At 35.6% G+C, this 56,089-nt stretch carries 62 protein-coding genes, 2 tRNA genes and 1 pseudogene; 36 read left to right on the top strand and 29 right to left on the bottom strand.

Annotated elements, in window-relative coordinates:
- The first annotated feature begins 50 nt into the window (after positions 1-50).
- From ACYQZV_RS00325 to ACYQZV_RS00300, 6 genes are all read left to right on the top strand, one after another.
- Positions 51-284: a 4Fe-4S dicluster domain-containing protein gene (locus tag ACYQZV_RS00325; protein ID WP_459892021.1), complete on the top strand. Its 234-nt coding sequence runs from the start codon at positions 51-53 to the stop codon at positions 282-284.
- Positions 285-288: 4 nt separating this feature from the next.
- Positions 289-609, top strand: coding sequence for a hypothetical protein (locus tag ACYQZV_RS00320; RefSeq protein ID WP_459892019.1), 321 nt, complete (start codon positions 289-291; stop codon positions 607-609).
- Positions 609-1,160, top strand: a complete 552-nt coding sequence (locus tag ACYQZV_RS00315) for a DJ-1 family glyoxalase III (RefSeq protein ID WP_459892017.1) — start codon at positions 609-611, stop codon at positions 1,158-1,160. Before ACYQZV_RS00320 ends, ACYQZV_RS00315 begins: the two co-directional genes overlap by 1 nt.
- A 1-nt stretch (position 1,161) precedes the next feature.
- Positions 1,162-2,955 carry a leucine--tRNA ligase gene (leuS, locus tag ACYQZV_RS00310; protein WP_459892324.1) on the top strand — a complete coding sequence of 598 codons (1,794 nt, stop codon included), beginning with the start codon at positions 1,162-1,164 and terminating at the stop codon, positions 2,953-2,955.
- Between the two features lie 129 nt (positions 2,956-3,084).
- The gene (locus tag ACYQZV_RS00305; RefSeq protein ID WP_459892015.1) at positions 3,085-4,494 is read left to right on the top strand and encodes a porin; all 1,410 of its coding nucleotides are present in this window, start codon (positions 3,085-3,087) and stop codon (positions 4,492-4,494) included.
- Positions 4,495-4,599: 105 nt separating this feature from the next.
- Positions 4,600-5,043: a methylated-DNA--[protein]-cysteine S-methyltransferase gene (locus tag ACYQZV_RS00300; protein WP_459892013.1), complete on the top strand. Its 444-nt coding sequence runs from the start codon at positions 4,600-4,602 to the stop codon at positions 5,041-5,043.
- Here ACYQZV_RS00300 and rsmA read toward each other — a convergent pair.
- The 6 genes from rsmA to ispH form a co-directional block, all read right to left on the bottom strand.
- Entirely contained in the window at positions 4,986-5,777 is a 792-nt protein-coding gene (rsmA, locus tag ACYQZV_RS00295) for a 16S rRNA (adenine(1518)-N(6)/adenine(1519)-N(6))-dimethyltransferase RsmA (protein ID WP_459892011.1), read from the bottom strand. The two genes, ACYQZV_RS00300 and rsmA, sit on opposite strands and share 58 nt — an antisense overlap.
- Complete coding sequence (locus tag ACYQZV_RS00290) at positions 5,728-6,180, bottom strand: hypothetical protein (RefSeq protein WP_459892009.1); 453 nt, start codon at positions 6,178-6,180, stop codon at positions 5,728-5,730. Before ACYQZV_RS00290 ends, rsmA begins: the two co-directional genes overlap by 50 nt.
- Positions 6,181-6,235: 55 nt before the next feature.
- Entirely contained in the window at positions 6,236-6,505 is a 270-nt protein-coding gene (locus ACYQZV_RS00285) for an HU family DNA-binding protein (RefSeq protein ID WP_012514093.1), read from the bottom strand.
- A gap of 102 nt (positions 6,506-6,607) precedes the next feature.
- Positions 6,608-7,441: a carboxylating nicotinate-nucleotide diphosphorylase gene (nadC, locus tag ACYQZV_RS00280; protein ID WP_459892007.1), complete on the bottom strand. Its 834-nt coding sequence runs from the start codon at positions 7,439-7,441 to the stop codon at positions 6,608-6,610.
- Between the two features lie 15 nt (positions 7,442-7,456).
- Positions 7,457-8,389: a c-type cytochrome biogenesis protein CcsB gene (gene ccsB / locus ACYQZV_RS00275; RefSeq protein ID WP_459892005.1), complete on the bottom strand. Its 933-nt coding sequence runs from the start codon at positions 8,387-8,389 to the stop codon at positions 7,457-7,459.
- A 33-nt stretch (positions 8,390-8,422) separates the two neighbouring features.
- Entirely contained in the window at positions 8,423-9,283 is an 861-nt protein-coding gene (gene ispH / locus ACYQZV_RS00270; protein WP_459892003.1) for a 4-hydroxy-3-methylbut-2-enyl diphosphate reductase, read from the bottom strand.
- Between the two features lie 154 nt (positions 9,284-9,437).
- Here ispH and ACYQZV_RS00265 point away from each other — a divergent pair, with 154 nt between their 5' ends.
- From ACYQZV_RS00265 to ACYQZV_RS00195, 15 genes are all read left to right on the top strand, one after another.
- Entirely contained in the window at positions 9,438-10,601 is a 1,164-nt protein-coding gene (locus ACYQZV_RS00265; RefSeq protein ID WP_459892001.1) for a TDT family transporter, read from the top strand.
- Between the two features lie 45 nt (positions 10,602-10,646).
- The gene (gene rplS / locus ACYQZV_RS00260) at positions 10,647-11,051 is read left to right on the top strand and encodes a 50S ribosomal protein L19 (RefSeq protein WP_459891999.1); all 405 of its coding nucleotides are present in this window, start codon (positions 10,647-10,649) and stop codon (positions 11,049-11,051) included.
- Complete coding sequence (locus ACYQZV_RS00255) at positions 10,994-11,638, top strand: ribonuclease HII (protein WP_459891997.1); 645 nt, start codon at positions 10,994-10,996, stop codon at positions 11,636-11,638. The genes rplS and ACYQZV_RS00255 overlap by 58 nt, the downstream gene beginning before the upstream one ends.
- 10 nt (positions 11,639-11,648) lie before the next feature.
- Positions 11,649-11,999 (top strand): 50S ribosomal protein L20, encoded by a 351-nt coding sequence (gene rplT / locus ACYQZV_RS00250; protein WP_015419630.1) that lies wholly within the window; start codon positions 11,649-11,651, stop codon positions 11,997-11,999.
- Entirely contained in the window at positions 11,989-13,011 is a 1,023-nt protein-coding gene (gene pheS / locus ACYQZV_RS00245) for a phenylalanine--tRNA ligase subunit alpha (RefSeq protein WP_459891994.1), read from the top strand. The genes rplT and pheS overlap by 11 nt, the downstream gene beginning before the upstream one ends.
- Positions 13,012-13,044: 33 nt before the next feature.
- The gene (locus tag ACYQZV_RS00240; RefSeq protein WP_459891992.1) at positions 13,045-13,671 is read left to right on the top strand and encodes an SPOR domain-containing protein; all 627 of its coding nucleotides are present in this window, start codon (positions 13,045-13,047) and stop codon (positions 13,669-13,671) included.
- A gap of 23 nt (positions 13,672-13,694) precedes the next feature.
- Positions 13,695-14,420 carry a sulfite exporter TauE/SafE family protein gene (locus ACYQZV_RS00235; RefSeq protein WP_459891990.1) on the top strand — a complete coding sequence of 242 codons (726 nt, stop codon included), beginning with the start codon at positions 13,695-13,697 and terminating at the stop codon, positions 14,418-14,420.
- A 70-nt stretch (positions 14,421-14,490) separates the two neighbouring features.
- Positions 14,491-14,829, top strand: a complete 339-nt coding sequence (locus tag ACYQZV_RS00230; protein ID WP_459891988.1) for a hypothetical protein — start codon at positions 14,491-14,493, stop codon at positions 14,827-14,829.
- Between the two features lie 30 nt (positions 14,830-14,859).
- Positions 14,860-15,348 (top strand): shikimate kinase, encoded by a 489-nt coding sequence (locus tag ACYQZV_RS00225; RefSeq protein WP_459891986.1) that lies wholly within the window; start codon positions 14,860-14,862, stop codon positions 15,346-15,348.
- A complete protein-coding gene (locus ACYQZV_RS00220) occupies positions 15,314-16,165 on the top strand; it encodes a UbiA-like polyprenyltransferase (RefSeq protein ID WP_459891985.1) in 852 nt (283 codons plus the stop codon). Before ACYQZV_RS00225 ends, ACYQZV_RS00220 begins: the two co-directional genes overlap by 35 nt.
- Positions 16,153-16,707: a class II aldolase/adducin family protein gene (locus tag ACYQZV_RS00215; RefSeq protein WP_459891983.1), complete on the top strand. Its 555-nt coding sequence runs from the start codon at positions 16,153-16,155 to the stop codon at positions 16,705-16,707. The genes ACYQZV_RS00220 and ACYQZV_RS00215 overlap by 13 nt, the downstream gene beginning before the upstream one ends.
- A gap of 7 nt (positions 16,708-16,714) precedes the next feature.
- Positions 16,715-17,524 carry an inositol monophosphatase family protein gene (locus ACYQZV_RS00210; protein WP_459891981.1) on the top strand — a complete coding sequence of 270 codons (810 nt, stop codon included), beginning with the start codon at positions 16,715-16,717 and terminating at the stop codon, positions 17,522-17,524.
- Complete coding sequence (locus ACYQZV_RS00205) at positions 17,502-18,383, top strand: universal stress protein (RefSeq protein WP_459891979.1); 882 nt, start codon at positions 17,502-17,504, stop codon at positions 18,381-18,383. The genes ACYQZV_RS00210 and ACYQZV_RS00205 overlap by 23 nt, the downstream gene beginning before the upstream one ends.
- Before the next feature lies 1 nt (position 18,384).
- On the top strand, positions 18,385-20,031 hold the full coding sequence (locus ACYQZV_RS00200) for a tetratricopeptide repeat protein (protein ID WP_459891977.1): 1,647 nt from the start codon (positions 18,385-18,387) through the stop codon (positions 20,029-20,031).
- 4 nt (positions 20,032-20,035) lie between these two features.
- On the top strand, positions 20,036-20,746 hold the full coding sequence (locus ACYQZV_RS00195; RefSeq protein WP_459891975.1) for a lytic transglycosylase domain-containing protein: 711 nt from the start codon (positions 20,036-20,038) through the stop codon (positions 20,744-20,746).
- A gap of 48 nt (positions 20,747-20,794) precedes the next feature.
- On the opposite strand, the gene ACYQZV_RS00190 is transcribed toward ACYQZV_RS00195, so the two are convergent.
- Both ACYQZV_RS00190 and ACYQZV_RS00185 read right to left on the bottom strand, forming a co-directional pair.
- Positions 20,795-21,238: a glycine zipper 2TM domain-containing protein gene (locus ACYQZV_RS00190; protein WP_459891973.1), complete on the bottom strand. Its 444-nt coding sequence runs from the start codon at positions 21,236-21,238 to the stop codon at positions 20,795-20,797.
- A 128-nt stretch (positions 21,239-21,366) separates the two neighbouring features.
- Positions 21,367-21,636, bottom strand: a complete 270-nt coding sequence (locus ACYQZV_RS00185; protein ID WP_459891971.1) for a hypothetical protein — start codon at positions 21,634-21,636, stop codon at positions 21,367-21,369.
- A 130-nt stretch (positions 21,637-21,766) separates the two neighbouring features.
- On the opposite strand from ACYQZV_RS00185, the gene ACYQZV_RS00180 reads away from it, so the two are divergent.
- From ACYQZV_RS00180 to ACYQZV_RS00160, 5 genes are read left to right on the top strand one after another with little or no spacing between them, the layout of a single operon-like run.
- Positions 21,767-23,095 carry a TldD/PmbA family protein gene (locus tag ACYQZV_RS00180; protein ID WP_459891969.1) on the top strand — a complete coding sequence of 443 codons (1,329 nt, stop codon included), beginning with the start codon at positions 21,767-21,769 and terminating at the stop codon, positions 23,093-23,095.
- Position 23,096: 1 nt separating this feature from the next.
- Positions 23,097-23,690 (top strand): hypothetical protein, encoded by a 594-nt coding sequence (locus ACYQZV_RS00175; protein WP_459891967.1) that lies wholly within the window; start codon positions 23,097-23,099, stop codon positions 23,688-23,690.
- On the top strand, positions 23,687-24,832 hold the full coding sequence (locus tag ACYQZV_RS00170; RefSeq protein ID WP_459891965.1) for a hypothetical protein: 1,146 nt from the start codon (positions 23,687-23,689) through the stop codon (positions 24,830-24,832). Before ACYQZV_RS00175 ends, ACYQZV_RS00170 begins: the two co-directional genes overlap by 4 nt.
- 2 nt (positions 24,833-24,834) lie before the next feature.
- Complete coding sequence (locus ACYQZV_RS00165; RefSeq protein ID WP_459891963.1) at positions 24,835-27,051, top strand: DNA topoisomerase; 2,217 nt, start codon at positions 24,835-24,837, stop codon at positions 27,049-27,051.
- Positions 27,048-27,989 carry an acetyl-CoA carboxylase carboxyltransferase subunit alpha gene (locus ACYQZV_RS00160; RefSeq protein ID WP_459891961.1) on the top strand — a complete coding sequence of 314 codons (942 nt, stop codon included), beginning with the start codon at positions 27,048-27,050 and terminating at the stop codon, positions 27,987-27,989. Before ACYQZV_RS00165 ends, ACYQZV_RS00160 begins: the two co-directional genes overlap by 4 nt.
- A 4-nt stretch (positions 27,990-27,993) precedes the next feature.
- Here ACYQZV_RS00160 and ACYQZV_RS00155 read toward each other — a convergent pair whose 3' ends face one another.
- The 4 genes from ACYQZV_RS00155 to ACYQZV_RS00140 form a co-directional block, all read right to left on the bottom strand.
- The gene (locus ACYQZV_RS00155; RefSeq protein WP_459891959.1) at positions 27,994-28,467 is read right to left on the bottom strand and encodes a BCAM0308 family protein; all 474 of its coding nucleotides are present in this window, start codon (positions 28,465-28,467) and stop codon (positions 27,994-27,996) included.
- 26 nt (positions 28,468-28,493) lie between these two features.
- Positions 28,494-29,267: an acyl-ACP--UDP-N-acetylglucosamine O-acyltransferase gene (lpxA, locus tag ACYQZV_RS00150; RefSeq protein ID WP_459891957.1), complete on the bottom strand. Its 774-nt coding sequence runs from the start codon at positions 29,265-29,267 to the stop codon at positions 28,494-28,496.
- Positions 29,268-29,279: 12 nt separating this feature from the next.
- Positions 29,280-30,386 carry a 5-(carboxyamino)imidazole ribonucleotide synthase gene (locus tag ACYQZV_RS00145; protein ID WP_459891955.1) on the bottom strand — a complete coding sequence of 369 codons (1,107 nt, stop codon included), beginning with the start codon at positions 30,384-30,386 and terminating at the stop codon, positions 29,280-29,282.
- Positions 30,387-30,487: 101 nt separating this feature from the next.
- Entirely contained in the window at positions 30,488-30,619 is a 132-nt protein-coding gene (locus tag ACYQZV_RS00140; RefSeq protein ID WP_459891953.1) for a hypothetical protein, read from the bottom strand.
- A gap of 100 nt (positions 30,620-30,719) precedes the next feature.
- On the opposite strand from ACYQZV_RS00140, the gene ACYQZV_RS00135 reads away from it, so the two are divergent.
- The 5 genes from ACYQZV_RS00135 (at position 30,720) to ACYQZV_RS00115 (ending at position 33,395) form a co-directional block, all read left to right on the top strand.
- Positions 30,720-31,493 (top strand): FlgO family outer membrane protein, encoded by a 774-nt coding sequence (locus ACYQZV_RS00135; RefSeq protein ID WP_459891951.1) that lies wholly within the window; start codon positions 30,720-30,722, stop codon positions 31,491-31,493.
- A 6-nt stretch (positions 31,494-31,499) separates the two neighbouring features.
- Positions 31,500-31,572, top strand: a tRNA-Thr gene (locus tag ACYQZV_RS00130).
- A gap of 60 nt (positions 31,573-31,632) precedes the next feature.
- A complete protein-coding gene (atpD, locus tag ACYQZV_RS00125) occupies positions 31,633-33,045 on the top strand; it encodes a F0F1 ATP synthase subunit beta (RefSeq protein ID WP_459891949.1) in 1,413 nt (470 codons plus the stop codon).
- Between the two features lie 12 nt (positions 33,046-33,057).
- Entirely contained in the window at positions 33,058-33,315 is a 258-nt protein-coding gene (locus tag ACYQZV_RS00120; RefSeq protein WP_459891947.1) for a c-type cytochrome, read from the top strand.
- A 7-nt stretch (positions 33,316-33,322) separates the two neighbouring features.
- A tRNA-Met gene (locus ACYQZV_RS00115) sits at positions 33,323-33,395 on the top strand.
- Between the two features lie 7 nt (positions 33,396-33,402).
- On the opposite strand, the gene rnr is transcribed toward ACYQZV_RS00115, so the two are convergent.
- Both rnr and smpB read right to left on the bottom strand, forming a co-directional pair.
- On the bottom strand, positions 33,403-35,484 hold the full coding sequence (gene rnr / locus ACYQZV_RS00110) for a ribonuclease R (protein ID WP_459891945.1): 2,082 nt from the start codon (positions 35,482-35,484) through the stop codon (positions 33,403-33,405).
- Positions 35,484-35,960, bottom strand: coding sequence for an SsrA-binding protein SmpB (gene smpB / locus ACYQZV_RS00105; protein WP_459891943.1), 477 nt, complete (start codon positions 35,958-35,960; stop codon positions 35,484-35,486). The genes rnr and smpB overlap by 1 nt, the downstream gene beginning before the upstream one ends.
- Positions 35,961-36,078: 118 nt before the next feature.
- Here smpB and ACYQZV_RS00100 point away from each other — a divergent pair, with 118 nt between their 5' ends.
- A complete protein-coding gene (locus ACYQZV_RS00100; protein ID WP_459891941.1) occupies positions 36,079-36,921 on the top strand; it encodes a CsgG/HfaB family protein in 843 nt (280 codons plus the stop codon).
- Between the two features lie 43 nt (positions 36,922-36,964).
- Complete coding sequence (gene leuA, locus ACYQZV_RS00095) at positions 36,965-38,512, top strand: 2-isopropylmalate synthase (RefSeq protein WP_459891939.1); 1,548 nt, start codon at positions 36,965-36,967, stop codon at positions 38,510-38,512.
- Here the strand turns inward: leuA and aroE are convergent.
- The 8 genes from aroE to ACYQZV_RS00055 are packed head-to-tail and all read right to left on the bottom strand — an operon-like array spanning position 38,509 to position 44,332.
- Positions 38,509-39,330, bottom strand: coding sequence for a shikimate dehydrogenase (aroE, locus tag ACYQZV_RS00090; protein ID WP_459891937.1), 822 nt, complete (start codon positions 39,328-39,330; stop codon positions 38,509-38,511). The two genes, leuA and aroE, sit on opposite strands and share 4 nt — an antisense overlap.
- Positions 39,327-40,406 (bottom strand): phospho-N-acetylmuramoyl-pentapeptide-transferase, encoded by a 1,080-nt coding sequence (gene mraY, locus ACYQZV_RS00085; protein WP_459891935.1) that lies wholly within the window; start codon positions 40,404-40,406, stop codon positions 39,327-39,329. The genes aroE and mraY overlap by 4 nt, the downstream gene beginning before the upstream one ends.
- The gene (locus ACYQZV_RS00080; RefSeq protein WP_459891933.1) at positions 40,407-40,970 is read right to left on the bottom strand and encodes an RNA methyltransferase; all 564 of its coding nucleotides are present in this window, start codon (positions 40,968-40,970) and stop codon (positions 40,407-40,409) included.
- Positions 40,967-41,557: a glycerol-3-phosphate 1-O-acyltransferase PlsY gene (gene plsY, locus ACYQZV_RS00075; protein WP_459891931.1), complete on the bottom strand. Its 591-nt coding sequence runs from the start codon at positions 41,555-41,557 to the stop codon at positions 40,967-40,969. Before plsY ends, ACYQZV_RS00080 begins: the two co-directional genes overlap by 4 nt.
- A gap of 1 nt (position 41,558) precedes the next feature.
- Positions 41,559-42,146, bottom strand: coding sequence for a phospholipase D family nuclease (locus ACYQZV_RS00070; protein WP_459891929.1), 588 nt, complete (start codon positions 42,144-42,146; stop codon positions 41,559-41,561).
- The gene (gene purD, locus ACYQZV_RS00065) at positions 42,143-43,396 is read right to left on the bottom strand and encodes a phosphoribosylamine--glycine ligase (RefSeq protein ID WP_459891928.1); all 1,254 of its coding nucleotides are present in this window, start codon (positions 43,394-43,396) and stop codon (positions 42,143-42,145) included. Before purD ends, ACYQZV_RS00070 begins: the two co-directional genes overlap by 4 nt.
- Entirely contained in the window at positions 43,393-43,653 is a 261-nt protein-coding gene (locus ACYQZV_RS00060) for a hypothetical protein (protein WP_459891926.1), read from the bottom strand. The genes purD and ACYQZV_RS00060 overlap by 4 nt, the downstream gene beginning before the upstream one ends.
- Before the next feature lie 52 nt (positions 43,654-43,705).
- On the bottom strand, positions 43,706-44,332 hold the full coding sequence (locus ACYQZV_RS00055; RefSeq protein ID WP_459891924.1) for an NAD(P)/FAD-dependent oxidoreductase: 627 nt from the start codon (positions 44,330-44,332) through the stop codon (positions 43,706-43,708).
- A 188-nt stretch (positions 44,333-44,520) separates the two neighbouring features.
- Between ACYQZV_RS00055 and ACYQZV_RS00050 the strand changes: the two genes are divergently transcribed.
- Genes ACYQZV_RS00050 through ACYQZV_RS00040 form a run of 3 tightly spaced genes read left to right on the top strand, consistent with a single transcriptional unit; the run spans position 44,521 to position 47,563 of the window.
- Positions 44,521-45,369, top strand: coding sequence for an NAD(P)-dependent oxidoreductase (locus tag ACYQZV_RS00050; RefSeq protein ID WP_459891922.1), 849 nt, complete (start codon positions 44,521-44,523; stop codon positions 45,367-45,369).
- Positions 45,369-47,066 carry a single-stranded-DNA-specific exonuclease RecJ gene (recJ, locus tag ACYQZV_RS00045; RefSeq protein WP_459891920.1) on the top strand — a complete coding sequence of 566 codons (1,698 nt, stop codon included), beginning with the start codon at positions 45,369-45,371 and terminating at the stop codon, positions 47,064-47,066. The genes ACYQZV_RS00050 and recJ overlap by 1 nt, the downstream gene beginning before the upstream one ends.
- Positions 47,066-47,563, top strand: a complete 498-nt coding sequence (locus tag ACYQZV_RS00040) for a metal-binding protein (RefSeq protein ID WP_459891918.1) — start codon at positions 47,066-47,068, stop codon at positions 47,561-47,563. The genes recJ and ACYQZV_RS00040 overlap by 1 nt, the downstream gene beginning before the upstream one ends.
- Before the next feature lie 723 nt (positions 47,564-48,286).
- On the opposite strand, the pseudogene ACYQZV_RS00035 reads toward ACYQZV_RS00040, so the two are convergent.
- The 7 genes and pseudogenes from ACYQZV_RS00035 to ACYQZV_RS00005 all read right to left on the bottom strand — a co-directional run.
- Positions 48,287-48,403 (bottom strand): annotated as a pseudogene (locus ACYQZV_RS00035) (phosphoribosylaminoimidazolesuccinocarboxamide synthase); the annotation flags it as partial.
- 76 nt (positions 48,404-48,479) lie between these two features.
- Positions 48,480-49,499 (bottom strand): hypothetical protein, encoded by a 1,020-nt coding sequence (locus ACYQZV_RS00030; RefSeq protein WP_459891916.1) that lies wholly within the window; start codon positions 49,497-49,499, stop codon positions 48,480-48,482.
- A 117-nt stretch (positions 49,500-49,616) separates the two neighbouring features.
- Entirely contained in the window at positions 49,617-49,988 is a 372-nt protein-coding gene (locus ACYQZV_RS00025) for a carboxymuconolactone decarboxylase family protein (RefSeq protein ID WP_459891914.1), read from the bottom strand.
- Positions 49,989-50,111: 123 nt separating this feature from the next.
- Complete coding sequence (locus tag ACYQZV_RS00020) at positions 50,112-51,332, bottom strand: Nramp family divalent metal transporter (RefSeq protein WP_459891912.1); 1,221 nt, start codon at positions 51,330-51,332, stop codon at positions 50,112-50,114.
- A gap of 4 nt (positions 51,333-51,336) precedes the next feature.
- Positions 51,337-53,997 (bottom strand): plasma-membrane proton-efflux P-type ATPase, encoded by a 2,661-nt coding sequence (locus ACYQZV_RS00015; RefSeq protein ID WP_459891910.1) that lies wholly within the window; start codon positions 53,995-53,997, stop codon positions 51,337-51,339.
- Positions 53,998-54,387: 390 nt separating this feature from the next.
- Positions 54,388-55,380 (bottom strand): chorismate-binding protein, encoded by a 993-nt coding sequence (locus tag ACYQZV_RS00010; RefSeq protein ID WP_459891908.1) that lies wholly within the window; start codon positions 55,378-55,380, stop codon positions 54,388-54,390.
- Positions 55,356-56,089 (bottom strand): aminotransferase class IV (locus ACYQZV_RS00005; RefSeq protein WP_459891906.1); only part of this gene is annotated, 734 nt, incomplete at its 5' end. The genes ACYQZV_RS00010 and ACYQZV_RS00005, both read right to left, overlap by 25 nt.

Below are 56,089 nucleotides of genomic sequence, written 5' to 3'. Positions count from 1 at the left end.
CAAATGTTATAATATATTAACTATCCCATTTTTTAAAGGAGGCATGACGTATGTATTATGTAGCTAAAGTTATAAATGACGAATGTAGCAAATACAACTGCAAACAGTGTACGCTTTTTTGCCCAGAGCCAAACACCCTTATGTACGATGACAACGAACATCACGCTTACGTAGTTACCAACCGATGCAAAGGTTGTGCTCTTTGTGTATATGTATGCTCTGATATGCTAAAAAGAAACGCTATAAAGATGGTGATGGCAGAAGCTCACGAAGAAGTGGCATAAGCTTATGGAATTTTCAAAAGGACAGCTTGAGTTTTTGTCAAACATTTTAGAGCAAGAGGTCACGAATGAAAATATAGAATCTATACTAAAAGCTAAAAACTATAAACTCTATGAATGCAAAAGCTGCGGGAAGCTAATACTTCACGATAATTACGAATTTTGGAATATCACAGAATGCTGCGATGACAACTCCAAGATAATGGACGATGGGACTTTGATGTGTGAGGTTTGCTACTCAAGGTCCTTTGACAATATGATGAGTTGGTTAAACAGAAGACCAGAGTGGACCAAAGAGGTAAAGTTTGATATAAAAAGGAGGGAATGATGGCTAAAGTAGCGGTTTTGCTAGCTCCTGGTTTTGAAGAAATAGAGGCCATAGCTCCTATAGATATACTAAGAAGGGGTGGGGTAGAAGTGGTGATAGTAGGTGTGAAAGACAAAGTCATACCAAGCGCTAGGAATGTAAAAGTCGAAACTGATATCACGATAGAGGAGTTAAAAGATATAGATAGTCTTGATATGGTGGTAATACCAGGGGGTATGACAGGTGTTGAAAATCTAAAAAAAAGCCAAGAGGTAAAAAATCTTATAGAACAGATAAACCACAAGAAAAAATATGTAAGCGCTATATGTGCAGGGCCTCTTGTATTAAAAGAAGCTGGTATAGTAAAAGACAAACAAATTACCTCTCATCCTTCTGTGAAACTTGAATTTAATGAATCTCTTTACAAAGAAGAACCTGTGGTAGAGGATGAAAATATAACAAGCAGTAGAGGACCAGCTACAGCTATGCTCTTTGGTTTTAGGCTTTTAGAAAAGTTAACTTCAAAAGAAAAGGCGAAAGAAGTGGCTAAAGCGATGCTTTTTGACTATTGATATGGATTTTAAAAGCATAGAAAAAAAGTGGCAAGAGCACTGGGAAAAAGCATCTAAAAAACAAGAGCCTGTAAACAAATTTTACGTGCTTGAGATGTTTCCATACCCCTCTGGCAAAATACACATGGGGCATGTGAGAAACTATACCATAGGAGATGCCATAGCCCGCTTAAAGCGCATGGAAGGATATAGTGTGCTTCACCCGATGGGATGGGATGCTTTCGGGCTTCCAGCAGAGAACGCCGCCATCAAAAACAACCTAAGACCAGATGTTTGGACTTACTCAAATATAGATTACATGAGAGCTCAATTAAAGTCTCTTGGATTTTCTTACGATTGGGATAGGGAGATAGCTACCTGCAATCCTGATTACTACAAATGGAATCAGTGGATTTTCTTGAAAATGTACGAGAAAGGGGTGGTCTATAGAAAAACTGCTACTGTAAACTGGTGTCCAGTGGATGAGACAGTCCTTGCCAACGAGCAGGTGATAGATGGTAAATGTTGGAGATGCGGGACCATCATAGTTCAAAAAGAAATCCCCTCTTGGTATATAAAAGTTACAGACTATGCAGAAAGGCTTTTAGAAGATTTGAAGCTTTTAGAAGGAAAATGGCCTCAGAAGGTTATAACCCAGCAAAGAAATTGGATAGGAAAAAGCGAAGGCGCTTTGGTAAAGTTTCCCCTTGAAAAAAAGATAAAGGATTTCGAATATTTAGAAATCTTTACCACTAGAATAGATACCATATTTGGTGTAAGCTTTATGGCGATAGCCCCAGAGCATCCTCTGGCAAAAGAGATAGCCAAAGAAAACGAAGAAGTTAGAGCTTTTTTAGAAAAAATGTCTCACATATCCACTAAGGAAAGAGGCACTGCTTCTTCCAAAGAAGGGGTTTTCACAGGGTTATACGCTATAAATCCAGTCAACGGCAAAAAAATACCTGTTTATGTGGCAAACTACATCCTGATGGAGTACGGGACTGGCACTATAATGGCGGTGCCTGCCCACGACCAAAGGGATTTTGATTTTGCAAAAGCTTACAACATTGACATAATCCCTGTGATAAAACCAGAGTATGAGCACGATTTCAATGAAAGAGCATATGAAGAAAAAGGCACGCTTATAAACTCTGGTGTTTTTGACGGACTTTCTTCAGATGAGGCCAAAGAAAAAATTTTAGAGTTTTTAAAAGCCAAAAACTTAGCTCAAAAAAAAGTTAGCTACAAGATAAAAGACTGGAACGTATCAAGACAGCGATACTGGGGTACTCCTATACCTATGATACACTGTGAAAACTGCGGTATCGTCCCAGTACCTTATGAAGATTTACCAGTGTTGCTTCCAAAAGATGTAACCTTTACAGGTCATGGAAACCCTTTAGAGCATTCTGAGAGCTTTGTAAATACCACGTGTCCAAAATGTGGCTCCAAAGCAAGAAGAGAAACGGACACGATGGATACGTTTTTTGACTCCTCTTGGTATTTTTTGAGATTTACAGACCCAAAAAACGACAAGCTTCCTTTTGATAAAGATATAGCCAACAAGTGGATGAACGTAGATATATATATAGGTGGTATAGAACACGCTGTGCTTCACCTTCTTTATTCAAGGTTTTTTGAAAAGTTTTTATACGATATAGGGCTTATAGACCATGTAGAGCCTTTTGACAAACTCATCACCCAAGGTATGGTCTTAAAAAAATGGGTAAGCGTAGGAAAGCTCTTAGAACATCTCGGACTTACCGAAGAAGACGATATAGAGCTTTTAATTGAAAGATTAGACCAAATAAGCTAACTATAAAATATATAAAAATATATAAACACATTATAATATTGATTATCTTATAAAGATAAAATGAAATCTTAATGAAAAATTAACAATTCACAAATATAATATCTCTATCAATTAACTAAGGAGGTTTGTATGAAAAAGAAGCTGCTATTAGCGCTTTCTGTTTTTGGTATTGCCATGATACCAACCCATAGCGCCAACGCTATACTTTTAAAAGCCAACGACAACGAGTTTGCCAATGTAGGCCTCAAGCTCGCCATATGGGCTCAGGATAACGGTAAGGTTACCACCAACGACCACAGCGGTGTAAACTTCTCTGTGGAAAACGCAAGGCTCTACTTCTCAGGTCAAATAAATCCAATAGTCCAATTTGGAGCAAACATTGATTTTGCGGATAACACGACTTTACCTGATGGTTCTGCAAGAAAACACGGGGGTATGCAATATACCCTTATAAAAGACGCTTTTATAAACTTTAAGTTTATGCCACAAGCCCAACTTATGGCTGGTCTTTTCTTAGACCCATGGTCAAGAGTAGCTCTTGGTGACCTATACTCTTTCATCGTACCCCTCGAAAACTACAACCCAGGTATATCTGAGATAAATACAGACGGTAAATCGCTTTTGAATAGCTCAAGTTTTAAAACTTTTATAAATCCTCTTGTGCCATTTACATTTGGTTCTGATGTGGGTAACTCTTACCGGGATTTAGGTATAGCCCTTTGGGGTGATATAGGCAAAGATGCCATGATAAAGTACTATCTCATGGCAGGTAACGGCAAATATGATTATGAAACACCTGTTCCTGGGACGACGAATACATTCAATGGTAAAAACAATCTAAAATATGGATTTAGGATAGAGTTTACACCTACAATGCTTGGATACAAGGGTACACCCAGTTATGTAGATGAAGATACATTTTTAGGCAAACAAAATACCCTTACATTCGCCTTTGCCTACCAACAACAAAAAATAGAGTGTGGCACAGATGCTTTAACAGGACAGACAGGGTATTGCCCTCAAGGTTTAGGAACACCAATGCCAGGTACCTCCACCACAGCAAAAGCCTACACATTTGACGTATTGTGGGAGCAGAAGTTTGGGGATTTTGTACCAAACTTCCAAGCGGCATGGCTTGATCAAAAAGATTTAGGTTATGCCTCTTATAAAAATTTTCAAGGTCAAACTGTATACGGTCAACCAGAAGCTCAAGGTTATTACCTTCAAACACAGCTTTTATACGATAGATATGTAGGTATAGGAAAACCAGCTCTAGTATTAAGATATGAAGAGGATGAAAATAAAAACTACTATGTAGGAATAAATCCTATGACTGGCCAACAGACTGGTTTTGTCACCGGCAAAATCTCTATGACGGACATATTCTTTAACTACTACATAGATGGTTTAAACGCCAACATGTCACTAGGTGCTCAAATCGTATCTCCAAACTCTGACCTTAAAAATGCTACAGCAAATGGAAACAACCAACTCAAATCTTTTACAGACTGGACACTTGCTTTAAGAACAGTATTTTAAGTTTTTAATAAAAATATGCTATGCTTGGGAGGAAAGAGAGGAAGGAGTTTTTCATAGCTTTGTCCTTGTGCGGGTGTTTTGCACCCGCTTTTTATCATTTTAGATATGTTTGTGTATAGATATCAAAATATTTGCATTTATATATATGCAAAAAAAGATAAGATTTTTTATCTAAAGCCTTCAATATCCCAAGAAAAAGAACATATACCAAAGGACATCAAAGATGCGTTTGATGAATATTTTTTAAGAAAAAAAGATATAGAAAACAACGATATATTTTACATGCCAAAAAGGTATGAAGATATATACATATATCTTAAAAATAAGATAAAGTTTGGTCAGGTGATAAGCTATAAGGAGCTTGGTAACGAGTTAGGGTTACATCAAAGGACTATAGCCACTGCTATGAAATCAAACCCTCTTCCTATATTTATACCTTGTCATAGAGTGGTGTTTAATGGATTTTATAAAGATAAAAATCATATAGGTGGTTATAACGCTGGGGTTGATGTGAAGGCGTTTTTGCTAAGACACGAAAATGTGCTATAAATATCTAAAATCTCTTCAATAGAAAGTTCATCTACTCTTTTTTTAGCGTATTTCTCATCAACATCAAGTTTTTGTTTTAGCATCTTTCTTTTGTTTGCAAATATCTTTTTTAAGAAAACTTTATAATCTTCTTTATCAAGCCTCGGAGTTTTGGGTTTTTTATCAAATACCACCACACCGGATACCACTTTTGGTACTGGATTAAAAAATCTACCTGGTACGCTAAAAGCGTAAGACACTTCAAAATACGTGTTTACATAAGCCCAAAGCCAAGATTTGTCTTTGGAGTTTGAGATAAGCCTCTCTCCTACTTCTTTTTGAAGCATAAAAACCATTTTTGATATATGCTCTTCTTGATTTACCATGTTTATGAGTATATTTGCATACATGTTGTAAGGCAGGTTTCCTATTACCTTTGCCTTTTCATAGATTGATAAATCAAGCTTTGAAGCGTCTATATTTAACAGTTTGGCATTTTTGTATGTTTCTTCTAAAAGCTTAAAAATATCTTTGTCAAGCTCTACTAAGATAAGCTCTTTTTTGGGCTTTTGGTATAAAAACTCTGTTAAAGCACCAAGCCCCGGTCCTATTTCTATAAGCGTATCATCTTCTTTTACATCTAAGAGCTCTACTATGGAGTTTGCTATATTTTTTGATTTTAAAAAATTTTGACCAAAGGATTTTTTAGGTTTTAACATCAAAAAGCTTGCAAAGATAGTTAAAAGGCTCTTCAAATAATTGATATTCTGTATGTTTTTGATATTTTAGAATAAGCTCAAGGGATTTTTTTATAAGTTCGTAGGGTTTAAAGTCTTTGGAAAGTAAATTTATTGATTGGAAGCCATTTATCGTATGTATTACGTCCTCTAAAATACCTTCCATCACCATATCAAATTTATTCTCTTGGTAAAACATACTTCTTTGCATATTGTTTTGGAGGCTTTTAGCTAAAGCTATTATTTTTAACCATGTTTTAACCGTTTTTTCCCAGTGGTCTTTGGGTATGTTTTGAAGCTCAATGGTTATATAGCTTATAAGATACTTTGCCACATAGTCTGAGGCTGTTCTTTCGCTTATAAAATCGTTAGACTGATAAGAATCTCCGCTTTTAATAAGCTCTGTTAGGTCTTTTTTCACCGCTTTTGCTCTTAAAAGGCGGTGCTATATGTTGAGCACCGCCATTATTTTTATTTTAGCCTAATTTTTTTAGTTCTTTAGATGGTCTCCAAACAGCTGTGGTTCTTGCTGGTATCTTTATCTCTTGGCCAGTTTTTGGATTTCTACCGGTTCTGGCTTTTCTTGTGCTTACTGTAAATGTGCCAAAACCTGGTATGGTGGTTCTTTCTTTTTTCTTTAGGCTTTCTGCCAATGCAGAAAATACAGCATTAACACATTTTTCAGCTTTTGCCTTTGTTATGTCAGCTTGCTGAGCCACATAACTAACTAATTCTGTTTTTGTCATGGTAAACCTCCTTTACGTGTTTTCAAATTACTATTATATCACTAAAAATCTTGCTGTCAAGATATATGAAAGAAAAATAAAAAATATTTTTATAAGAGATGCTTATATTAGAATATCCATGCTGGCGTTCAACCATTTGGAAGAGTGAACTATAGCTCCAGAGGATATATAATCAGGTCTTGCTTTGGCATACTCTTCTATGTTTGATTTGTTTATCTCCCCCGAAAGCTCTACTTTTATAGAAGATTTTTTTCTTACAAGTTCTATAGCCTTTTTGACATCATCTACGCTAAAATTATCAAGAAGCACAATATCTATATCAAGACTAAGAGCTTCTTCAAGTTGCTCAAAATTGCTTACCTCCACTTCTATCTTGTAAGCCATTGACAGATGTTTTCTAATTTCTTTTACGGCTTTTGATATGCCACCATATAAGTTTATGTGGTTGTCTTTTATCAAAACCATATCGTAGAGGGCAAACCTATGGTTTATCCCAGCACCAGTTCTAACGGCATATTTTTCAAAAAATCTATATCCTGGTGTGGTTTTTCTTGTATCAAGTAGCTTTACTCCAAAATCTTTTATCTTGTCTACCATGAACCTAGTTTCAGTGGCTATACCAGACAAAGATTGTATGAGGTTTAAAGCTACCCTTTCTCCCATAAGAATAGCCTTCGCACTACCAGAAACTTCCATTACTATATCTTTTTTGTTGATAAAATCTCCGTCTTTGGCTTTTAATGTGATATTTTTAACTCCTAAAAGCTCGAAAACCCTTTTTGCAAATATGAGACCGCTTACAACACCGGATTCTTTTACCTTTACAATGCCTTTGGCGTTTAAATCATCAGGCAATGGCGAGGAGGTTATATCCTCCCAGCCTATATCCTCTTCTAAAAAGCTTTTTAGGGCATTATCTATTTTTAGCCAATTCATCAAAACATCAAAAGATTAGGATTTTGCGTAACTATGTAGCCCTGGAAAATACAAGTTTATAGCAAAGAAACATATAAGTATTGTTATGAAGCCTATCACCACCATCCAAGCTACTTTGGGACCTTTCCACCCCATCATATAGCGAGCGTGTAGGTAAGCTCCGAAGAAAAGAAGCACTATCAAAGCCCAAACCTCTTTTGGGTCCCAAGACCAATAACCACCCCAAGCTTCATCAGCCCAAGCGGCCCCAAGTATTATAGAAGCTGTCCATATGGGAAATACAATAGCTACAGACTTGTACGCTATTTCGTCAAGAACGTCTTCTGGTGGTAGTTTAGCTTTTAAAGATGCCGGTGAATAATATTTTATCAGGTAAAATACTGCTGCTGCAAAAGCCACCGTAAAACCAGCATAACCCAAAAATGCCGTTAAAACGTGTATATAAAGCCAGTAGCTTCTAAGAGATGGCATAAGAGGTTCTATATTTGGGTCGGCTTTTAGCATGGCAAAAAGGTATATGCCGCTTATGAAAAAACTCACTACGCTACCCATTATTTTATAGCCGTACTTTTGCTCTATATAAAGATAAACAACACCCACTATAAAAGACCAAAAGGTTAGGGCTTCAAAAAGGTCTGTCCAGGGTGGGTGAAAAAGACCCATTTTATAGCTATCTAACATTCTGGCTATCATCGCGGATAAGTTGAGCATTACGGCTAGACTCAAACTTCCAGTAGATAGCTTAGAAAAGAAGTTGTTTCTTAAAATAACAAAAGCAAAATAAACAAAAAAGGATATAGCATAAGCAAAAAAGGCGATCTTGTATAAAAGAAGGTTGTTGAGCCCAGATAAGCCTAAAATCAAGGATATACCAACGCCTGCCAAGGCGTACCATACATAAGATGGTATATGAAAACTTTTTGAAGATTCTAGTTTAAGTTCTCTCATAAAAAACTCCTTAAGAATGTAATATCTATAATTTTAAAGCTTTTTTGTGAAGTTTTCATGATTTTCCAAAAAATGTTTTACATCTTCTATAATCCAATCTGGTGTAGAAGCTCCAGCGCTTATACCTATTGTATCAGCATTTTCCAACCAAGAAAGGTCTATCTCATCTTTGGTTTCTATGTGATAAGAGCGCTCGTTTAAAGATTTGCTTATCTCAAAAAGCCTTTTTGTGTTGCCGCTGTTTTTACCGCCTATTATAATCATAACATCCACCATAGGAGCAAGCTCGTATATATCTGATTGGCGCTCCTCTGTAGCGTTACAGATAGTATTTACAACCTTTAATTCTTTTGCTTTTCTTAAAAGCTTTAAAACCACATTTTCAAAAAATATTTCGTTTTGGGTAGTTTGAGCCACTACGCCTATTTTATCTTCTTCTATATCTTCCAAGTCTTCAAAAGAATCCACTACTTTGTATCTGCCTTTTGCCTCTTCTAAATATCCTATAGTGCCTTGCACTTCCGGATGGTCTTTTTCGCCTATCACTACTACAAAGTAACCTTCTTTTGCAAGCGATACTACAGCCTCGTGTACTGCCTTAACATAAGGGCACGTAGCGTCTACTACATTTGAGAAAGTGCTCTTTAGAAATCTTTCCTTTTCTGGAGATATGCCGTGAGAGCGGACTATTACCGTGGCGTCTTTATCTATGTTTGTATCGTTCGCAGTTTTTATACCTATGTTAGATAGCCTATTAACTTCTTGAGGATTGTGAATAAGAGGTCCAAGGGTATAGACTTTCTCTTGTTGTTTGGCGGCTCTTTCTGCAAGGGTTATAGCCCTTTTTACCCCATAGCAAAAACCAGCATTTTTGGCTACTATTACTTTTGGCATAAGTTAATGGTATTTAAAAATTAAGCGTTTACAATGAAATTACTCATTATGGTATATATCATTTGTTGAATATAAGGAAATAAAAAAATGCTCACTCATTACAGATAGTTGTATCTATGTTGCATAAGAATATAAAAACCATTAAAATATGTTCATGGAAGCTAAAAAATTTTATAAACCTTTTCAAGCTTTGAGTCATCCTTTGGATATAGTGAAAAATTTCACGCCAAACTGGTTTACCCTGACGATGGGCACAGGTATAGTAGCCATAGACTTACACAACTCTCCATACCATTTTCCCTATATGATACCTATAACAAAGTTTATATGGGAGCTAAATATAGTATTTTTTAGCATTATATCGATTCTTTTTATAGCAAGATGGATATTTTTCTTTGAAGGTGCTAAAAGAATGTTGCACCACCCAGTGCAGTCCATGTTCATAGGTGCTATACCTATGGGTTTTGCCACTATAGTAAATGGTTTTATTTTATTCTATGGCAACATATATGCTCATTTAGACTACTACCTTTGGTGGATAGACGCTTTTTTAGCTATCATAAGTGGGTTTTTGGTGCCATTTTATATGTTTATATCCCAGGAGCATAGCTTAGATAAAATGACAGGGGTGTGGCTGTTGCCTATTGTTCCTTCAGAGGTGACAGCGGCGTCTGGTGGTTTTGTGGCTCCTCACGTTGATCAAATTCATGCTCAGTATATTGTATATACAAGCTATATACTATGGTCTTTGTCAGTACCGCTTGCAATGAGTATATTGGTAATTTTATTTTTTAGGCTTGCGGTACATGGTCTACCACCAAAGGATATGGCAGTTTCTATATGGCTGGTGCTTGGACCTATTGGAACTGGTGCTTTAGCAATGTTTTTGCTTGGTCAGGCTTCTTCTGGGGTTTTTTACGGTACCGAGTTTGAACTTTTTTCAAGGCTTTTCTTCAGAGTAGGGTTTATGATAGGTATGCTTCTGTGGGCTTACGGTCTATGGTGGTTTGCGATGGCTATTATGACTACTCTCAAGTATCTTAAAGAAGGTCTTCCTTTCAACATGGGGTGGTGGGGATTTACCTTCCCATTGGGAGTGTTTACGGCAGCCACTATTCAAGTGTGGATTTTTACAGGATTTGAGTTTGTCAAGATACTATCAGGTGTTGAGATAGCTATGCTCACCACTTTTTATGTAATAGTAATGATAAAGACGCTGCAAGGCGTGTGGCATGGCTCGCTATTTAGGGCTCCTTGCCTATCCACTGAGACAGGCTTACCTATAGACAAAGATAAAATGCTTAATCCAAAATTGTAATATTATGTTATAATATTAGTTTAAAACAATTTTGGAGGTTTAGCCATGAACATTAAAGAGCTAGAGAAACTATATACTCCTAGGAAAGAGTATCCAAATTTTAAAGTGGGTGACACTATAAGGGTAAACTATAAAATAAAAGAAGGTGATAAAGAAAGAATCCAGGGTTTTGAAGGTATCGTGATAAGGATAAAAAATAGGGGTCTCAACAAGATGTTTACTGTAAGAAAAGAATCTTATGGTGTGGGCATAGAAAGAACATTTCCGTATTACAGCCCAAATATAGACAGTATACAGCTTGTAAAATACGGTAAAGTAAGAAGAGCGAAACTATACTTCTTGAGACAACTAAAAGGTAAAACAGCTGCCCGTAAGATTAAAGAGATTAAATCATGGGAAAAAGAGGCTCACGAAAAGCTCAAACAAGAAGCCAAATCCAAGAAATCCTAATTTACGAAGGACAGTTTTTAAAAAGAGGGCTTACGTTGGCTTGTGTAGATGAAGCTGGTAGGGGTGCTTTAGCAGGCCCGCTACTGGTGGGAGCCATCTTTGTAGATGATATCAATATTTTTTTCCATAAAGAATGCTCTTTTATAAGAGGAGATTCTAAAAAGCTTAAAGAAGAAGATAGGTTTCTGGCTTTTGATACTATAAAAAAGTATTTTAAATACAGCGTAGGTATAGCTACTCATCAAGAGATAGACGATATTGGTATAATAAAAGCTACAAAACTGGCTATGAAAAGAGCCTTAGAGAATCTTAAAGATTTTGATATAGTATTATCGGATTTTATAGATTTAGAGGATTACGATTGTATAGCGATTACCAAAGGAGATGAGAAGAGTTTTTGTATAAGGTTAGCCTCGTTGGTGGCAAAAGCCGTTAGAGATAAAATGATGATAAAATATTCTTCTAAATATCCTTTTAATTTTGATAAGCACAAAGGTTATGGTACCAAAGAGCACATAGAGGAGATAAAGACCTTTGGACTTTCTGATATTCATAGAAAAAGTTTTTGTTATAATATTTTAGCTTAAGGAGGTTTTTATGAGAGTAAAAGGACGTTCTTCTAAAAAGTTTAGAAAAAAAGTCTTAAAGCTGGCAAAGGGCTATAGAGGTCAGAAAAGTAGAGTTTATAGAAAAGCCAAGGAAGCTGTAATAAGAGCTTTAAAATATCAGTATAGAGATAGACGCCAACGCAAAAGACAATTTAGAGCCCTGTGGATAGCTCGTATAAATGCAGCTTGTAGGGCAAACGGCATGACTTACAGCAAGTTTATAAATGGTCTTAAGAAGGCTGGTATAAATCTAAATAGAAAATCTCTATCACAAATAGCCATATTAGACCCCCAGGCTTTTAAAGAGCTTATAGAAAAAGCCAAACAGCATGTTGCCTAACAAAGATGATATTTTAAGGGAGCTAAACCAAGAGTTAGCTTCCGTTTCATCTTTACAAGATTTGGAAAAGTTAAAGGCTAAGTATTTAGGTAAAACAGGTATTGTAAAAGAACTCTCAAAAGCTATAAAGGATGTACCACCAGAGGAAAGAAAATCTTACGGAAGTCTTGTAAACGAGATAAAGGATGTTGTAGAAGAAATATTCAAAGAAAAATTTGTTTATTTTAAAAGCTTAGAAGAAAACAAAAGACTATCAAAAGATTTTATAGACCCTACTTTACCTATCACATCGCAGCTAGGAAGTCTTCACCCCATTAGTCTAACGTTGGAAAGAATCTTGTCCATACTAAAGTCTATGGGCTTTTTGGAGCAAGAAGGACCAGAGTTAGAAAAGGAAGAATACAACTTTGACATGCTCAACATACCAAAATACCACCCAGCTAGAGATATGCAAGATACGTTTTACTTAAATAAAGAAGGCTATGTCCTTAGGACTCATACATCACCAATCCAAATTAGGACCATGCTTTCAAACAAGCCACCTATATATATCACGGCGCCTGGTAAAGTGTATAGAAAAGATGACGACCCTACTCATTCACCCATGTTTTTCCAAGTGGAAGGTCTGGCGGTGGATAAGCATATAAACCTAAGACATCTAAAATATGTTTTGGACACATTTTTAAATATATTTTTTAGTAAAAGCCTAAAAACAAGATATAGAAGCTCTTACTTTCCATTTACAGAACCCTCTTTTGAAGTGGATATAGAGTGCGTGATGTGTGGAGGGTCTGGTTGTAGAGTGTGCAAGCAATCAGGTTGGCTTGAGGTTATGGGATGCGGTATGGTGCACCCAAACGTTTTGAAAAATTGTAATATAGACCCATCTTTATACACTGGTTTTGCTTTTGGAATGGGCGTAGAACGTCTTGCTATGCTTTATTACGGTATAAGCAATATAAAACTCTTCTACGAGAATGATATAAGATTTTTAGCTCAGTTTGAAGAATAAAATTTTTTTATTTTTTAATGGTAAAATATTTGTATGAAGTTAAAAAGAACAGCCCTTTTATCGTTGGGAGCTTTTATAGGTTTTACGCTTTTTTACATAGGTCTAAACCAATGGCAACATGAGAAAGAATCCACTGGTAAAATAAACATAGTTACTGCAACACCCATGCAAAATCAAGCCCAAAGTGCTTTACCAACCACTCAACCATCTACTAGTCAACAAGAGACACCAACTCAGCCACCTACCCAAAGCCAACCTCAAACCTCCCAGGCGCCTCAAACAAATACCTCTCAGCCCAATACAACTTCTACAAATACAACACAGGCTCCACCCGCCAAACCAAAACCACCTCAAACACACAGCATATCTCAAAAACCAACTTCCCCTAAGACTATATCTCAGATAATAAAAAATAGTCAGGAAAAAGTACACCAAAATACTTATAAAAACACTTATAAAAATCAAAGCTTATTGTTTCAAATAGGAGCTTTTAAATCTGAAACAGCTTTACAAAATGCCATAGCAAAGGCAAAAGCCTTGGGATTTGAGCCAATTGTAACCCAGCAAAAGGGTTTTTACATTGTAAGGGTTAAGCTAAGCAACTCTCAAGAGGGTTTAAAGCTTTTAACGGCTTTTCCCGGAGCCTTTAGAGTCCGTTGAATCTTCTTTTTCTAACAAGCTTTATGATATTTGTAAGCTGGATAGTCCAGGGTATATCTGGGTTTGGTGGTGGAGTTTTTATGCTTACGCTGCTTAGCTTGGTTATGAATATAAAGTCCGCAGTGTTTACATTCTCTTTTATTCAAGCCTTAGGACCTCTCAGCATTTTATTTGCTACTAAAAGCTACAAACCAAATGTAAAGTTGATGTTTTACTTGTTGACAGGGTCTTTCTTGGGTATATTTTTAGGAACCAACATCCTAAAAGTTATAAATACGCCTTATATGGAAATATTAGCTGGGCTTTTTTTCGTAAGCATAGGCGTTTTTGATAGTTTGGCTATTCTTAAAAAAGAAATTTTAAATATAGGTGCTAAAATAGAATTGCGACATGGATTTTTGGTGGGTATCGTGTCTGGCATATTTTCGGCCATAGTTGGTGTAGGTGGTCCACCAGCCGCCATATATCTAAGAAATATAGTAAAAGAGTTTGATGAGTATAGATATCTCATATCTCTTTATTTTGTTTTGATAGTAGGTATTAGGCTTCCTATGTACTATTTGCTTCACGCTTTTTCACATGTAAGATACGATTATATAGTTTATTGGGGTATTTCGTCGTTGGCTGGTTTATGGACTGGTAGGTTAATAAGCAGGCTTATAAATAAGCACTACCTTAATTTAAGCGTCCCTTTTCTTACTGTGATATGCGGTTTTTTATTGGTAGGTAAGGGTTGTTTAAAGCTTTAAAGCTTTAAAGCTTTAAAGCTTTTATGCCTAATGTTATGGTTTTCAATATTTAATATGATATAATATTTATATGAACAAGAAATCTTCTTTGGAGCTCCAGTGGTTAGAAGAATTGTCCAAATTGGACAGCTTTGTCATCAAGACCCCAGTTCATAAGCAAGAATTTTGGACTGAATGGCAGGAAAAGTATTCCAAAGCAAGGATGGGACGTATAGCCTCTATAAGGATGTTGAGAAAGAAAGGATTGGACGGCGAGCAAATAAGGAACCTAAAAGATACAATCAACTTCTACGATAGCGTTTTAGATTATCTAAACGACTTTAAGAATATAGCTTTGAACATAAGGGGTTTTTTCTTTACCACAGATACTTTTGAAATAGACGACGAAGACATAGATTTAGATTTCTAGGTGGACCTTCCTATCTTCTTAGTGGGGTTTATGTGTAGTGGGAAAACATCTGTAGGTAGTGTACTATCGTCTAGGTTGGCTTTTAGCTTTATAGATGTAGATAAAGAGATAGAAAATAGCCTCCATATGAAAATAGAGGATATATTCTCTCAGAAAGGAGAACCGTTTTTTAGGGATTTTGAGTTAAAGATATTGAAAGATGTTTCAAAGCCAAAAGTCGTAGTATCTACAGGCGGTGGGCTTGGTGCCAGAAAAGAAGCCATGGATTTCATGAAAAAAGAGGGCTTTGTGGCTTTTTTAGATGTATCCTTTGAAGAGTTTTACAATCGTTGTAAAGATTTACCAAATAGACCCCTTCTTAAAAAATCTTTGGAAGAACTAAAAAATTTGTACGATCAAAGGTATAGTGTTTATAAAATGGCACATCAGCGTTTTGATGCTTCTAAAAGCCCAAATACTATAGCAGAGGATATAATAAAACATTATGAGCAATTTAAAAGAGATATCAGAGCTTGTTAAGTTTGAGCATACAATATTTGCCTTGCCTTTTGGCATAAGTGCATTTTTGCTTTTAAGCCATGGTTTTGATTTTTGGAAGTTTTTACTCATCATAGTTGCCATGGTGCTTGTAAGAACAGATGCAATGACCATGAATAGGCTATCAGATTTGGATTTAGATAAACTTAACCCACGCACTAAAAATTGGCCCCATGCAAAAGGTACCGTATCTGAGCTTGAGCTAAAGCTTATCATATTTCTAACATCCTATCTTTTTTTGATAGTGAGCCTTTTGCTAAATAAACTTGCATTTTTGTTGTCTCCTTTGGTGCTTTTGTCTATTTATATATACCCAAAGGCAAAAAGATTTACCTACATGCCCCATATATTTCTTGGCTTGGTTTATTTTCTTATACCAATAGGTGTAGACGTAGCTTTAAACAGTCATATCTCAAAAGAGGCTTTAGTTTTAGGTCTTGCGATGGGGTTTTGGGTAAGTGGGTTTGATATGCTTTACGCTCTTCAAGATTATGAATTTGATATAGAGCACAATGTCAAATCTATAGCAGTTTGGCTTGGCAAAGAAAAAGCTATATACACGGCAAGAGTTTTTCATGTTTTGACGTTTTTATGCCTTTTGTGGCTTCATTTTATAGACCATAGACTTGGATTTTTTTACCTTTTGGGGCTTTTAGGGATAGCAGGGTTTTTGGTCTACGAGCATAAGCTTATAAAACCAAACGACTTGTCAAAATTAAACAAAGCATTCTTTACTGTAAATGGTTATATAAGTATAGTTTTTATGTTTCTTATAATGATTTCTTTATGGATTTCATAAAAAATGAAATAATAAAAGTAGCAAAACTTGCCTTCCAAGAAGGCCTTGTAAACGCCTTTGCGGGTAACATAAGCTATACCTATAAGAGCGATATGTATATTACAAAAAGAGGTTCTTTTTTTGGAGACTTGACAGAAAAAGATATAGTAAAGGTAAATTTAAACAAAGGAGTCTCTTCAAAAGCCTCTTCTGAATTTTTTGTCCACAAAGCAATATATGTAAACACCAACAAAAAAGCCATACTTCATACGCATCCAAAGTATACAGTTTTAGCATCGTTTTTCTACAACAAGGTTGAACCTATAGACTCCGAAGGAAAGCTTATTTTTAAAGATGCACCTGTTCTAGATGTAAATCCGCCATCTTCTTCTAAAGTTCTGGAAGAGGCTTTGTCTTTGGCTCTTAAACATCATAGCATAGTCATAGTAAAAACCCACGGTGTTTTTGCAGCCTCAAACACTCTTATGGAAGCTTACGCTTTTACTGGGGCTTTGGAACATTCTAGTTTTATGCTTTTAAAAGCTAAAAACATGATAAAATAAAATTAAGATGGATGAGGTAAGTAAATTTTTAGATGTGGCAAAAAATGCCGCTTTGATAGGTGGAGAGGTATTAAAAGAGTATTTTGGGAGTCTTAAGATATCAGATATAGAAGAAAAATCAGAAAAAGATTTTGTTAGTTTTGTGGATAAAACATCTGAATCAAAAATAGTAGATTATATAAATTCTATTTTTAAAGACCATCAGATAGTAGGAGAAGAAGGAGCTTCAATAAACGACAGTCCTTACAAGTGGTATATAGACCCTCTTGATGGAACCAAGAACTATATAATGGGTTTTCCAATATTTGCTTGTTCTGTAGGACTTGCTTACGAAGAAGAGCCTATAGCTGGGGCAGTGTACCTTCCTTACTTTGATAAGCTTTATTTTGCTGCAAAGGGTTTTGGAGCTTTTAAAAATGGAAAACCTATAAAAGTTAGCAATAGGCATATACTAAAACATTGCAACATATGTTATGGCTTTCCCTCTCGTTCAAAAAGAGATTTAAACACTTATTTACAAGCATCAAAAGAGCTTTTTATAGAAGCGGCTTCTATGAGGCGTCCAGGGGCTGCGGCTGTGGATATATGTTTTTTGGCAGAAGGTATATTTGATGGTCTTATGGAGTTTGAACTGCATCCTTGGGATGTAGCGGGGGCTTTGATAGTGCTTTTAGAAGCTGGTGGGACTTACTCTTTGTCAAATGGGTTAAAAAGCTCAACCGATGTGGTGGCGTCCAACGGAGTTATACATGATTGGATTTTAGATGTGGTGCAAAAGAGCGTAGGAGTTAACTATGAAGTATCTTGTAAGCGTTGATTTTTCGGATATCACAAATTTGGTAGTAAGAAGTGCAAAAGTATTTGCTACAAAGTTAAACGCAGAGTTGGAACTTCTTCACGTGATAGCTCCATTTACATATCTTCCTTACCCAGAAGGACTTTCTATAGATATAGTAGATATGGACATCATACAAAAAGCTGAGGAAAATGCAAAACATTTAGCTTTGGAAAAGTTAAGCGCCTTAGCAGAATATCTTAAGCCTATAAATACTACCTACAACGTGATAGTGGATACGCCTTTTGCTGAAATAATATCAAAAGAAGCCGAAGATAACAATATGGACGGCATATTTTTAGGGGGACACAGCAAAAACCTTGTAGAAAAAATACTGGTGGGAAGCACTACAGAGGATGTGGTTAAAAATTCAAAAGTAAGCTCCATCGTAATAAAGTCAAAAGAGATAGAAAAGCTTGATAATTTGCTTATAGCTTATGATTTTACAAGCATATGTGATAAGATGCTTGATTTTGTATTTGATACTTTTAAAAGCCTGAAACCACATATTACACTTATTCATATAGATAAGGGTATAAGTATAGAAATATCAAAAGATATATCTCAGACTATTGAACAAAGCGTAAATGAAGCAAAATTAAAAAAGTTGGAAGAGATAAAGAAAAGGTTTTCACAGGTTTATAGCTTTTCTTATGAAATAATAAATGACAAAAACGTCGCTAGTGTGCTAGAAAATGTCGCATCCAAGATAAATCCAGACATCATTTTTATAGCTTCTAAAAGACCTAAGCTTTTAGAAAGAATATTTGGAGGTGTTGAAACGCTTAGGATATTGAGGCATACATCGTATCCCCTTTATATATTTAAAGTAGAGGCTTAATATGTTTAGGAAAATAGCGTTGTCGGTTCTTCTAATGGGTGGTGTTGCTTTGGCAAATCCATATTTTGATTATGCCATGTGTCATTATTATATAGACAATCCTCAAAAAGCCTATCCTTATTGTTCAAAGGCTTTAAAAGAAATGCCGACACCAAGCGTCTTTGAAGATGTTATAAGTATGTATGTGAGAGCTCATTATATAGAAGGAGCTATATATGTAGCAAAGCTTTATAAAGATAGGTATCCAGAACTCAAAAGACCTTACATAGACTTATACACTCTTTACACTATGAATAAAAACCATGAAAAGGCAAAAGAAATATTGGAGGAGGCTATCCAAAGATTCCCAAAGGATAGTTTTTTTGCTATCAATCTTATAACTACGTATTTGCACGACGGACAGATAGAAAAAGCTGAAGATATATTAAACAAGTTTTTGGCTTTTAAAAATGAGAGTGAAAAATACATATTTTACTATATAAGGGCCCGTATAGAACTTGCTCAGCAAGATAAAGAAAAAGCCATAGAGGATTTGAAAAAAGCTATAGAGCTAAAGCCAAATTTTGAAGAAGCCATAGATACGTTGGCTAACATATACGATCAAGAAGGAGACTATCAAAAAGAACAAAAACTTTACGAAGATATACTTAAGAAAGACCCTACCAACGTAAGTGTATTAGAACGTCTTGGTAACCTATTCTTCAAGCTTGGGCTTAGCTACAAAGCCTCTGATGTGTTTAAAAAACTTACGGAGCTAAATAAGGGAAATCCAAACTATCAATATCAATACGCAGTGTCTTTGCTTCAAAGCATGAGATACAATAAGGCTATATCTGTTTTAGAGCCTTTGTACAAAAACCATCCCAATAACAAGGCTATAGCTTACATTTATGGCCTAGCTTTAGAAGCGGCTCATAAGCCTGTGAAAGCTTTAGACGTGTATAAAAAGCTTCTTAAAATAGATAGTAAAAACCCGAAGCTTTACGAGAGGATAGCGGGCATTTTGATAGATGAAGGTAAATACAACGAAGCGATGCCCTACATAGAAAAAGGCCTTAAGTTAAACCCACTTAGTTCAAAGCTCTACATCTTTAAAGCCATCATTACCGCAAGCCATCGTCATTATATAATGGCAAAAGTTTATGCAGATCAATCTATAAAATTAAATCCCCATGACTACAGGAGCTATTTTATAAGGGCTATGATAGAAGATAAGCTCCATCAGATAGACAATGAAATAAAAGATTTAAAGAAGGTAGTAGCGTTAAAGCCAAACGATGCTGAAATGTTGAATTATTTAGGTTATACGATGCTTCTTTACAACAAGGATATAAAAGAAGGGTTGGAGTATGTAAAAAAAGCTGTGAAATTATCTCCTAAAAATCCTTCTTATCTTGATAGCTTAGCCTATGGTTATTTCCTTTTACATGATTATGAAAAGGCTTTACAATACGAAAAAGAGGCTTATAAGCTAAATCCAAAGGATTCTGTGATAATACAACACCTTGGGATGATAAAGCTTATGTTAGGGGATCAAAAAGAAGCTAAAAGACTTTTGTTAGAAGCCTTACATATAGTAAATAAAAATGGAGAAGAAGAGCCAGGTCAAAAGAAAAAGATTTTAGAGTTTTTAAAAGAGATAAAATAATGTTATGAGGATATGGGATTTATCAAGCTTTATAAAGGGCGGTCCTCAGGAGAAGATAATAAAAACTATAAAAGAAGACGCTCCTTCTTTTGAAGATACATTAAAGTCAGAAGAGGCTAAATCAAAGTTTATACCTTTTACAAAAGACGGTTTTATGTCTGATAACTCTTCCTTGGTAGAAATGTTTAAATTTTTTGATGCTGTAAATCAATCTGATCAAACTGTGTCAAAAGAAGCTATTAATCATGAAAACAATCTAAAAGACCTTATTACCGGCGATATAAATAAAGCCGTAGGTTATAGTTTTGATAGTTTACCAAAAGATTTAAAAAATGAAATAGAGCAAGCGGTAGATAAGGCTTCTTCGAAATACCATGTTCCAAAAGAGCTTATATATGCCATCATAGACCAAGAATCGTCTTTTAACCCTTACTCTGTAAACCACAACAAAGACGGCACCACGGATAGAGGACTAATGCAGGTAAATTACGATCACAATTTAGATATAATGAAAGAGTTTAATATAAAAGATAAAAATCAACTATTTGACATTGAAACCAACATAGAAGTAGGTACGGCTATATTGGCTAGAGATTTTCAAAAGTATGGTAATTGGCCTACTGCTATAAAGGCTTACAACGGTATAAAAGCCAACAACTGGGATTACGTTAAATCGGTTTTATCGAGGATAAAAAAATATCAAAATATTACATAACAAAAGCGGAAAAACTTCCGCTTGTCGATGGCTTTATTCTTTAAAAAGTTATTGATTTGGACATATTTGTCTTGTTTCTTCTTTTACAAGATGCCCGTGTTCATAATATTTAGTAGTGACTGTCTGGCAGCCGTTTTGGGCTTGTCCTTGCGGTATTGCCTGTACAGTTTGAGACCCATTTGAATACTGTACTGGCTGATTTTGGGTAGCTGCTTGTTGTGCAGCTTCATTTGCTATCTGACCAAGCGTACCGCCTAATATAGCTCCCATTACGCCGCCTATTACACCACCACGCCATCTGTTTGATTGGTCTAGCATTACTCCTGCCGTTGTACCAAGTATACCACCTACTGCTGCGCCTTGTTGACCAGCCGGTGATAAGCTATATTGCCCTGTTTGTGCACAGGAGAAAAGCAAAGTTGATACTCCTACTAAGCTAAGCCATTTGCCATGTTTAACTGCTTGTTTAACATACATGCTTTTTACCTCCATTTTTTTAATATATTAAGCTATCTTGATTTATCAATGATATAAATACCACGGGGAGTAAAGCACTCCCAAACCGTGGCATACTTGTATACCATGGCATACTATACTTGTAGTAGCATGTTGATATTGCTTTATTGCTTATGCTCCATCTTCTTCATGGGATGATGCCACATTTTTCTATGTGGTCTACAAGCTCTTAGCTCTTTCCAGTTTTGGGCTTTTTCTACGCAGGCCTTGTGTTTTTGTAAGAAGTCCATCCTCTTGTCAATCATGTGAAGGATGCGTGCTTTCACATGTTCAAATTTTTCTTGGGATTTGGTTTCCTTAGAAGTGGTTGGTTGTGCCAACACAACTCCAGATAAAAGGGCAACTCCTAAAACTGCTTTTGCTACTTTTCTCATATCAAACCTCCTTAAAGTTGATATTTTAAATATAAGGTCAAGATGATGAAGATTGGATGAAAATGTTGACTTTGTAATCACCTTTAGAATCTTGATTATATTTTTGTTAAAATTAGTTTATAATAAAACTATGGAAGATATAAAAGCTATTGTAAAAAATGTTGTCAAAGATGGCTTTGAGTTTGAGATATATGTTAGCAAATCAAACAAGATGAAGATAGATATAGAAGATAAGGTTGTAGATAGAATAGAAGCCTCTAACGAGCAAGGTTTAGGGATAAGGGTTATAAAAGATGGCAAAATGGGTTTTTCTTATACTACAAAACTCACAAAAAAAGATATAGAAAACTGTACAAAGATAGCTATGGATATTGCTCTTTCTCAGGATAAAGAAGATGTATTTGAGCTTTTAAAAGAACAAAAAGAAGCTAAAAACTCTATAGAACTATTTGACAAAGAAGGTTTATCAAAGGCTAAAGAAGAAAAGATTAAGAAGCTTATAGACATGGAGGATAAAATAAAAGCTTACGACCCACGTATATCTTTGGTGAGAGACTTATCTTACACAGAATCCACATACTCATACATTATGGAAAACTCTTACGGAGTAAAAGTAGAAGAGACGTTGAGCGGTTTTTTTGTTATGGGGTGTGCTATAGCAAAGGATAAACAAGATACATCATCGGGATGCTCTTATATGGCAAGCAGGTTTTTAGAGGATGTTGACTTTGATTTGATATCAAAAGAGATAGCTATAAATACCATTAGTCTTTTAAATCCTAAAAGCTTTGAAACAAGATCCTTGCCAGTTGTATTTTCACCGGATAGCATGGTGTCCTTGTTGAGGGCTTTTTCTAGTATATTTTTAGGGGATTCTCTTATAAAGAATAAAACAATGCTAAAAGATAAATTGCAAGAGCAAATAGCTAGCGAAGAAATAACCATCGTAGATGACGGGACTATAAATAGGGCTATTGGAAGTTCTCGTTTTGATGCGGATGGAAACCCTACTCAGAAAAATGTTGTAGTGGAAAACGGTGTATTCAAGACCTTCTTACACAACATGTATACGGCAAAGAAATCAAATCAGGAGTCTACTGCCAACAGCGTAAGAGCTGGTTATAAATCCATGCCACAAACGGGCGTTCATAATTTTTACTTAGCTCCAAAGGAAAATTCTTTAGATACTCTTCTTAGCGCTTATGAGGAATGTGTTTACATTACAGAGCTTATGGGACTTCATATGGCAGATCCTATATCTGGTAATTTTTCTCTAGGTGCCTCTGGGATTTTTTATAAAAATGCTAAACCTGTATATTCTATAAGAGCCGTTACCGTGGCGTCAAACTTTTTAGAGCTTTTGAAAAAGGTAAAATTGGTGGGAAACGATTTTAGGTTTTTTGGTCATGTAGGCTCTCCTTCTGTATTGGTAGAAAATATAACGATAGGTGGGGTGTAATATGAATCTTTTTACATCGCTTTTTGCCATGTTTTGTGCGATATTTTTCATAGTGGGGAGTTTTTATATAGCATCTGATTATTATTATTATACAAAGGAAGAGCACATATCAAAAGACATGGCTATGGCTCTTTATAGCATAAAATCAAATTCGAACCAGATAGTACTACCCTATGGAGAGGACATGGTTGTGGTGGTAAAAACCCCAAATAGGGTTATAAAATCTACAAACCTTATAAACCATCCCATAGACCAAAATTTGTTTCATGGCGCTACTGAGAAGATAGGTAACGATACTATAATAGTTGGTATAAAGATAAGCAGCTTTGGGGATATCATGACAGAGCTTTTTAGAACACCAATAGCTGTTGGTATGTTTTTAATAGGACTTGCGATTGCCACGTGGATAGTGTGGAGCCTTAGGAAAACTTTTGTGGATTATTTAGATGAGGAGCTTATAGAGAGGCTAAAAGCTCTAAGGCTTACTATAGCTACTGCAAAGATAATACCTCAGGAAAGCTCAGAGGAAGCAAAAAGAATAATAGATATAATACTAAGCTATGCTAAAGAACGCTCCAAGGAGAGCAAAACATGAAGATTTTGGTATCTTCCTTTGATAAGCTAATGATAGAAAAGTTGCAGCATCTTCTTTTGGGAGAGAATGTCATTTTTGTAAAAAACGGCGAAGAAGCCATAAGAAATGCCCCAAAAGATATAGATATAATAATATATGATGCAGTTTCAGGAATAGTGTCGGAAAATGATTTAAATTCTTTGTTTGAAAAAGCCTATAAAAGTTCAAAGTATATAATACTTATGGATGAGCTTTTCCCAATAGACCCAGACAATCTAAGGATGCCCAGCAAGATAGTGATTTCAAGAGACAGAGAATTATCGGTACTGCCGGAGCTTTTAAAAAAATATAAAGAGCTTATAACAAAAGAACATAATCCAATCTCGTCTAATAATGAATACGGAGCCCAATCCTCTACAAAAACTCAAGAGGTACATACTGGTATTGAAATCTCTGTTGTATCAAAGGATAAAGAGCTTTTGGAGACTATAAAAAACGCTTTAGAAGATGTGGCTTACATAAAGATATTTTCATCGGAATACAGCAACAAAGAAGAGATTCTGAATGCTGATATTATAATATACGATACTACCGAAGGGGTTAGCGCTGCAAAAGAGTTAATAAGTATGTACCAAAGCTCAGATATTCCGGTCGTTATCATATTGGACGATATGTTTCCTATAGACATAAGTCGTATTCCGATTCAGAAAAAGATAGGTATCATAAAAACTGAAGTAAAAACTACCCTAAAGCCAATAGTTTTAAAACTTATTTCAGATTACAATATTACATCAAGGAAAGCAAAAAAAGGACTAGATAAAATATCGGAGGTTTTAGCTATGGATTCTTCAAAAAGTCACTTAAAAGATATAATAGTAGACGTATTAAAAGAAGAGATAAGAAGCACAGTAAGAGAGTCGTTGTCTGGCATAGATTTTAAAGAGCTTGCCAAAAACGCCATACAATCTCAAATAGCTACGGAGGATATAAAAACTCTAATGTTAAACAGTGTAAACGAGATAGTGAACAACATGAGGAATGAAATTATGAATATAGCTACTAAAGAAATAGAAACCGCCATAAAAGAAGAAGACATAAAAGCCATTATAAGAGAAATTACCACCACCATACTAAAAGAGCGTATTGAAAGTCTTTTGGCTTGAGTATGAAAAGGCTTATATTGGCAGAAAAACCGTCGGTAGCAAAAGATATAGCATCTGCTTTATGTAAAAGTCTAGACAAAGATGCAAGTAAAAAAGGATATTTTGAATGTAAAGATAGAAATCTATACATCACTTGGGCTATAGGGCATTTGGTGGAGATAGATGATGAAATAGCACCAAGAAAGTGGAGCTTGGAAACGCTACCCATACTTCCAGAAACCTTCAAATACAAAGTTATAGATAAAACTTCAAACCAGTTTAAAGTGATTTCTAAGCTTTTAAAAGAAGTAGATGAGGTGGTGATTGCCACAGATGCCGGAAGAGAAGGGGAGCTTATAGCAAGGCTTATACTTATGCTTAACCATTTTAGGGGGTCTGTAAAAAGATTTTGGACTTCTGATGCCCTTACCAAAGAAGTAATCTTAAGGGAGATGGAAAATTTAAAAGACGCTTCCTTATTTGATAGTTTGTATTACTCTGCCCTTGCTCGTTCACACGCTGATTGGATAGTGGGTATAAACCTCACAAGGCTTATGACAGTAAAAGCTGGTGGTGGTGTATGGTCTGTAGGTAGAGTTCAAACCCCTACCCTCAAGCTAATAGTAGATAGATACAGAGAAAACAAAGAGTTTATACCAAAAGAGTACTATGTGATAAAAGCGGTGTTTGGAGATAAGAAAAGTATATCTAAATCTTACAGTGGATTTTTGTTGTTGGATAAAATTCAAGAAAAAACTTATAAGACATTAAAAGATGCTTTAGAAGAGGACGAGGAGAATCAAACAAAGAAATCCTTTAACGCTAAATATTTTACACCGCTTTTAGAAGAATCCAAAAACCAAATAATGAAAAAGCTTGAAGATATTGAAGAAGCCATTGTAAAAGATATAAAAATCACCAAGAGAAGAGAAAACCCACCTCTTTTACACTCGCTGACATCTTTACAAAGAGAAGCCAATAGAATATATGGATACTCTTCTATGAGGACGTTAAATATAGCTCAAAAATTGTATGAGACTTACAAATGTCTTTCTTATCCTAGGACAGATTCAAACTACTTAGGGGAAGATGAAGAAACGAAAAAACTAGTAAAAGATATACTAAAAAAGTTGGTGGACGAAAAGACTTTTGAGCTTTTATCAAAAAACATAAACAAAGTAGGCAAAAGAGTATTTGACAGCTCAAAGCTAACAGACCACCATGCTCTCATACCTTTTGGTCCTATACCAGAAAGCGCTTCTTCTGATGAAAAAAATATATATAGCCTTGTGTTTAGGCGTTTTGTAGGAGCTTTTATGGAGCCTTACGAGTACGCTATAATAACTATCAAAACACTTTTGGGAGAATTTACCTTTTTGTCTAACATAAATATAGAAACCCTTACCAAAGAAGAGTATCAAAGAACCTATCTTTCTTTATACAAACCCTACAAAGAAGGACTCTTAGAAGAAGATGAAGACTCAACCTTAAAAAATATAGATTTTGACTATATCAAAAGCCTGAAACCAGATGATAGAGTCTATAAGAAATCTCTAGAAGCCTTGCAAAAGTTTACCAAGCCGCCGGCCCTTTATACGGAAGGCACACTCCTTAAAGCTATGGAAAAGCTAGGTCTTGGTACACCGGCCACAAGGGCTTCCATAATAGAGACGCTTTTAGAAAGAAAATACATATCAAGGATAGATAAATCACTGCTTCCAACCCTAAAAGGAGAAGAGCTTATAAAATCTCTAAAAGATAGCGATGTTTCAAAACCCGAGATGACTACAACTTGGGAAGAAGAACTTGAAAGGATTTATAAAGAAAGAAAGTCGAAAGAAGGCTATATAAGGTTTATGCACAACATAAAGGAGTTTGTATCAGACAATATAGACAAGCTTAAGTTTGTAGAGATGGCCAAAGTGCCTATGGCTACCAAAAAGATGATAGAGTTTGCAAAATCTTTGGCCAAAAAGAAAAATATAAAACCTCCTCATTCAACGGACTATGAAACTGTAAAAGCTTTTATAGAAAAGCACAATGAAAAAAAAGAAGAAAAAGATGGTGCCGAAAGCCCACCCACCGATAAACAAATATCCTTTGCCAAGGCTCTTGCTGAAAAGTTAAACCAAGAGATACCAGAAGATGCTTATGTTTCTACAAAAACCATGTCTTTATGGATTAAAAACGCCATGAAGCAAACTGGCTATAAAAAATCCTACAGAAGGGGCAAAAAATGACAATAAAGGATATACAAGAGTTAAAAACCAAGATAGACCAGCTTAAGATAATTTACAGACAAGGCAAAACAGATGTAGAAAAAGAGCTTAGGGCTTTTCAAAAAGAGTTAAAACAAATATCAAAAGAGTTTTGTAAAAGCTTAAGCCCATGGGATAGAGTAAGTATAGCAAGACATAGCGAAAGACCTCAAACCCTTGATTATATAAAGGCGCTTTTTAAAGATTTTATAGAGCTTCACGGAGATAGATGCTACGGAGATGACCCGGCAATTGTATCTGGATTTGCAAAATTTTACAACAAAAGCGTGTGTGTTATAGGGCATCAAAAAGGAAGAGATACCAAAGACAAGATATATAGAAACTTTGGCATGGCTCATCCAGAGGGCTATAGAAAAGCTCAAAGGATTATGAAGCTAGCAGAGAAATTTCAAATACCGGTAATAACTTTTGTAGATACGGCAGGCGCATATCCGGGCATAGGGGCTGAAGAACGAGGGCAAGCTCAGGCTATAGCCACCAGTATAGAGCTTATGGGAAGCCTAAAAACCCATATAATAACTGTAATAATTGGAGAAGGTGGTTCTGGCGGAGCTTTGGCTTTGGCAGTGGCAGATAAGATACTCATGCTTGAGAACGCTTGGTATTCTGTGATATCACCAGAAGGCTGTGCAGCTATACTTTACAAAGACCAGTCAAAAGTTCAGGAGGCCACAAAATCTTTAAAAATAACGGCTCAAGACTTGTATGAGCTAGGTGTTATAGATTGTATAATACCAGAGCCCTACTGTGGAGCCCATCTATCTCATAGGCTTACGTTTTTAAATGTAAAATTTTTCTTACGAAAAGCCCTAAACGAAATCTTGCAATACAGCGTAGAAGAAATAGTCAGCAAAAGACAAGAGCGTTATCTAAATATAGGCTTTTACGAAGATGCTTAGAATCTTAATCTCTGTGCCATTTTACTCTTAAAAAATGTGAATCTTCTTGATATTTAAGTTCTAAGCTTCCTTTGTAAGCTTTGTGCACCGCTTCTCCTAAGCGTCTTGCCATATGCTCGTAAGTGGTTTTTATGGTTATGCCGTTGTCATTTTCTTCTATTGTGGCTATTCTTTCCAAAGGTCTTAGATTTTTTTCTTTTTCCTCTTCGTTTCTTATAAGGTTTAAAATTTCTTCTTTATGTGCTTTTAAAAAAGCCCCACTTAACTCAACAATGCCCCCATAATACTTATCTTGTATTCTTCTACAAGCTGGACATACCATCTTCTTTGCATTTTTGGGAGCATCTTCCCATTTGAATACTCCGTCATGGAAAACAACGCCGCATATTTCACATACCGATGGCTCTTCGTACTTTTCCTTGCTAAAGTAAGGATCGTGAATGTACTCTTCTATCATCCTGTCTTTTCTATTGTTCATATCTATACCTCCTGTTAAATTTTTATTCATCTTTCTTCTCTTGCTACGCCACGTTTTGAGCTTTTAATAAAATCCACAAACATAATAGCATATTTGTTGTCTTTGTATAGACTTAGCACCTCTTCTATTGCATCTTTTTTAAGCTTACCGCTTCTGAAAATTATTTTATACACATGCTTTATAACATCTATATCTTCTTTAGAAAATCCTCTTCTTTCTAGCCCTATGGTGTTTATACCAAATAGTTTTGCATGAGGTCCGGCCGCTTTTACAAAAGGAGGTATATCCAAAGATACGCCGCTTAGCCCTCCTACCATAGCATAAGCCCCTATTTTTGTATGTTGATGAGCTGCCGAAAGCCCTCCTATAAAAGCGTACTCTCCTACTTCCACGTGTCCTCCCAAAGTGGCACAGTTTGCCATTATGACCCCATCTTTTACCACACAATCATGAGCTATATGTGTATAAGCCATCAAAAAAACGTTTGAGCCTATCGTGGTTTTTCTTTTGTCAAAAGTAGTGCCTCTATGGATAGTAACATACTCTCTTATAATGGTATTTTCGCCTATCTCTACAATAGAGCCTTCGCCGTTGTCTTTTAAGTGCTGTGGGTCTTCGCCTATTATAGCTCCGTCGTATATCTGTACGTTGTCTTTTACTATAGTACCCTTTCTTATAAGGACTTTGTTTTTTATCTTAACGTTGTTTCCTATTTTCACGTCATCTTCTATGATGCAAAATTCACCTATTTCCACATTTTGGCCTATTTCTGCTTTTGGGCTTATTATAGAAGTCTTCATAAGACTATAATTTTACCATACATTTAAAGAAGGATATAAAATTTTAGATAAGTTTCTAAGCTTAGCTTTTACCCCTTCAATACCTTCTGCTGTTACGTTTATATGTCCTAATTTTCTGCCTTCTCTTGGGGTTTTTCTATACCAATAAAGCTTTGCTCCTTCTAATGACAATACCCTATCTATAAGCTCTTTGTTTAGGTTTATGTTGCCTATTATGTTTATCATGCCCCCTTGTATCTTGAGAGAAGGAGAATATATTGGCATATCTAATATTGTTCTTAAAAGCAATTCAAATTGAGAAAACTCTGTATCGTCTAGCGTATGGTGTCCTGTGTTATGGACCCTTGGTGCAAATTCATTTATGTAAAGGTCTTTGGCTTTTACAAAAAACTCCACTGCTAAAACCCCTTTTTTTATATCAAGAGCTTTTAAAAGTCTACTGGTGATGGCTTTGGCTTTTTCTTGGATCTCTATCGTAAAAGAATCTGTATGGTTGTATAGCAAAATACCGTTTTTGTGAATATTTTTTGTCATAGGCATAAAGACAATCCTATCTTTTGAGATACCGGCTATCACAGACATTTCAAAATCAAAATAGCAAAACTCTTCTATTAAAAACGAATCTTTAGAGTCTTTGAGTTTCTCATTCAAAAGCTCTACATCTTCTTTTGTATGCACTGTATACTGACCTTTACCATCGTAGCCGTTTGATATAGTTTTAATTACCACTTCTTTATTTAAGCTATCCAATATTTCAAAAAGCTCATCTTTATTTTTTGCCTCATAAAATGGCACAACGGGAAAGTTTCTTTCTGCTAGAAACTTTTTTTCCAATAGTCTATTTTGTTTTAACTCAATAGGTTTTACCCCAGGGTATAACTTGTCTAGTAGCTTTTGATAATCAAATATCTTTTTGTTAAAATGCTCAAACTCATAGGTTATCACATCGCTAAAAGCTACAAACTCCTCTATTTGATTTTCTCGGAATATGTGCTTAACTACGTAAGAAGCCGGAGAATCCCCTTCAAAGGACAAGACAGCAAATTCTATATCCATCATGAGCCCTTCTATTATACTCATCATGGCAAGCTGTCCATCACCTATTACGCCAACTCTCATAACATACTATTATACCATTGTGAGTGTGCATTTATAAAATAGGGGTTAGCCCCCAACATTATGCATAGCCTCAACTGTTTTATGTAAGAGTAGATAATTTATTAACCCTTCACTAACACTATAGAACCATCTTCAGACATTTTAAATTTTTGTTTTGTTCTTACAGTTATGCTATAGATACTTCCTACCAATACGTCTTTTTCTGCTAAGTTTATGAACAAAGGGAAAAACATACAATATATTCTATAGTTTCGTGAAGTAATATCAAGTGTTTTTTGCTATTTAACGAATATTTTGGCATAATTTCTATGAAAATGTTATAAAATATTAGATATGAGAAAATTTATAGGATTTTTTATTGGATTGGTTGGGGTTTTGTATATGGCTTTTGGTGGTGAGAAAGATACTCATCAGGTTATATATCAAACGATATATCAAAAACGGGTAATATCTAATAAAAATATGCCGATGGCAAACCAGCCAGCTTATATTAAGCAGTCTTACAGTAGGGAATATTATTACAGGTCTTGCATGGCTGGTCATCAAAAGCCTATAACAAGCGTGGAGGCGATGGCAGGAGATATAGCAAATCAGCTTGTCTGTAGCGAGCTTACGCCTATAAGAGCACCGATAGGTGTATCTGTGATAGTGGATTTAAATAGGCTTCATGAGACTACCGACTTTGGAAGACTTTTGTCTGAAGACTTGATATCAGAGCTTCAAAGAAAAAATATGGCGGTTATAGATATAAGAGCCCAAACCTTTATGCTTATAAATCCACAAGGCGAGTTTTATTTATCACGAAATATAAACAATCTAAGAAAAGAATATAAGATAGGTTATGTGCTAGTGGGTACTTATTCGGTAGGTGATTACTCTACATCTGTAAATGCTAGGATAATAGATGCTTCCAGCGGTTTTGTGGTAGCTACTGCTCATGCTTCTATACCTACTCAAATAATAAGTGATTTGCTATACAACTCTTCTCAATCTATACCAGAGCTTCAGCTAAGAGGATCTTCAATGGCTCCGTCTTATCAAAATTTAGCACAATCTGCTAGTCCGCCAGCGGTTGCGCCACAGGTAAAGCCAAACTCTAAAAAATAATCTAAAGCCGGTGTAGCTCAGTCGGTAGAGCGAGGCATTCGTAATGCCTAGGCCGTGGGTTCGAGTCCCATCGCCGGCTTTTGTTGATTTTAAAATATAAAAATGCTATAATAGTAAAAACTTTGAAAAGGTGGAAGCTATGAAAGAAGGTAAAGTGGTACAAGTTATAGGAGCGGTATTAGACGTAGAATTTGACACTGAAGAACTTCCCCCAATAAGACACGGACTTGTGATGGATAGAAGGTTTATGGGGGACAACGACGAATGGCTTACTGAGAAGCTTTACTTGGAAGTGGCTCAGCACATAGGAGAAAAAAGGGTAAGGGCCATAGCGATGGGACCTACTGATGGTATACAAAGAGGTGCTAAAGTCCAATATCTGGGCGGTCCTATAAAGATACCAGTAGGTGATGGAATATTAGGAAGAGTTTTTAATGTAGTTGGACAGCCTATAGATGAAGCTGGCGATGTAAAAGCTACAGATTTTTGGCCAATGTTTAGAGACCCACCACCTCTTACAGAACAATCCACAAAAGTAGAGATACTTGAAACTGGTATAAAAGTTATAGACTTGTTAGAGCCTTATGTAAAGGGTGGTAAAGTAGGTTTGTTTGGTGGTGCCGGTGTTGGTAAGACCGTTTTGATGCAAGAGCTAATACACAACATAGCAAAGTTCCACAAAGGTTATTCTGTGGTTATAGGCGTTGGTGAGCGTACCCGTGAAGGTAACGACCTTTGGCACGAAATGAAAGATTCAGGCGTTTTACCATACACTGTTATGGTTTATGGTCAGATGAACGAACCACCGGGTGTTAGGTTTAGGGTAGCTCAAACCGGTATCACGATGGCTGAGTATTTTAGAGATATTCAAGGCCAAGATGTTTTGACGTTTATAGACAACATATTTAGGTTTGTGCAAGCGGGCTCTGAAGTCTCAACGCTTTTAGGAAGATTGCCCTCTGCGGTTGGATATCAGCCCACATTAAACACAGACGTTGGAGAAGTCCAAGAGCGTATTACATCTACAAAGAAGGGTTCTATAACATCGGTGCAAGCGGTTTATGTGCCAGCTGACGATATCACAGACCCAGCTCCATACTCTATATTTGCGCACCTAGATGCTACTACGGTGCTAGCTCGTAGATTGACAGAGTTAGGTATATATCCAGCCATAGATCCTCTTGAGTCCACATCCAAATATTTGGCTCCAGAGTTTGTAGGTCAAGAGCATTACAACGTAGCTATGGAAGTAAAGCGAATACTACAAAGATACAAAGAGCTTCAAGAAATTATAGCAATCCTTGGTATGGAAGAGTTGTCCGATGAGGATAAGGCTATAGTCAATAGGGCTCGTCGTATACAAAAGTTTTTATCACAACGCTTTCACGTGGCAGAGCAGTTTACAGGTATGCCTGGTTCTTACGTAAAACTAGAAGATACCATTAGAAGTTTCAAGGAAATACTTACTGGTAAATACGATGATTTACCAGAAAACGCTTTCTATATGGTAGGAAGCATAGACGAAGCCATAGAAAAAGCTAAGAAAATGTAATATATTATGTATATGAGAAACTTAGCTTTGGTTTTGGGACTTATCGGTGTGGCAAGTTTTGGGGCTTTTGCTATAACCCCGCAAAAGGTGTTTGAAATGCATTGTATGCAATGTCACAATGGCAAAAGAGCACCTTCCGCTAAAGAGCTTCATACAAAGTTTGCTGGTAAGAAGAAAGAGCTTATAGAGGCTATATCACATTGTAGACCTGCTATGGCTTTACCGGCATCAGAAAGAGAAGCTATTGTAAATTGGTTATCTTCTAAATAATTCAAAAGGCGGTATAGCTCAGGGGCTAGAGCGGAGATCTCATAAGTCTTAGGTCGGAGGTTCGAATCCTCCTACCGCCATTTTTAACTAAATATCTTCTACTATCTCAAAATCCAACTTGCCCCTCTTTTCATCTACTTTTATTACTTTCACGCTTACGCTATCCCCTAACCTATAGGTTTTATTGCTTTTGGTATCTATAAATCTATGATTTTCCTGATCATAAACAAAGTCCCCTTGCACAGAGCCTATGCTTACAAAGCCTTCTGCTAATATAGTTTTAATTTGAACAAAAATACCATTTTGTATAATGCCCGTTATGATACCCTCAAATACCTCTCCTATTTTATCCTTCATAAACCTTGCTCTGAGAAGGTCTATAGCTTCGTACTCAATTTTGTCTGCTAAACGCTCTTTTTCAGAAAGATGCACGGCTGCCTCTTCAAGATAACTCATATTAAAAGCCAAAGCTTTTTTCTTTAAAACGGATTTCACTATTCTATGGACTATGATATCTGGATATCTTCTTATAGGGGATGTAAAATGGGTGTAATGTTTAGAAGCAAGGCCAAAATGTCCTATGTCTATTGGTGAGTATTTGGCTTTCTGCATACTTCTTAAGGTTAAAAATCTTACCAAAAACTCCTCATCTTTTCCTTCAAAATGTTCTATGATTCGCTGGAAAAATTTTGGCTCAAACTCTTCTGGCATAGCTGTTTTATATCCAAGTCCAGAGAGTATTTCTAATAGATTTTGCACCTTTTCTCTGTTTGGTTTTTCATGTACCCTATAAAAGCCTAAATTAGACTTCTCATTCATAAATGTGGCTATTGCTTCGTTGGCAGATACCATAAACTCTTCTATTATCCTATGTGCTATGTGTCTTTCGTAGGGTATTATAGCGCTCGGTTCTCCCGTTTCATCTACTACAATCTCAGCCTCAGGCAAGTCAAAGTCTATACTTCCCAAATCCCACCTTATCTTATGTCTTTTTCTATATAGATTTTCCATTTCGATCAATGTTTCTCTTAAGCCTTCAATCGGTGGTTTTAACTTGCCAGTTATTATATCCAAAGCTTCATCGTAGGTGAGTCTTGCTTTTGAGTTTATAACGCTTTCGTATATTTTGTAATCTTTTAGTGTTGCGTTTTTATCAAAAACCATTTCTACGCTAAGGCAAAATCTATCTTTATTTGGCACCAAACTGCAAAGATCTGAAGAGAGTTCTTCTGGAAGCATGTGTATGGCCTCTCCAGGAAGGTAAACGGTGGTACCTCTTTCGTAGGCTTCCTTGTCAAGAGCACCGCCATATTTTACAAACAACGATACATCCGCTATATGTACAAAAAGCCTATAGTTATCACCGTCTTTTTCAAGATAAACAGCGTCATCAAAATCTTTTGCCTTTACAGGATCGATGGTAAAGCAAGGTTGGTCTCTTAGGTCTTTTCGTTTTGATATCTCTTTTTCAAAATCAAACTTCTCTAAAAATGTTTTTAACTCTTTTATGGCGTCTTTTGGATATTGATTTTTTAAGTTGTATTTTCTTTTTAAAAGCTCCAAAGATAAGAAACTTTCAGATGGGTTTCCTATTATCTCTACTATCTTACCTTTGGCTTTTTGAGTCTTTGTGGGATACTTTGTTATTTTTACTAGTACCAGCTGGTCTGGTTTTATATTTTTGCATTGATTTTTAGAAAGCTCTATATCGTGAAAATGGTTTTCGTCTATTGGATTTGCAATGCACTTTTTAAAGTTTGATATGCTGCAAACAAACTCCTTTCTAGTGCGTTTTAAAACTCTTTCTATCCTTAATTCTTTTTTACCTTTGTAAAGGACTACATATCCTTCTACTTCGTCTTTGTCAAAAACTTTTTGCATCTCAAAAAATGGTATATATATATCTTCAGAACCATCTTTTGGTATTAAAAACCCAAAACCAGCAGGGTTTGCCTCTACTGTCCCCACTACTCTTTGTAAGGATTCTTGACTTAAGCTAAAGTGTCCTTTTGTGGTTAGTATTTTGTTTTGTTTTATTAGCTCTCTAAGTATTTTCCTAAGTATTTTCTTGTCTATAGGGATATTTTTGGAAAGCTCCCCAAAAGATACTGGCTTTTTCTTAGAGGATAAGAAGCTTTGTATGGCCAAAATTATCTCATCTTTTTCCATCAGAGCTTTACTCTCCCTTTAAACTCTCTTTGAATTTCTCTTTTTATATCTTTTTCTTTTAGTTCTCTTCTTTTATCGTAAAGCTTTTTACCTTTAACTAATGCTATATCTACTTTTACTTTACCGTTTTTAAAGTATAGGCTAATGGGTATTATAGTGTATCCTTTTTCTTTTGATTTTCCTAAAAGCCTCAAAATCTCTCTCTTATGAAGAAGCAACTTTCTCTTTCTAAGAGGGTCTGGTGGTTTTATGGTAGCGTACTTATAAGGGGCAATGTATAGGTTGTGTAAAAAAGCTTCACCGTTTTCTATCCTCACAAAGGAATCTTTAAAAGAAACCGTTTGCTTGTTTCTTATAGATTTTATTTCTGGTCCCAAAAGCTCAATACCTGCTTGATAAGTTTCTACGATTTCATTTTCATGAAGACCTTCTTTGTTTACGTATCTTGGTGTGTTATTTTGTTCATTTTTTTTCATATTATATAATATACTATATTTATATCAATGAGTGTATAAGTTAAATTTTAAACTGTCAGAAATTGCATAAAGGTTGTGTTTATGTGATATAATAGTGCAAAATCGTTGGAGGTGTTTTATGTTAGAAAAAGCAATTTATAAGTCTTTTAAGCAGGCTATGGTGGGCTTGTCATTTTTAGGGCTTATTGGAACAACCTTTGCAGATACCAAGGTGAAGGAAATGAGTCTTCCGGTACCAAAATGCTCAAGCCCTGTCTACAACGTATCTATTATGGATTTTAGCTGTAAAGCTGCCGCTTGTACGGCACCAAACGCTCCTGGTGGTGGTTTTGCTGCACTTGCGGCTGTATTTGCTGGAAACGGTGGTATATCTTCTGTAGGAAAAGGTGTCAGCAATATGCTAACCACAGCTTTACAAGCTACAAATTGCTTTCACGTTATAGATTTAAAAGCTTATAAGAAGATGCAAGCTTTACTTGCAGCTACCGGGCAAAAGGTAAAACCACCTCATATAGATTACATGATAACTGGGGATGTAACATCTATAAGCTTAAGCACTTCTGGTGGTGCTTTAGGGGCTGGTCTTATACCGGTACTTGGGCTTATATCTGAAAGAAAGCAAGAAGCTCAAATGGGTATAGATATAAACGTGTTAAACCCTGCTACTGCAGAGACTGTGCTTGCCAAGACTTTCCAAGCGGATAGCTCTAAAACTTCATGGGGTATAGGTGGTGCTGGTGGTGCTGGTATGGCTGGTGCAGCTGGTGGTTGGAGTATTTCTCACAATCTATCTTTGGATAACGTGGCAAGAAGTGTAGTTATACAAGCTGCCACTTACATAACCAAAGAGCTTGCTGGTAAATACATAACTTACACTCCGCCAGCTCCTGGAGAGAAATCAAAAGATAATTCTTCTGGGGCAACTACGGAAGGGGCAAGCGCAGGAGCAAACGCAAATTGATATGTTTCATAGTTTTTAGTAAAAGTATTTAGATATTATTTTTATGGATAAGAATAGAGTATTTATATTTGACACTACTTTAAGAGATGGCGAGCAGGCTCCTGGCTTTTCAATGACTATAGAAGAGAAGTTACAGATGGCCCATCAATTGGCAAGGCTTGGAGTGGATATCATAGAAGCTGGTTTTGCCATAGCTTCTAAAGGGGATTTTGAGGCTATAAAACTTATCGCTTCGGAAGTAGAAGGTCCTACTATATGTTCGCTAGCAAGAGCTAACGAAACTGACATAGAAAGGGCTGCCGAAAGCTTAAAACCAGCCAAGAGAAAACGCATACATACCTTCATAGCCACATCCGACATACATATGCAATACAAGCTTAAAAAATCAAAAGAAGAAGTGTTAGAGCTTGCTAAAAAAGCGGTAAAATTTGCAAGAAATTTTACAGACGACGTAGAGTTTTCCTGTGAAGATGCCACTAGAAGCTCCAAAGACTTTCTTTATAAAATCATAGAAGAGGCTATAAAAGAAGGTGCTACCACTATAAATATACCAGATACCGTTGGCTATGCTACTCCTTTAGAGTTTTACGAGCTTATAACATCTATAAGAGAAAACGTTCCAAACATAGACAAAGCTATAATAAGCGTTCATTGTCACAACGACCTTGGTATGGCCACCGCCAACTCTTTGATGGCTTTAAAAGCCGGAGCAAGGCAGGTAGAATGTACTATAAACGCCATAGGTGAAAGAGCTGGAAACGCAGGGCTGGAAGAGGTGGTAATGGCTTTGGTAGTAAGAAGAGAATACTTTGACAACCTTTACACCAACGTAAACACCAAAGAGATATACAAAACCAGTAGACTCCTTTGTAGGATTACCAGCAGTTTTGTTCAGCCAAACAAAGCTGTGGTAGGGGACAACGCCTTTGCCCACGAGTCTGGTATACATCAACACGGGGTTTTGTCAAATCCAATGACTTACGAGATTATGAAACCAGAAGACGTCGGTTTTCCATCAAATAGGGTTGTACTTGGTAAGCACTCTGGAAGGCATGCTTTAAAATCTCGTTTAAAAGACCTTGGCATAGAACTTCCAGAAGATGAGTTTGAAAAGCTTTTTGAGGAGTTTAAGGCCCTTTCTGATAAGAAAAAATACATATACGATGAGGATATAGAAGCTCTTATATACAAGGATATATTAAAACATGACAACAAACCCATAAAACTTTTAAGCTTCCAAGTACAAACCGGAGACAACATACTTCCTACTGCCACGGTTAGCTTAGATATAAACGGCGAGAAAAAAGTGCTTACCTCTACCGGTGATGGCCCTGTGGATGCCGTTATAAAAGCTATAGAAAAAGCCTTACCTTACGAGCCAAAATTCTTAGATTACTCTATAAAAGCTCTTACACCAAACGCCGATGCCCAAGCGGAGGCAAGAGTTTTGATAGAGCTAAACGATATAAAATCCTCTGGCACAGCCACAGATACAGATATAGTAAAAGCTAGTGCCAACGCGTTTTTGGATGCTGTAAACAAAGCCCTATTTAAAAAGCAAGTAAAAGAAAAAGCTATAGAGGGAGTTTAGAATGTGTATGATTCTAAAAGCTCAAAAATCTGAGGTGCTATATCAAAGGCATCTATACCAGTCCATATTTTAAAACTCTCTAACCCTTGGTAAACAAGCATCGGGAGTCCGTTTATGCCGACGGCTTCCTTTTCTTTGGCTTTTTTTATTAAGAGTGTGTTTTTGTATATAACATCAAAAACTATATGATGAGCAGATATTTTATCATAATCAAAAAGAGGTTTATCGTCGTCTTTTAATCCTATCGATGTGGTGTTGACTATTATATCTACGTTATCAAGCATACATTCTATATTTTGCACAACCTCTATGTTGAAAATTTCTTTTAGTTTTAAAGCTTTTTCTATAGTCCTATTGTATAGATATACTTTTGTACCAGCGTTTACAAGTGCATATATTATAGCCTTAGAGGTACCACCTGCTCCTAGGACTAAAGCTTTTTTACCATTTAAGGTGGTTTTTTCTTCTAAGGCTCTTTTAAAACCTATATAGTCTGTGTTGTAAGCTTTTATAATATTTTCTTCAAATTTTAGCGTGTTGCAAGAGCCTATTTTTTTAACATCCTCTGATACCTCATCTACAAACTCTAGAATACTTTCTTTATGAGGAATGGTAATATTTAAACCCTTTATAGACAAAACCTTTGCACCTTTTACGGCATCTTTTAAATCCTCTGGTTTTACTTCAAAGGGTATGTATATAGCGTTTATATTTTTTTGGTTAAAAGCGTAAGACTGAAAAACCGGTGATAGGCTATGCTTTACCGGATATCCAAATATGCCATAGCAAAGGGTTTGGCCGTTTGGCAATCTCATCATCTTAATTTTAACGTAGCTATTGTAAATATTGCAAGAAGTATAGACACTATCCAGATTCTTACTACTATTTTTGGCTCTGGAGTGCCGTTTAGTTCAAAGTGATGATGAATAGGCGCCATTTTAAAAACCCTTTTCCCTTTGGTAATTTTAAATACGCTAACTTGGATTATAACGCTTAAAGCCTCTACTACAAAAACTCCCCCTGCTATTATAAGGGACATCTCTTGTTTTGACATAATAGCAAGCATACCAAGAGCCGCTCCGAGTCCAAGAGAACCTACGTCTCCCATAAACATTTGAGCCGGAAAAGAGTTAAACCAGAGAAAACCAAGGCCGGCCCCAACAACAGCCATACCAAATATAGCAAGCTCACCGGCGTTTTCCACATAGTGAATTTCTAAATACTTTGCCAATATGCTATTACCAGCAACATAAGAGATAATACCAAGGGCAAAAGCGGTGGTCATCGCTGGGACTATAGCAAGACCGTCAAGCCCATCTGTAAGATTTACAGCGTTTGAAGTAGCTATTAAAACGAGCATTATAAAAACTATGTAAAAATATCCTAAATCTAGTTTTAGGCTTTTAAAAAAGGGGAAATATATATGGGTATCTATATGCATAACAAAAAAAAGTAATAAAGCGCTTATAAAACTCACGATTATTTGCCCGAACATTTTGGATTTTGCAGATATACCTTTTTTATTTTTTAGTTTTACAAAATCATCTATAAAGCCTACAGCGGCAAAACCAAGCACTGTAAAAGCCATTATCCAGGTTTGTACTATATCAAGCCTCATTAGTAAAATTGAGGCAAGTTCAAGGCTCAATATTATAATAAGCCCACCCATTGAGGGTACGAATTTTTTCTTAGAATGGGCTTCTGGCGTATCTTCTCTTACGTATCCACCGTACAATCTATTTAAGGCTGTTACCTTTCTCATGAAAATAGGAGATAGCGCTAACGTGATAAGAAAGCTTAGGATAACGGCCATCAAAGCTCTAAAGGTAATATATCTTAATACGTTAAACAAAAAAATATGATTTTTAAGGATTAAACCAAGCCAATATAACATCTAACACCTGTTTTTGCTGAGAAGCCTATCTAAGATGATGGCAGCTGCGTTTCTGACAGATAGATGATTCCAATCAGAAGCTCCGTAGATGGGCTCTAATATCAAGTCAAAGGTTTCCATCAAAGATTTTGGTATACCGTATCCAGTGCCAAAAAGTATAAGATAGTCTTTATCACCAGATTTGATAGCTTCTGAGAGCTCTTTGTAAGATATTGTGTTTGGGTAAGTCCTGGCATCTGTTCCAACTGTGATGGGCTTTTTGCCTTTTTTGGAGATTATATCTTCTATAACTTCTTCGTAGTTGTAAAGAAGTTTTACAAGTGATACGCTTTCATACCTTGTAAACTGCTTTTCTTTGTTTTCAATAGAAGTCCAATACTCTATCTGTCTTTGGATTATCTCCCTTTGAGAGTCCACCGGATGAACTATATAGTAAGTCTCTACATCGTAAGTCTTAGCTGGTCTTGCTATATCGTGTAAATCAAGGGTGGTAAAAGACGTGATGATTTTGTTACCAAACCTATCTGTGGCAGGCCAATGTAAAACTGCTATAAAAACGCTCATTTAAACCTATATTCCTCTTTGTTCAAAAGCCTAAAAATGTTGTCTTTGTGCTTATATATTATAAGAAAAGCAATAAAACTAGCACCAATTTTTTGAGGAGTAGTAAAATCACCTTGTAAAAATAAAAAGTATCCTACCAAAACAGAGATTATAGAGGCTAAAGATACATATCTAAAAAGATAAAACACCAAAGCCCACAGCAAAAACATCTTTACAGCCAAAAAAGGAGATATCCCAAACACCACACCAAAAGCTGTGGCAACCCCTTTACCACCTTTAAAGTCAGCTCTATAAGAATATATATGTCCAATAATAGGAGATACCATTACAATTCCAAACCATAGAGAATTTGGATTTACGTAAAATCTATCTAGTATCGCTATCAAAAATCCTTTAAAAGCATCTAAGAAAAACACCAGAGCCCCGTATTTTTTGCCAAGAGTTCTAGTAACGTTTGTGGCACCTGCGCTTTTGCTTCCTACTGATGTAATATCTATACCCTTATAAGAGGCTATAACTTTTGCAAAAAGAATAGAGCCTAAAAGATAACCAAACACGCTAAGAAGAAAACCCATTACAACGCTCATATCAGAAACCGCCTTCTTCTTTTGGTTTAAAATCGTTTCCTATAGAATACATCCAGTTAAAATACTTTTCATAAATATCGGCAAGTTGCGGGCTTTTAATGATAAGAAGGTTTTCGTAATTTAGTTTTTCAGCGGATGCGGTCCAGTTGTAAGAACCGGTTATCACCTCTTTACCGTCAATCACCGCAAATTTGTTGTGCATAAGTCCTTTTACAAACCTAGTCTCTTCCACTGGTAAAGTCTTTATGGGTATGCCAGCTCTGTAGAAAAATCTAGACCTTGAAAATCTTGTGTCGGCTTCTCTTACATCCATTACAAGCCTAACCTTTACTCCTCTTTTATAAGCATCTATGACGGCTTGACCTATAGGTCTTGATGTGAAAGCATACATTGCTATGTCTATAAAAGAATGAGCGTTGTTTATCTCTCTTATTATGGCATCAGAAGCCCCGCCGTTTGGTGAAAAATAAACAGATACCAAAGCGTTGTTTATGTGTAGAGTTTTAGCACCAGAGGGCTTTGTCGAACAGGAAAATATAGAAGTGCAAAAAACAATGCCAGAAAATACCAGAAATATCTTTTTTATCATAGGTATTTAAAAGCTTTTTGTCCTATATCTTTTCTATAAATGGCGTCTTTAAAATCTATAAGCGATATTGCACTGTAGACATCTTCCAAAGCCTTTTTTAAATCTTTTGATTTAGCACACACCGTGAGGGCTCTGCCTCCAGTAGAATATATTTCTTTATCTATTAACTTTGTATTTGCTTGGAATATTACTGCACCTTTTTCTTGGGCTTTTTCTAAATTTCTTATAGGTGTAGGCTCGCAGTTTCCATATGGATAGTTTTTACAAGCCATTACAACTCCCACTGCAAAATCTTCAGATATACCATCTTCTAGGATTTCTGGATTATTAATTATATCTATAAGATTTTTTTCTAGCATCATCATAAGCACCTGAGCTTCCGGGTCTCCCAATCTTACGTTAAACTCCAAAACGTAGGGTTTTCCTTCAGATATCATAAGCCCTATATACAAAAACCCAGCATAGTTAAACCCTTCTTCTTCCAGACCTTTCATCAAAGGTTTTACAATGCTTTCTTTTATTTTTAAATCCATTTCTTTGTTTATTATAGGGGCTGGTGAGTATGCGCCCATGCCACCGGTGTTTGGTCCTTCGTCATTGTCTTTTAACCTTTTGTGGTCTTGAGAGGTGGGCATCACACCAAACTTGCCATCTTTTATAGCTATTATGTAAGAGGCTTCTTCACCTTTTAAAAATTCCTCTACCACAACCTTTTTGCCAGACTCCCCTAGTTTATTTTTTATCATAAAATCTTCTAAAACTTGTATGGCCTCTTGTTTTGAATTTACTATGACAACGCCCTTACCAGAGGCAAGACCGTCTGCTTTTATAACAGCTGGGTAGCCTATATCCTCTATGAAGTTTAGGGCTTTTTTGGGGTCTGTAAAAGTGCTATAGTTGGCGGTAGGTATTTCATACTTTGACATAAAGGCTTTTGCAAAATCTTTGGAGCTTTCAAGCATGGAAGCCCTTTTAGAGGGTCCAAACACAAAAGCTTTGCCTTCCAATAAATCCTTTATGCCTTTTACAAGGTATATCTCCTGACCTGGTATGACTACATCTATTTTATTTTCTATTATAAATGTTGCTATGTCTTCTATGCTGTTGGCGTTAAGCTCTATGTTTTGGGCTATCTTGTAAGTGCCTGCGTTTCCCGGGAAAACAAAGATGTCTTTTATCCGTTGGTCTTGTCTTAATTTCCAAACTATAGCGTGCTCTCTAGCCCCTGAACCTAGTACTGCAACCTTCATCTTCTTTTTTTGTAGTATAAAAGATTGCCGTCGCTGTCAAATTTGGCTATACCACCGCTTCCTTTTACAGTATAAATACAGCCTTTTCTTGTATGAGACACTTTTATATCCTTTATATCACCCACATAAGAAGAAGCATCTGCTGTAATAGAGTTTACATCACAGTTAGACATGGGTTCGTATTTTCTATGCCATGCCAAAGCCAAAGAAGCCACCCCTAGGTATAAAATTAAAAACTTTTTGTAAGCTTTTAACATAATGATATTATTTTATCACAAAAGCCTACAAAACGCTTTAAAACCTTAGATATCAGGATTTATCGGGTACGTCGTGTATAACTATGGGCTTTCCAGCGTATTTGTTTAGTATATTGATAGCTACTTGCACACCAGAACCAGCTGCACAGGCAAACATAGAGCTAAATCCCGCTAGAAGCCCTGCTACGTATAGATTTTCCACAGGTTTTTCGCCTTTATCGATAGCTTCATATTTTTCGTTGGTTTTTATCATCACTCTATTAGGTTTTGGTGAAAGTGGGTTTTCTACAACGTTTAATTCTATACCCTCTATATCAAAAGCCTTAAACCCAGTGGCTAAAACTAACACATCTGCTTCAAAATCCTTTCCAGAAGAGGTTTCTATGTGAAAATTTCCATTTTTTGAAACTCTTTTCACCGTGTCTTCTATTATTTCTATACAAGGATATTCTATCGCTTGATTTTTGATTTGTTCTAAGAGCTCTTTACCTAAGGTACCTCTTTTTATGCCAGGGACGTTGTTTAGTTTTGCACTTTTAAGGTCCGAAGTGCCGTTATCTATAACCAGCACCTTTTTATCCTTTGCAAACTCCATTTCATGCTCTACAGCAGAACCAATGGTGATAGCACAAGAAAGCCCAGACGGTCCTCCACCAACAATTACAATATCGTATCTCATGGAAAAATTCTAAACTGTAAAATCCTTTATTTCAAGAGTTTTTGTCATAAGTTTTTAATAGCTTGTCCAAAATGTGGTAAAACCAAGCCCAAAATAGCGGTAGAACTGTTAAAAATGATTTATGGTTTTAAGAGATAGAAAAATCATTTTTTCTTGCAAAATCTTTAAAATATTGATACACTATTGATATGAAAGTAGGATTTATAGGATTTGGAAATCTTGGCTCTGCAATTGCAAGGAGGCTTAAGTCCTTAGGTGTGGAAGTGATAGTCTATAACAGGACAAAATCAAAGGTAATAGATTTTAAAGCGGTGGATTATCCTTACGAGCTTCTTCAAGAGACAGATTTAATTGTCGTAAACGTATTTGACTCTTTGGCATCAAAAGAGATGATATTTGGAGAAAATGGTCTTGTAAAAGGAAATCTAAAGGGAAAAACTATAATAGATACCACCACAAACCACTACGCATACGTAAAAGAAGCTTATGAAGCCTTAAAATCTCTCGGGGCTCATTATCTTGATGCTCCTGTACTTGGTTCTGTGATACCTGCTTCAAAAGGTGAACTTGTAATGCTTGTGGGTGGAGACGAAGAGGTTTTTAAAAGCGTAGAAGAACTTTTAAAGCTTTTTACAAAAGAAAGAATATACATGGGAAAAGTTCCAAACGGCACTTACGGAAAGCTTATAAACAACATAGTTTTAGGTACTTTCATGGATGCTATAGCCCAAGCGTTTGGCATAGGTGAGACAGTTGGTCTTTCCAAAGAACTCATTTTAAAATTTTTAGAAATTGGGGCTGGAAATTCATATATACTAAACGTTAAGAAACAAAAGCTCTTAGAAGAGGATTTTTCTCCTCAGTTTTCTGTAAAAGCCATATACAAAGACCTTCACTATGTCCAAGATTTGCTAAAAGATTTTGGACTATTTTCCTTTAGCTTATCCTCTGTGAAAGAAACTTATGGACTTGCTATAAAATCAGATATGGCAGACCTTGATTTTTCTGCTATATACAACCTTTATAAGAAACCTTGATGATAAGTGCTCTAGGTAGAAAAGTTTATATTAAAAGCCAAATTAAAGATGTTTATGATTCTGAAGATTTTTACGATATTATTTTTAATACGCTTCTTAGCCTTAGAAATATAAAACCAGAAGATTTGGAATCGAAATTAAAAAATATCCCTAGTTTTGAGCTTTTACCAAATATAGAAAGTGCTGTAGAAAGATTAGTAAAAGCCATAAAGAATAAAGAACGCATAATACTATACGGAGATTACGATGTAGACGGGGTTACATCCACTACCATAATGTACGATTTTCTAAAACAGATAGGGGCAAACGTAACACCAGTTTTACCAAACAGGGTTTCTGGATACGGTCTTTCAAAAGATTTGTTAGATTTGTTTTCAAAATACTCAAACCTCGTATTGACCTTAGACAACGGTACCACAGCTACCGAAGAGATAAAGTACGCAAAAGAAAAATACAACATGGACTTTATAATATTGGACCATCATAGAATAAACGAAGAGCACGAGGACCAAGATAAAAAAGCTATAATAGTAAATCCAAATTTAGAAAAAGACAATCCTTTAAAAGGGATATGCACGGCAGGGCTTTCTTTTTATATGGTGGGGGCTTTAAGAAGGGCTTTAGATATAGATTTTGATATAAAAAGATACCTTGATTTGGTGGCGATAGGGACTATTGCAGATGTTATGCCTATAAACCCTCTAAACAGAATTTTGATATCAAAAGGTCTAGAGCTTATAAACAAAATAAAGGATATGCCGTTTGGTACAGCTACAGAAATCGGTAAAGCGGGCATGAAGGCTCTTATAAACTATATCACAAGGACAGAAAACGGTAAAACAAAGCTAATAACGGCAAAAGATATAGGCTTTTCCATAGCCCCTAGGATAAACGCAGCGGGTCGTATAAAAAAACCCATTATCGCTATGAGGCTTTTAGCTGAAAAAGATTACGAGAAAGCAAAAATTCTCGCAACTGATTTAGATAAATTAAATCAAGATAGGAGAAAAATATCTAATTCTATTTTCCGGGAAGCTTATGAGCTGGCTACAATGTCTAATGATGATTTCATAGTGTTAGGAAAAGATACTTGGCATCACGGGGTCCTTGGTATAGTAGCCGGAAGGCTTTCTAACAAGCTTAAAAAACCCACTGGTATTTTTTATATAAACAGCACCTATGCCGTTGGTTCTGTTAGGTCTGTGGAAGGTCTTGATGTGCATAAGCTTTTATCGAACGTAAGCTATATGTTTGACAAATGGGGAGGTCATGCCGGGGCTGCTGGTATTACCATTAAAAAAGAGTATTTTGAGGCTTTTAAAAGAAAAATAAACGATTTATTGAAAAAAGAATCTTTTGAAGTGGATAGGATTTTAGAGGTGGATATGGAGCTTCCCTTAAGAAAAGTCTATAGCTCAAACGGTGTTGATAAAAACATGTATAGAATAGTGGAAAGGCTCTCTCCTTATGGTGAGCTAAACCCAGAACCTGTCTTTATGTCTCAGGATATAACCATATCTTCTATATCAAATAGAGGTATTGGTGTAAAAATAAAATCTATAGACAAAGGAAAAGAGATAGAGCTAAATTGTTTTGAGGAGGAGCTTTTTATAAAATTAAAACCAGGTCAGTGTTTAAAAGCAATATACAACATAGATTCTTACGGTATAAACATGATAGATGCGGTATTTTGCTGATGGCTTCTGGTAATACTCACGATTTTTTAAACTTGGCAACGCTTCCGATATTTTTGTACGGAGTCCCGCATGAGTACTTTCTTTACTTTGGCAGTGCTTATGTGATAAGTACCGTTTTGCTATCTCCAGATATAGACCTTCATCATTCAAAACCTTCAAAACGCTGGAAACTACTAAAGTGGTTTTGGCATCCTTATCGCATATTTTTTAAGCATAGAGGCTTATCTCATTTTCCAATAATAGGTACTTTATCTAGGCTTTTATATGTCTTAGCTTTGGTGATTTTTCTTTATTTTGTGATTGTGGGTATTATGAGTTTTGCTCATTACTCTCAGGCTTTTATTAAAAGCTCAAATACAATATTCCAAGAACTTAAATCTAGGGTAAAAGAAGAGGATGTTTTCTGGTTTGTAATGGGGGCTATAGTATCTGATTTAGTCCATATTTTTTGGGATATGGTGTTTTCTTTTTTGAAGAAAATAAAAAAGCTTGTATAAGTTAACATACACTATGGACACCTACCTTTGTTAAAATTTTCTATAAACTAATAAATAAAGGAGGTAAGTTTTTATGGTTAAAATTTTAGGAAGAACTTACACAGCATTAGAAAGTGGGTGACAAGTCTGCCACGGTTCACAAGTTTGCCACGGTTTATAGCGATAAAGTTTATGAGGTTGGAGTAACAGTATGAAAATTTGGTATATTTTTTTAGTGTAAGTGTTAGCGTGTGGCATACTTATCACGATGTACGGCAACTCATACATCCATAGACTTTACCTCCTGATTTTGGTTTTAAAGAATGTATTCTTGGAGTCTAAAAAGTCAATAGTTGAAATATGATTTAACCCATTGAAAAAGCGTTTTCTAACCTTAATATTTTACAAATCACTTTTGGTAATCAAACAAAACATGATATATATATATACCTCATTTATGTATTTTCATTGTTTAATTTTAAAAGCCAAAAAATAAAAATTCTTAAAAAATAAATTAATTCAAACCAAAAAACAAAAAATTTACATCCGCTTTTTATAGGCTTTAAATTGTTTAAATTGTATTTTTATGTATTATAATTCCATAACAAGATTGTTTTTTAAATCTCTATATACTTGACAGCCAAGTCTTAAATTTTTAAATTTTTTAGTATGATAAAAGTTGAGAAATTGAAGGAGCTTTAAGAATTGCCCTTATACTTATAAAGAGGTTATAGGTAGAGAGGTTTAAGTTTTTAGGCTTTTAATACGATTTAAAATATTTAAATAACCCTCTTTTAGGTCTCCAAGGTCAAATCTAAATCTATCTTTGTCTAATTTCTCGTGGGTGGTTTTATCCCAAAGCCTACAACTATCCTATAAGTTATAGACGGCCAAAGCCAGACAAGGCTAAGGCCAAAAATTTAAAACTATAGTTTGATTAGATGTTGTTGTATAAAATGTTAGTCTGGTAAAAAGGTTCCCATGGTCCTTGTATAGCAAGAGCACCAGCTGGAGCAAACGCCTTTTTAAACCTTATATCTAAATGAGAGTTTTCGTGATCAGCCACGGATTTCCAAATTCCGTGCATTAAATAATCTCTCATTCCATTTGCTTCATAGGCATTTTGTAGAATTTCCGTTGACAAGGGCTTTTGATAATAGTTATTGGTTAGTGAACCGGGATTTCCATCGTGAGGATTTGTAGCTGGTTGATAAGTTGTCTGAGCGACTTCAAGAAGCTTCGTGGCTTTGTTGTTTACTATGTCTGTGTTTGCAGAGTGTATAGATACATGATTTATCACTGTAATGGTAAGTCCGTTCGATGTGCCATCAGAAGGAATAGGCTTATAATCAATGTTTGTTATGTCTTTCTGATTTCTCAAAAACTCAACAATTTCTTTTTCTTCTTTATAGATTTTTTCAGGATCTCCAGCGGCTATGGTTTTATATATGCCTTGATAATAATCTGTCATTATATTTGTTTTAGAAGGTGGATTTGTAAAAGGGCTATACATGTATAAATGAGGTACAATAGAATTTTTAAACTTTTCTTTAGCCCCAGAATTTACGAGATTGTCGTAATTGTTAAATCTTATAAGCAAAGAGTAAAAATAAAATGGTGTTAGCCTATGATTTGCCGCATCCACATAAGCAGAGCGTAAGACTCCTTTTAAAGAAGGATCTATATTTTTTACCATAGTAGATTCCCCCACCATTTGTTTAAGAGATAAACTTAAAAACCCGTTTTTGGTTTTTAGGAATTTTATATAATTGTTAACTTCTTCTATAAGATTTGGAATTTGCGGACCACCCACTTTAAACTCATAATATAAAGTTACGGGGCCTTTTGGTTTTGATTGTCTCTTTTCAGCTTCGTCGCTTGTGCTAAATCCATAAGCACCTAAAAAACTTGTGGTTACCGCCAATCCTGTAGTAGCGATAAATTCTCTTCTGTTCATGTTAGTACCTCCTTACATAAAAATAATTTTATATAAAAATCTAGTTCAACCCTGTCAATAACTTTGTAATAAAGCTTTGGAGGCTGATTAGGATCTGTTAAAACGATGTATTTTCCACTATACTTCCTTTGCTAATTCTTTTAAAATAGGGCTGGCTGCGCCTATTATTCCGCTATTGGTTGCATGTTTGACTATCTTTATAACCGATAAGAGCTCTTCCTTAGTGACTCCCATGCCAAGGGCTGCCCGTGTTTGGGTTTTAATACATTCTTCATCTTTCATCGCCAATGCCGCTGCTAGAAATATTAACGTTCTTGTTTTTGGATCAAAAGGAGAGTTATCGTCTCCTACGCTGTTTTTAGAGCTCATAGCTACGTCCATTATAAGCTCTGGGGCTACATCTCTTGCATACAAGATTGCATCTGGTATGTTTTCACGCCCACCTAATTTCTGAGCCATCATACTCAAAACTTCTTCCACATTTGGCATATAAATACCTCCTTACATAAAAAAAATTTTATGTAATTAAAGTTAATACTAATTAAATAAAAAGTTATGATTTAAACTATTTTTTATATCTTTCTTCTGGGCTTTTAGTTATAGTTATATTTACTATTTTTTTGAAAATACAGAGTAAAGCATATAAATAGTGGCAAGCAAAGATATTAAAAGAGTTATTATCAAAAATATATTGTTAAACCATTTGTTAGTATGGGTTCCTAGAATCTTCTTATTGTTTCCTAAAACTAAAAGTAAACTACTTAAAATAGGCAAAAGAACACCGTCAAATATTTGGCTATAATAAAGAGCGTCCACGGCGGAAATAGAAGACAAAATTATCAAATCTCCCACAAGCAAAGAACTCAAGAACACAATATAAAATCCTTTTGCGTCGCTGATTTTGTAATCCATACCTTCTCGCCAGCCAAATGTATCTGCTATTGCATAAGCAGAAGACCCAGCTAAAACTGGGATAGCCAAAAGCCCCGCCACTATCACTCCCATACTAAATAACGCAAAAGCATGTTCACCTGCCACTGGTTTTAACGCAATGGCTGCATCCGTTATAGTTTGAATTTTACGCCCAGAAAGCATAATCGCAGAGGAAACTATTATTGCGTAAGAAATTACATTTGAATAAATCATGCCAATTGATGTATCCGCAGACATAATTTTCGCCTGTGCAACCGTTGCATGTTCTTCTCTTTCTTCAGAAGCTTGCCAGAAAATCATATAAGGAGAAATGGTAGTTCCCAAAAGCCCAAGAGCCGCAAGAACGTATGCAAGATTGTATTGTATTTGTGGAATAAATGTATCTATGAGCATTTTCTTTATATCGGGTTTTGCCAAAATGGCGGAGATTACATAAACAGCAAGCAAAATAGTGAGTCCAATCAAAACTTTTTTAATCGTCTGGTATGCTTTAAATATCACAAGATAAGCTATTAAAAGTGTAATAGGAATTAAAAAATAAACAGCTTTTATTCCAGTGATTATTTGGAAAATTGTGGCTATCGCTTCCAAATCTGCACCTATTGTAAAAATGTTTGCAGCCAAAAGACTTAAAACAATAAAGTATGTGAGCTTTTTTGAATAATAATTGGTCATTATCTCTGGTAAGCTCCTTCCTGTAACAATAGCAAGCCTTGCCGCTGTATCTTGAACTGCTATCATCATTGGTGTTGAAAGGACAATCAACCAGAGCTGAGAAAATCCTGTAGTCGCCCCAACTATAGTGTACGTGAGAATACCGGCGGGATCATCGTCCGCTCCACCGGTTATTATGCCGGGACCTATTTTGCTTATATTTTTTCTTAATTCTTCTTTTTCCATATCCTTATGTAATCTTTACACCTATTTCTTTTCTAACCCAAGCAAAATGCCCTGGTGCAAACATGAATTTTTTTCCCCAATACATCCTTAGTATAGCCATTTTTACAGCATCGTTGAATAAAAACCAAACAGTTGCATAACCCCATATGAATATAGCCCATTTCCATCCAATAGGTGCAAACAATCCCCACCCTCCATACACAGCTATAATAGTTCCAATAAAATTTGTACCCATAGTCGCAATAAAAAGAGGAGGCGATGGTAAAGGTTTTTTGAAAAACCAGTCTTTAGCTCGCGTAATGAAAATAGTATAGTGCCCCGCTATAATAAGTTTCAAAAATATGATAGTTTGAATCGTGTGTATTTGGAGCTTCCAATACCTAACAAGTAAAAAATACAACAGAAAAGAAGAAACAACTCCCGCTATCCCAAGCCAAAAGGCCATAATTATTACTTCGTACATATCCCATCTTACAGGTTTTTTAGATATCCTTGCATTATCGTATGCTATGGATAAAATAGGTATATCGTTTAACAGTGCTAAAAGTATAATCATTAAAGAGGAGACTGGATAAAATTGAAATATAACTATAGATAAAACCATAAAGAATACGACCCTTACAGTTTCGGCTATTCTATAAATAGTGTAAGCTTCCATTCTTCCAAATATTTGACGGGCTATTTCAATGGCTCTTACTATTACCATAAGCCCAGGGGATAAAAGCACAAGGGAAGCAGCGGCTCTGGCCGCATCTGTGGAGTTTGAAACAGCTATACCGCAATCTGCTTTCCTAAGAGCCGGCGCATCATTAACGCCGTCCCCGGTCATCCCTACTATATGATTTGCTTTTTGAAGCTCATCCACTATGAAATACTTATCTTCTGGGAAAACCTCAGCAAATCCATTCGCTTCTTCTATTATTTTGATAATTTCTGATTCATGCTTTTTTATGGTTCCAGTGGATAGCTGTATACCTTCAAGCTCTTTTTCCACAAGTTTTGCAATCTTATCAGCTTTTTCTTCAGCTTCTTTTTCGGATAAGCCTTCATCAACTTCAAGAAACGCTTTTGTTATAACTTTGGCTAAAATAGTATATTCTTCGTAAGTTTCTCCTTTTAACTCCTTTGCACTATAGATCTTGTCCCCTATATTAAGAAGTTTTGCTATGTACTTGGCGATAGCTTCGTTATCTCCTGTTATCATTTTTACATCCACGCCGTATTTCTTAGCTTCTTCAATGGCAGATTTTGAATCTTCTCTTGGTGGGTCAAACAGAGGGATTAATCCTACAAAATTAAACCTATGTTCATCGGTATCTTTGTAAGCAACTCCAAGGGTTCTAAAGCCGTTTTGAGCAAACTCTTCTACTTTTTGATAGGCAAAATTTTTATCAAACTTAGAATCATCGCATATCTCAATGATCACTTGAGGTGCACCTTTTGTTGATATTATTTTTTTATCACCACAGCTAACAACCGCTTCCGTTCTTTTTCTTACAGGATCAAAGGGAATAAATTTTTCTTGTTTACAAGATTTTAACTTATCATAAAAATTATGTTCTCTTAACCAACTAAACAAAGGGGCTTCTATGGGGTCTTTGTTTTCTTCTTTTGAGGCAAGACAAGCATAAAACATAAGGTCTTGTGGATTGTATCCATCTACTGTAAAAGGATTTGAGATAGTCATTTGATTTTTGGTAAGGGTTCCTGTTTTATCCGAACAGAGAACATCAACTCCTGCAAGTTCTTCAATAGATGCAAGCCTACTGACAATTACTTGCTGTTTTGCAAGGTCTAAAGCACCTATTGCCATGGTGACCGTCAAAACAGCGGGTAGCGCAACAGGTATCGCTGCAACTGTTAAAACAAGCGAAAATCTGATAATACTTTCCCAGCTGGCACCTCTGCTTAATTCAAACAACACCATTAAAGCTACAAGTATCAGCGTAAGCACTATCAGAAAATCCCCCACTTTTATGACCATCTGCTGGAAATGAGACCGCTCTTCCTTTTCCGCTTTCGCAACAAGTTTTACGGTTTTACCAAAGTATGTGTTTAAACCTATGGCAACGACAACAGCTATCATCTCCCCTTGTTTTACTACAGAGTTTGCATAGGCTATATCCCCTGCCTTTCTTGTAACTGGTAAAGATTCTCCAGTAAGAGCTGACTGATCAATAGAGATAAAATCACCCTCTGCAAGTTTGACATCAGCAGGGATTATATCACCTATTTTTAGCTTTATAACATCTCCTATCACTATTTCTCTAGCATCGATCTCTTTCCATGCCCCATCTCTTAAAACGAGCGCTTTTTTTGCAAGCTTTTCTTTTAAAACTTTTAAGGCAGAAATGGCCTTGTGTTCTTGCCAAAAATCAACTCCAGCATTGACAAACAAAAGAGCTGTGATAATTGTAAAATCTTCCAATTTTCTTACAGCAGCAGAAAGAATGGCCGCAACTTCGATCATCCATGGTATAGGTCCCCAAAAACGCCTGAATATCCTATGCCATAGAGATTCTTCTTTTTCAGGAATCTCGTTTAATCCGTATTTTTTCAGCCTCTTTTTTGCCTCCTCTTCTGTTAATCCTTTTCGGACATCTGTTTTCAACTCTTTTATAATATCATCAACCTGTTTGTCTTTAAACTCATCCATAATATCCATTTATTAACCCTCTTTTTATTCTATTATCTACATAACTCATTATAACATTGTTTTATGTTAAAAGCCCATAAACGAAAAGATTTGTATAAGTTCACATACACTATGGACACCTACCTTTGTTAAAATTTTCTATAAACTAATAAATAAAGGAGGTAAGTTTTTATGGTTAAAATTTTAGGAAGAACTTACACAACATTAGAAAGGAGGTGACAAGTCTGCCACGCCCCACAAGTCTGCCACGGTTCACAAGTCTGCCACGGCCTATAGCGATAAAGTTTATGAGGTTGGAGTAACAGTATGAAAATTTGGTATAATTTTTTTAAGTGTAAGTGTTAGCGTGTGGCATACTTATCACGATGTATGGCAACTCATACAAAGCTTGTAAAATAACTATGCTTTTGCTCTAAAAAACTTTGATTTTAATAGATTTTCTTCATACTCTTTTTCGTTGACTGAGTCATACGTGATGCCAGAACCAGCATAGTAAGAGAAACTTTTCCCATAGCCTATCAACGTTCTTATCAATACACTCGAAACCATATTTTTACCTTTTATAAGAGAAGCCACACCGCAATAATACGCTCTATCAAAAGGCTCAATATTTTTTATGAGATAAGTAGCCATTTGTTTTGGAGCACCGCTTATGGATGCTACAGGTAATATTTGACTAATTATCTTCAAAGGGTCTTTTTTAGTTTTGCCATGAACCTCAGAGTACATATGATAAAGGCTTTTGTGTTTTGATATAGCGAAAAGCCTTTTACAACAAACATCTTTGGATATTTTGTTAAAGTCGTTTCTCATAACATCTGTTATCATTAGGTTTTCTGCTCTGTCTTTTTGGCTTTTAATAAGCTTTGTCTTGTATTTTGATGTGCCTTTGATGGGCTTTGATGTTATCTTATATTTGTTTTTCTTTATAAAAAGCTCCATAGAGCCACTTATTATATAAAAATCTTTGTCTTTAAAGAAAAACCCAAAATCCACCGGCTGATAATTGTAAAAGTGCCAAAATAGATTCTCTTCTTTTGAATTTAGCTCAAAATCAAATCTCATGGCTAGATTTATTTGATATATATCACCATTTTCTATATGTTTTTTGGCTTTTAAAAGCATATCTATATAGTCTTCTTTTGTTGTTTTTCTTAAAAGCCTAAAACGAGATTTCTTATAGGATGGTCTTATTTTTACAAAAGAAGATATCTCTATATCTATTATCTTTTCTTTAGAAAAAGGGATTATTATAAAGTGTGGATGCTTTTTTATTGTTATGTCTTCTAACCTATCAAGGTATGATACATCTTTTATGTTTGCTTTATATATAGTTTTATTTTTCTTGTTTAGGAAGCCTGAGGCTATTAGGAGTTTTCTTTTTGTATGCATGCATTCAACCAATATTCTAAATCTTTTTCAATCTTGAATATTTTATTGTCAATAGCGTTTATGGCTTTTGCACCTATTACAGAGTTTAGTATAAAAGCACTCTCAAAATCTTTTAAGTCTTCTAACTTTAGGCTTATAAAATCAATATCTATATAATCTTTCAAAGTTTCCAAAGTTATACCAAACAAAAGTCCTGATTCTAAAGACGGAGTATAAAATTTTCCATGTTTTACAAATAGTAAATTTGAAGAAGACGTTTCTTGTATAAAATCCATCTCATTCAAAAATATAGCGTCAAAACATCCTCTTTCAACGGCGTACCTTTTTGAAAGCGTGTTTAAAAGGTAGTTTGTGGTTTTATGGTATATGGTTATATCTTTACTATGTCTTTTGTAGGGAGATATTGTAAGGTTTAATTGTTTTGGAGGTGTTGTTTTAGGTCTTTCTTTTATATAAACTCTGTAGTTTTTTGGCTTTTCATAGTAAAGATTTGTTTCTTCGTAAGCTATTAAAAGCTTTAAAACAGAATTTTTTTGATAATCTTTTAAAATATCAAGTATTTTATCAATGTCAAGCTCTAGGTCAAACAATGTTTTTGAAGAGTTGTTTAGTCTTTTTAGATGTTTTTCAAAAGAAGGGGTGAAACCATTGTATATAAACGTTTCAAAAAGACCTTGAGAGAATTGAAGGTTGTTGTCCATATTTTTCC

Source organism: Hydrogenobaculum acidophilum (assembly GCF_054656715.1).
This window is presented reverse-complemented; position numbering and strand designations above follow the sequence as displayed.

Excerpts from the sequence above, each read along its gene's own strand:
- ACYQZV_RS00195 (WP_459891975.1), top strand. The coding sequence starts at position 20,036 with ATGAGGATATGGGATTTATCAAGCTTTATAAAGGGCGGTCCTCAGGAG.
- smpB (WP_459891943.1), bottom strand. The coding sequence starts at position 35,960 with ATGAAAAAAAATGAACAAAATAACACACCAAGATACGTAAACAAAGAA.
- ACYQZV_RS00135 (WP_459891951.1), top strand. The coding sequence starts at position 30,720 with ATGAGAAAATTTATAGGATTTTTTATTGGATTGGTTGGGGTTTTGTAT.
- ACYQZV_RS00055 (WP_459891924.1), bottom strand. The coding sequence starts at position 44,332 with ATGAGATACGATATTGTAATTGTTGGTGGAGGACCGTCTGGGCTTTCT.
- ACYQZV_RS00300 (WP_459892013.1), top strand. The coding sequence starts at position 4,600 with ATGTTTGTGTATAGATATCAAAATATTTGCATTTATATATATGCAAAA.
- ACYQZV_RS00220 (WP_459891985.1), top strand. The coding sequence starts at position 15,314 with ATGAGCAATTTAAAAGAGATATCAGAGCTTGTTAAGTTTGAGCATACA.
- ACYQZV_RS00165 (WP_459891963.1), top strand. The coding sequence starts at position 24,835 with ATGAAAAGGCTTATATTGGCAGAAAAACCGTCGGTAGCAAAAGATATA.
- ACYQZV_RS00180 (WP_459891969.1), top strand. The coding sequence starts at position 21,767 with ATGGAAGATATAAAAGCTATTGTAAAAAATGTTGTCAAAGATGGCTTT.
- ACYQZV_RS00255 (WP_459891997.1), top strand. The coding sequence starts at position 10,994 with ATGGGAAAAAGAGGCTCACGAAAAGCTCAAACAAGAAGCCAAATCCAA.
- ispH (WP_459892003.1), bottom strand. The coding sequence starts at position 9,283 with ATGCCAAAAGTAATAGTAGCCAAAAATGCTGGTTTTTGCTATGGGGTA.
- ACYQZV_RS00155 (WP_459891959.1), bottom strand. The coding sequence starts at position 28,467 with ATGAACAATAGAAAAGACAGGATGATAGAAGAGTACATTCACGATCCT.
- ACYQZV_RS00030 (WP_459891916.1), bottom strand. The coding sequence starts at position 49,499 with ATGAACAGAAGAGAATTTATCGCTACTACAGGATTGGCGGTAACCACA.
- ACYQZV_RS00240 (WP_459891992.1), top strand. The coding sequence starts at position 13,045 with ATGAAGTTAAAAAGAACAGCCCTTTTATCGTTGGGAGCTTTTATAGGT.
- ACYQZV_RS00050 (WP_459891922.1), top strand. The coding sequence starts at position 44,521 with ATGAAAGTAGGATTTATAGGATTTGGAAATCTTGGCTCTGCAATTGCA.
- ccsB (WP_459892005.1), bottom strand. The coding sequence starts at position 8,389 with ATGAGAGAACTTAAACTAGAATCTTCAAAAAGTTTTCATATACCATCT.
- ACYQZV_RS00100 (WP_459891941.1), top strand. The coding sequence starts at position 36,079 with ATGTTAGAAAAAGCAATTTATAAGTCTTTTAAGCAGGCTATGGTGGGC.
- ACYQZV_RS00235 (WP_459891990.1), top strand. The coding sequence starts at position 13,695 with ATGATATTTGTAAGCTGGATAGTCCAGGGTATATCTGGGTTTGGTGGT.
- ACYQZV_RS00225 (WP_459891986.1), top strand. The coding sequence starts at position 14,860 with ATGTGTAGTGGGAAAACATCTGTAGGTAGTGTACTATCGTCTAGGTTG.
- mraY (WP_459891935.1), bottom strand. The coding sequence starts at position 40,406 with ATGTTATATTGGCTTGGTTTAATCCTTAAAAATCATATTTTTTTGTTT.
- ACYQZV_RS00215 (WP_459891983.1), top strand. The coding sequence starts at position 16,153 with ATGGATTTCATAAAAAATGAAATAATAAAAGTAGCAAAACTTGCCTTC.
- ACYQZV_RS00040 (WP_459891918.1), top strand. The coding sequence starts at position 47,066 with ATGGCTTCTGGTAATACTCACGATTTTTTAAACTTGGCAACGCTTCCG.
- ACYQZV_RS00160 (WP_459891961.1), top strand. The coding sequence starts at position 27,048 with ATGACAATAAAGGATATACAAGAGTTAAAAACCAAGATAGACCAGCTT.
- ACYQZV_RS00060 (WP_459891926.1), bottom strand. The coding sequence starts at position 43,653 with ATGTTAAAAGCTTACAAAAAGTTTTTAATTTTATACCTAGGGGTGGCT.
- ACYQZV_RS00325 (WP_459892021.1), top strand. The coding sequence starts at position 51 with ATGTATTATGTAGCTAAAGTTATAAATGACGAATGTAGCAAATACAAC.
- leuS (WP_459892324.1), top strand. The coding sequence starts at position 1,162 with ATGGATTTTAAAAGCATAGAAAAAAAGTGGCAAGAGCACTGGGAAAAA.
- ACYQZV_RS00315 (WP_459892017.1), top strand. The coding sequence starts at position 609 with ATGGCTAAAGTAGCGGTTTTGCTAGCTCCTGGTTTTGAAGAAATAGAG.
- ACYQZV_RS00230 (WP_459891988.1), top strand. The coding sequence starts at position 14,491 with ATGAACAAGAAATCTTCTTTGGAGCTCCAGTGGTTAGAAGAATTGTCC.
- ACYQZV_RS00175 (WP_459891967.1), top strand. The coding sequence starts at position 23,097 with ATGAATCTTTTTACATCGCTTTTTGCCATGTTTTGTGCGATATTTTTC.
- ACYQZV_RS00185 (WP_459891971.1), bottom strand. The coding sequence starts at position 21,636 with ATGAGAAAAGTAGCAAAAGCAGTTTTAGGAGTTGCCCTTTTATCTGGA.
- ACYQZV_RS00015 (WP_459891910.1), bottom strand. The coding sequence starts at position 53,997 with ATGGATATTATGGATGAGTTTAAAGACAAACAGGTTGATGATATTATA.
- ACYQZV_RS00205 (WP_459891979.1), top strand. The coding sequence starts at position 17,502 with ATGAAGTATCTTGTAAGCGTTGATTTTTCGGATATCACAAATTTGGTA.
- leuA (WP_459891939.1), top strand. The coding sequence starts at position 36,965 with ATGGATAAGAATAGAGTATTTATATTTGACACTACTTTAAGAGATGGC.
- ACYQZV_RS00265 (WP_459892001.1), top strand. The coding sequence starts at position 9,438 with ATGGAAGCTAAAAAATTTTATAAACCTTTTCAAGCTTTGAGTCATCCT.
- ACYQZV_RS00305 (WP_459892015.1), top strand. The coding sequence starts at position 3,085 with ATGAAAAAGAAGCTGCTATTAGCGCTTTCTGTTTTTGGTATTGCCATG.
- ACYQZV_RS00200 (WP_459891977.1), top strand. The coding sequence starts at position 18,385 with ATGTTTAGGAAAATAGCGTTGTCGGTTCTTCTAATGGGTGGTGTTGCT.
- ACYQZV_RS00320 (WP_459892019.1), top strand. The coding sequence starts at position 289 with ATGGAATTTTCAAAAGGACAGCTTGAGTTTTTGTCAAACATTTTAGAG.
- ACYQZV_RS00210 (WP_459891981.1), top strand. The coding sequence starts at position 16,715 with ATGGATGAGGTAAGTAAATTTTTAGATGTGGCAAAAAATGCCGCTTTG.
- rplT (WP_015419630.1), top strand. The coding sequence starts at position 11,649 with ATGAGAGTAAAAGGACGTTCTTCTAAAAAGTTTAGAAAAAAAGTCTTA.
- nadC (WP_459892007.1), bottom strand. The coding sequence starts at position 7,441 with ATGAATTGGCTAAAAATAGATAATGCCCTAAAAAGCTTTTTAGAAGAG.
- ACYQZV_RS00190 (WP_459891973.1), bottom strand. The coding sequence starts at position 21,238 with ATGGAGGTAAAAAGCATGTATGTTAAACAAGCAGTTAAACATGGCAAA.
- ACYQZV_RS00120 (WP_459891947.1), top strand. The coding sequence starts at position 33,058 with ATGAGAAACTTAGCTTTGGTTTTGGGACTTATCGGTGTGGCAAGTTTT.
- plsY (WP_459891931.1), bottom strand. The coding sequence starts at position 41,557 with ATGAGCGTTGTAATGGGTTTTCTTCTTAGCGTGTTTGGTTATCTTTTA.
- ACYQZV_RS00010 (WP_459891908.1), bottom strand. The coding sequence starts at position 55,380 with ATGCATACAAAAAGAAAACTCCTAATAGCCTCAGGCTTCCTAAACAAG.
- aroE (WP_459891937.1), bottom strand. The coding sequence starts at position 39,330 with ATGATGAGATTGCCAAACGGCCAAACCCTTTGCTATGGCATATTTGGA.
- rplS (WP_459891999.1), top strand. The coding sequence starts at position 10,647 with ATGAACATTAAAGAGCTAGAGAAACTATATACTCCTAGGAAAGAGTAT.
- ACYQZV_RS00145 (WP_459891955.1), bottom strand. The coding sequence starts at position 30,386 with ATGAGAGTTGGCGTAATAGGTGATGGACAGCTTGCCATGATGAGTATA.
- rnr (WP_459891945.1), bottom strand. The coding sequence starts at position 35,484 with ATGGAAAAAGATGAGATAATTTTGGCCATACAAAGCTTCTTATCCTCT.
- ACYQZV_RS00025 (WP_459891914.1), bottom strand. The coding sequence starts at position 49,988 with ATGCCAAATGTGGAAGAAGTTTTGAGTATGATGGCTCAGAAATTAGGT.
- purD (WP_459891928.1), bottom strand. The coding sequence starts at position 43,396 with ATGAAGGTTGCAGTACTAGGTTCAGGGGCTAGAGAGCACGCTATAGTT.
- ACYQZV_RS00020 (WP_459891912.1), bottom strand. The coding sequence starts at position 51,332 with ATGGAAAAAGAAGAATTAAGAAAAAATATAAGCAAAATAGGTCCCGGC.
- ACYQZV_RS00140 (WP_459891953.1), bottom strand. The coding sequence starts at position 30,619 with ATGTTTTTCCCTTTGTTCATAAACTTAGCAGAAAAAGACGTATTGGTA.
- ACYQZV_RS00170 (WP_459891965.1), top strand. The coding sequence starts at position 23,687 with ATGAAGATTTTGGTATCTTCCTTTGATAAGCTAATGATAGAAAAGTTG.
- atpD (WP_459891949.1), top strand. The coding sequence starts at position 31,633 with ATGAAAGAAGGTAAAGTGGTACAAGTTATAGGAGCGGTATTAGACGTA.
- recJ (WP_459891920.1), top strand. The coding sequence starts at position 45,369 with ATGATAAGTGCTCTAGGTAGAAAAGTTTATATTAAAAGCCAAATTAAA.
- ACYQZV_RS00285 (WP_012514093.1), bottom strand. The coding sequence starts at position 6,505 with ATGACAAAAACAGAATTAGTTAGTTATGTGGCTCAGCAAGCTGACATA.
- ACYQZV_RS00080 (WP_459891933.1), bottom strand. The coding sequence starts at position 40,970 with ATGAGCGTTTTTATAGCAGTTTTACATTGGCCTGCCACAGATAGGTTT.
- pheS (WP_459891994.1), top strand. The coding sequence starts at position 11,989 with ATGTTGCCTAACAAAGATGATATTTTAAGGGAGCTAAACCAAGAGTTA.
- lpxA (WP_459891957.1), bottom strand. The coding sequence starts at position 29,267 with ATGAAGACTTCTATAATAAGCCCAAAAGCAGAAATAGGCCAAAATGTG.
- ACYQZV_RS00070 (WP_459891929.1), bottom strand. The coding sequence starts at position 42,146 with ATGATAAAAAAGATATTTCTGGTATTTTCTGGCATTGTTTTTTGCACT.